This is a genomic window from Streptomyces sp. NPDC093984 (assembly GCF_044764595.1).
Classification (GTDB): Bacteria; Actinomycetota; Actinomycetes; order Streptomycetales; family Streptomycetaceae; genus Streptomyces; species Streptomyces cynarae.
In genome coordinates, this window is sequence record NZ_JBIWIM010000001.1 from 1,313,280 (window position 1) to 1,362,162 (window position 48,883).

Genomic DNA, 48,883 nt, shown 5'->3' on the forward strand with positions numbered 1-48,883 from the left:
CACGACGCCCTGACCACAGACCCCGCTGCCAATCCGACCACTCTCGCCACATACGAGCAACGCTTCGCGGTCCTCCTGGCCGACATCGTCGGCACCGAGCACGTCTCAGCCGACAGTCACTTCTTCAACGACCTCGGTGCCGACTCGATGACGATGGCCCGTTTCTGCGCCCGCGTACGCAAGCAGACCGACCTGCCGTCCGTGTCGATGCCGGACATCTACAAGCACCCGACGATCCGAAGGCTTGCAGCCGCCCTCGCCGACACCAAAACCGACACCAAAGCCAGGCCTGCCTCGCAGCCGGCAACTCCGGCTGCTCTCATTGAGCCGCCGAGGCGGGCGCGCAATGGTGAGTACGTCCTCTGTGGGGCGTTGCAGCTCCTGTTCCTCCTCGGCTACCCCGCCCTCACCGCGGTCGTCGCGGTGAAGGGCTACGCATGGGTCTCGGCCGGCCCACACCTGGTCGACATCTACCTGCGGGCGGTCGCGTACGGCGGCGCGATGTTCCTCGGCCTCTGCGCCCTTCCGATCCTGGTCAAGTGGGTGCTTGTCGGCCGGTGGAAGCCGCAGCAGATCCGCGTCTGGAGCATGGCGTACTTCCGCTTCTGGCTCGTCAAGACCCTGGTCCAGCGGAACCCGATGGCGCTCTTCGTCGGTTCACCGCTCTACCTGCTCTACCTGAGGGCACTGGGCGCGAAGGTCGGGCGCGGCGCCGTCATCCTCTCCAGGAACGTGCCCGTGTGCACCGACCTGCTCAGCATCGGCGACGGCGCGGTGATCCGGAAGGATTCGTTCTTCAACGGCTACCGGGCCCACAACGGCATCATCCAGACGGGCGCGGTCAGCCTCGGCAAGGACTCGCTCGTCGGCGAGATGACGGTGCTCGACATCTGGACCTCGCTGGGTGACGGGGCCGAGCTGGGGCACTCCTCCTCGCTGCACGCCGGGCAGACCGTGCCCGAAGGGGAGCGCTGGCACGGCTCCCCCGCGCAGCAGACCGACGTCGACTGCCAGCGGATCCCCACGATGGACGTCAGCACCCGGCGACGGGTCGTCTTCGCGACCGTGCAGCTGGTGAACCTGCTTCTGGTGGGTACGCCGCTGACGTTCGTCGTCGTGGTCCTCGCGCTCACGAAGGTCCCGCAGCTCGCCACGCTGTGGAGCACGGGACCGGTCTCCTTCACGAGCTGGGCGTTCTACCGCGACGACGCGCTGGTCATGTCCGCCGTGCTCTTCTTCGGCGCCGTGCTCGTCGGCCTCGTGTTCGTCGGAATCGTTCCTCGCGTGCTGAACCTCTTCATCAAGCCGGACAAGGTCTACCCGCTGTACGGATTCCACTACTGGATCCACCGCGCGATCGCCCGCACGAGCAACAGCAGGTTCCACGTGACTCTCTTCGGTGGCACCTCGTACATCGTCCACTACCTGCGTTGGCTGGGCTACGACCTTCGCGGGGTGCGGCAGACCGGTTCGAACTTCGGCGAATCGGTCAAGCAGGACACCCCGTTCCTCAGCGCGGTCGGCAGCGGAACGATGGTCGCGGATGGGCTGTCCATCATCAATGCGGATTTCTCGAACACCTCGTTCCGGGTGTCCCGCGTGTCGATCGGGGCGGAGAACTTCCTCGGCAACATGATCGCCTATCCCGCGCAGGGCAAGACGGGCGACAACTGCCTCCTCGCGACGAAGGTCATGGCTCCGGTCGACGGGCAGGTGCGGGAAGGCGTGGGCCTGCTGGGCGCGCCCAGCTTCGTGATCCCGCGTTCGGTCAAGCGTGACAAGGAGCTCGACGTGGGGAACAAGGACGAGCTGCGCCGCCGCCTCCGGGCCAAGAACGTCTACAACACCATCAGCATGGCGCTGTTCCTGCTGGCGCGCTGGATCCTCATCTTCATCGTCACCGTGCTCTACCTGGCCGCCATCGACCTCTGGGGCTCCCTGGGTGCGCTCGCGTTTGCAGTGGCCACCGCCGGGGTCTTCGTCTTCACCGTCGCCTACAACGTCCTGGTCGACCGGCTGGTCCGGCCGCTGCAGGCCTTGCGGCCGCAGGGCTGCTCGATCTACGACCGCGCCTTCTGGCGGCACGAACGCTTCTGGAAAATAAATTCCCTCGCCTATGTCCTCGTCTTCAACGGCACCCCGCTCAAGAACGTGATCTGGCGGCTGCTGGGTATGCGGATCGGCCGCCGGGTCTTCGACGACGGCCTCCGCGTGCCCGAGCGGACGTTCACCACGATCGGGGACGACTGCACTTTCAATGTGGACACCGTCATGCAGTGCCACTCGCAGGAGGACGGAGGATTCAAGTCGGACCGCATCGTGATCGGTGCCGGCTGCACGCTCGGTGTCGGCGCATTCGTCCACTACGGCGTGACCATGGGCGACGGCGCGGTGCTTGCCACCAGCTCCTTCCTCATGAAGGGCGAGGAAATGCCACCGCACGCACTGTGGGGCGGGAACCCGGCCAGGAAGATGCGCGAGCAGTCGGCTGACCTTTCAGGTGCGCAGGATCATCCTCGACTGCGCCGCCGTACGCGTCCGCGGCGACTGACGCCCGGCGAACGTGGAACGTAGGGACGATTCGATGGACAACCGGGTTGAGACCGGCCGGGAGCTGCCGGACCGCCGGTTCCACGAGCTGTTGGAGCAGCGCGTGCCGATGCACCGGACGCCGTCGCGGCCGCGTTTTCCGGCCGATCGGATCGCGACCACGCCGGCGCGGGCCGAGTGGACGCTGGTGCTGGTGCCTCCTTCCTGAGTGGACATCGAGGAATCAAGGAGAAATGAGATGTCGTCCTCTTCCCAGGCGGCGCTGCTCGAGGTGGACCTGCAACCTGGCAAACCGCCGATCCTGCACACCAGGCCTGCCGGCGACGCGGTGCGCTGGGCAGCCGAGCACCGCGTGGCGCTGCGCGATGTGATCGCCGAGCACGGATCGGTCCTCGTCCGCGGCCTCGGGCTGCGCGACGTGGCCGAGACCGTCGCCGTCTTCCACCAACTGGCCCGCACCGGTCTGATGACCGAGAGAGAGGCCTTCGCCTCCCGGCGGACCTACGCAGAGGGCGTGTACTCCTCCTCGAAGTGGCCGCCGAACCAGCCGATGTGCATGCACCACGAACTGAGCTACCGGCTCGAGTTCCCCGGCCTGATGCTCTTCGCGTGCCTGTCCGCGCCCACCGAGGGCGGGGCGACCGGTGTGGCGGACTCGACGGCCACCCTCGACGCGCTGCCCGGTGACCTCGTCGAACGGCTCGAGCGAGAGGGCTGGATGCTCGTCCGCAACTACAACGAGGAGATCGGCACGTCGGTCGCCGAGGCGTTCGGCACCGAGGACCGTGGCGCGGTCGAGAGCTACTGCCGCGCCAACGCCATCGAGTTCGAGTGGCAACCCGATGGAGGGCTGTGCACCCGGCAGCGCCGCAGCGCGGTGGTGCGGCACCCGGTCACCGGGCGGCGCTGCTGGTTCAACCAGATCGCCTTCCTCAACGAGTGGACGCTCGACCCCGAGGTGCACGAGTTCCTGGTCGACACCTACGGCGCCGACCGGCTGCCGTTCACCACCCGCTTCGGGGGCGGCGACCCGATAGGCGAGGACGTCGTGCAGCTGCTCAACGAGGTGTACGAGGCCAAAACCGTGCGGGAGCCCTGGCAGGCGGGCGATCTGATGCTCGTCGACAACATCCGCAGCGCACACAGCAGGGAGCCCTTCACCGGACCGCGTGAAGTCCTGGTCGGGATGGTCGACCCGGTGCGCCTGGCCGACTGCTCACCGACCGTCGACGTGAACGCCGGATGACCACGTCCTTCGTGCGACCGTTCGGGGTCGTCTCCGGTGCCCAGGGCCACCGCGCGAGCCGTCGAACCTCCGCGTCCAGCGCCCAGGCGATCCCGGTCCTGCCCCTGGAGACGAGTCGGCGCAGGGCAGAGGGGGGCTGGGATTCGCCGGCTGCCAGGCAGAAGCGACGGAAAGGAATCCGCCGAAATGATCATCCGATTGCCGGACCTCGTTGCGAGGTCCGCCCAGCGCAACCCCGGCGCGCCCGCCCTCACCGCACGGACGACCACGATCTCCTACAGCGATCTGCACGAGCGGACGGAGCTCGCGGCCGCCGGCCTGCGTGACCTCGGCCTAGATGGTGGCGAGCGCGTCGCGGTCTTCCTCGACAAGAGGATCGAGACCGTCGTGGCGCTGTTCGCCTGCTCGCGGGCCGGTGGCGTGTTCGTCCCGGTGAATCCCGTGCTGCGGGCCAGGCAAGTGAGGCACATCCTCGACGACTGTGCCGTGCGGGTACTGGTGACCTCCACGGACCGGCTGCGGACCCTGCGCGCCGAGCTCGCCGCCTGCAAGTCACTCTCCCACGTCCTCGTGCTGGGCGACTCGCCTGCTGAGGACGAGGAAGCCCCTTACCGCGTGCTCCCCTGGTCGAAGGTCGCCGAGCCCGCGAGCCAGGCCGTGTGTCCTGCGACGGGCGGCCTCGACACGGATGTGGCCGCGATCCTCTACACGTCGGGGAGCACCGGGGCCCCGAAGGGCGTCGTGCTGTCGCACCGCAACCTCGTCGTCGGCGCGGAGAGCGTCAGCACTTACCTGAACAACACGGCGGAGGACCGAATCCTGGCCGTTCTCCCGCTGAGCTTCGACGCCGGACTGAGCCAGTTGACGACCGGCTTCTGCGTCGGCGCCCACGTGGTGCTCGCCAACTACCTGCTGCCGGGGGATGTCGTCCGGCTGTGCGCGAAGCACCGCATCACCGGGCTGGTGGGCGTACCGCCGCTGTGGATCCAGCTCGCAGCCCAGACGTGGCCGTCCGAGGCCGTGGCCGGGATGCGCTACTTCGCCAACACTGGGGGGCGACTCCCGCGCGTCACCCTGCAACGACTGCGAGCGATCTTCCCGGCCGCAACGCCATACCTGATGTACGGCCTCACAGAGGCCTTCCGCTCCACCTACCTCGACCCCCGGGAGGTCGACCGGCGGCCCGATTCGATCGGCAAGGCCATCCCGAACGCCGAGATCCTCGTGGTCCGGGAGGACGGCGGCCTGTGCGGTCGGGGAGAGCCGGGTGAGCTGGTGCACCGAGGTCCGCTTGTCGCGTTGGGTTATTGGAATGACGCGGAGCGCACGGCCGAGCGGTTCCGGCCGCCGCCGAACCGTCCGGTCGAGCTGTGTACGCCCGAGCTGGCGGTCTGGTCCGGCGATGTCGTCGTCCGCGACGAGGAGGGTTTCCTGTACTTCGTCGGACGGCGTGACGACATGATCAAGACATCGGGATATCGGGTCAGCCCGCAGGAGATCGAGGAAGTGGCGTACGAGACCGGCCTGGTCCACGATGCCGTCGCGCTCGGCCTCGAGGACGAGGCGCTCGGCCACCGGGTCGTCCTCGTCGTGACACCCTGCGATCCCGCCGGCTTCGACCCGGCCGCGGTGACCGCCCGCCTGCGGCAGGAACTACCCGGCTACATGGTGCCCGCCGAGGTGGTGGTCCTCGGGGCCCTGCCCCGAACGCCGAACGGCAAGTTCGACCGGGCGTTCCTTCGCCACGAGCTCACCGCCTCCCGCCCTCAGGACCCCGCATGAACGCAGGCGCCTACGCGCACCCCACGATCAGCTGGGGAACGTCGCGGCGACCTTGTGACGGTCTTTCAGGCCCGCGCCTACGGGATGACGGCCGGCCCTACAGCGTTCGTCGGCCGTCCGACACCGTGTGGAGCGCAGGCCGCCGGGTCCGCACGACCGATGAGGAGAAGCCATGACTCGCTCGCCAGAGATCTCGCAGGCGATTTTCGAGGACGTCAAGGCCGTCCTGGTGGTCACGCTGGACATCGAGGACCAGACCGATGACCTCGGGCCGGAGACGGGACTGTACGGCAATCTTCCTGAGCTCGACTCGCTCACCGTCGTCAAGCTCATCGTCGCATTGAGGAAACGGTTCGGGATCGAGATCGAGATCGAAGAGATCGTCGGTGACACCTTCGACACCCTCGGGCGGCTCGCGGCCTTCGTGGAGTCCAAGGTGCGCTGAGAGGCGCTCCGCGGAGTCGAGTACCTTTTTCCGGCAGGTTCAGCTCGCCGTAGTGCAGCGCGCCCCGTTCACCGTGAAGGCACGCGGCTGCGCGTTGCTGCCGTGCCAGGAGGAGAGGAAGCCGACCGCGAACGTGCCGTTCGCGGCGACCTGCTTGTTGTAGTCGGCGGCCTTCGCGGTGACCTCGGGGCCGTCCTGGGTGTAGGTGCCGTCCCACATCTGGGTGATGCGCTGGCCGTCCTGGAACCTCCAGCCGATGCGCCAGTCGGCGAGCGCCCTGGTCGAGGTCACCGTGACGGTGGCCTGGAAGCCGTCCGGCCACTGGTTGACCACCTCGTACTTCACCCGGCACGTCGGCGGGGTGGCCTTGTCGGGGCCGGAGGCGGTGGACGGTTCGCCGACCGGGCTCGTCGACGTGCCCTGCGGTTCGGTGTCGGAGTCCCGGCTCCTCGTCGCGCTGTGGGAGCCGGCCGGACGGGAGGTGGCGGGGGCGCCGGGCGTGCCGTTGCCGGCGGACGGGCCGCGGGGGGACGAGGACAGCCCCGGTGCGGTGATCGACTGGCCGGTCACCGCGCTGCCCGCGGTGGTGTCGTCCCCGCCCGAGCTGCCCAGCTGCAGCAGCGAGACGGTGAGCGCGAGCGCGGACACGATCACGGCGGCGGCGAGGATCCCGGTGCGGCCGATCCGGGGCCGTGCCTGGGCCCCCACGGTGATGCCCCGGTCCGTGCCCGCGTCCGCACGCCCGCCGGTCAGTCCGGCCTCCGCCGCCCGGCGGCGCCGCTCCAGATAGGCGAGCCCGCCCCAGCCGATCACCCCGCTCGCGAGTGCGGCGGGCGTGCCGCCGCCGTGCAGCCTGAGGCAGGCCGCCGCCTCAGCGCACCCCACGCAGGTCGCGAGGTGCCGGGAGAGGTCCTCGGGCGTCTCCGCGCCCGAGGAGCGGGTGACCGCGTCGAGCAGCCGGGCGTAGCTGCGGCAGTCGGGGTCCATGGGCGTGTCGAGGTGGTTGCGCTGGCAACGCTCCCGGAACAGGGCCCGTACCTGGGCCAGTTCCTCGGTGGCGGACGCCGGGTCCAGGCCGAGCCGGCGGGCCACGTCGGGCAGCGGCAGCGCCTCGACCTCCGCGAGCCACAGCAGGGCCGCGTCCGCTTCCTGCATGTCCTTCAGGCCGCGCAGGGCGAGGGGGCGCTGGAGGGGCGGACCGGTGTAGCGGGCGGCGTTGTCGGAGTTGAGCCACAGCCGCAGGTCGGGGTCGAGGTGGTGTCCCCTGCCCTCCGTCTCCCAGGCGGCGGCGGTGGTGCGCACCGCGGTCAGCAGCAGGGGGATCCGGGGCAGGCGCGGCACGCGGCGCCCGGTGGCCTTCCCCTGGGCCTCGCCCGCGCGGACCTCCTGGATGCCGTGGGAGAACGCCTCGGTGGCCAGCTGCCTGCCGACGGCCGAACCGGACGTGCACAGGTCGGCGTACGACAGGACCGCGTCCCAGCACTCCGAGAACAGTGCGGCCTCGGCGGCGTCCTGGGGGGTCGGCAGGTCGGGCATGGGGGGCTCCTGCGTCAACTGCTTCCACAAGCAAAGCCAACTCACCTGAGAAACAAGGGAGTTGAGGGTCGTCTCAACGGCAGGCCCAGAGCCTTTCACGGCTCCCACACAACTGACAAGCGGCGTATTCAAATCCCGTTGCCGGTGGTTGCGCGCTGTGGAGTTGTACGGACCACGGCCCCGCTGCGACTCAGCGCGCGGGGCCCGTGATCGCATTGTTACGCATGCGTCGGTTCTTCGACCCCTTCACCCACGGCTTCGTCCGCCGGGAGACTGTCCATGAACGAACTGACCGAGAACACCGCGCGGCCCGGGCCGGGCGGGCCGTAGCCGGGGGGCGAGGACAGCCCGAAGTCGTCCATGGTGGCGCGGTAGGCCTCCAGCAGCCGGATGTGGTACTCCAGCGGCGCGCCCTGCGGGTTGGCCTTGCCGAGCGGGGTCGTGGGCTCCGGGCACCAGGTGGTGAAGCGGGGCGTGATGCCGTGCGACATGAAGAAGCGCAGGCCCTCGGTGGTGGAGGCGATGGCCTCGTCGACCGTCGTGAAGCCGAAGGGCTCGGCCATCTCCACGCCCGCGACGAAGTTGGGGATCACGTTGCGCGCGCCGAAGACGTCCGCGGAGTCGAGGATGCGCCGGTGCCACTCGTCCCGGCCGACGTAACGCTCCTTGCCGGGGCAGTAGAGCTCGAACAGGCGGCGGTCCCACACCTCGAAGTTGGGGTGGTAGATCTGGACGCCGTAGTCCTTGAAGCGCTGTACGTCGTCCTTCGGCAGCGCCTGCGCGACCACCTTGCCGATCCAGCGGCCGGGGAAGCGCTCCTCGATGGCCTTGGCGTAGTGCCCGTAGAAGTCGGCCTCGTCACGGCCGGCCACCTTGGAGGTGATCGCGCCGCCGGTGAGGGTGTAGGCCGTGGACGCCTTCTGGGTGTCGTAGCGGTCGATGATCTCGAGCGCCTCCAGCACCTCCTCGACGTCCTTGACGCCCGTGTACGGCCGCCCGGCCGCCTTGTGCTGGCGCCAGTTGTGGTTGATGTCGCAGTACTGGCACTCCTCCTTGGCGCCGAAGTACTGGCAGACCCGGAAGACGGTCAGATAGATCAGGTAGCCCCACTGGATGGTGGGGGCGACCTCCATCACGGACTTCCCGTTGGAGAGGGTGTGCCGGTAGTACTCCGGCATGGGCGGCACGCCGACGTCCGCGATCCGCCTGCCGTCGAGGTACAGCCCGAGCAGGCCCTCTTCGTCGGCGGCGACCCGGTACGGCGAGGCGGGGTTCACCCGTACGGAGACGACGGTCCGCCGCAGGTCGTAGGGGCCGCCGGTGAGGATGATCTCCTCGGGCGGACGGCGCAGCGCGGCCTCGCCCAGCTCCGGCAGGGTGCCGTGGTCGAAGGAGAAGATGAAGTACGACTTCGGCTTGACGTCGCCGTCCTCGTTGTCGCTGAGCGCCGACTGGTCGAAGGCGACTCCACCCCGCAGCAGGTCCTCCTTGAAGACGGCCTCCCGCGGCACGTGCGGGAAACGCTCCATCAGGTCCTCGACCAGCGCGGTGCGACTGTCACCCATCCCGTTCTCCTCGCTCCCGGCGTGTATTGCTCGACTCCTCACGGTATGCCTCCGCCGGACGTCCGGATGTGCCGGGTCCCCGTCCGACGCGCCCGTTGCCCACTTCTGTCGCCTTTCGCCCTTTTCGCAGGTCGGGTTCAGCATGCGAACGGGGCTTGATCACCCGGTGCCGTTCGGCTGGGATTCCGGTAGCCACTGGCATTCCCCGGGGAGGGACGACGGCATGACCGAGACCGTGACCAACTGGGCCGGCAACATCACCTACGCCGCCAAGGAGCTGCACCGCCCGCACTCACTTCAGGCGCTGCGCTCGCTCGTCGCGGACAGCGCGGCCGTGCGGGTGCTCGGCAGCGGGCACTCGTTCAACGAGATCGCCGAACCGGGCGCCGAAGGCGTCCTGCTCTCCCTCGCCGCCCTGCCGGACGAGGTCGACGTCGACACGGCGGCCCGCACGGTGCGCGTGGGCGGTGGCGTCCGGTACGCCGAGCTGGCCCGGGTGGTCCACGAGCACGGGCTCGCGCTGCACAACATGGCCTCCCTGCCGCACATCTCGGTGGCGGGCTCGGTGGCGACCGGCACCCACGGCTCGGGCGTCGCCAACGGCTCGCTCGCCTCGGCCGTGCGCGAGGTGGAGCTGGTCACCGCGGACGGGTCGACGGTACGGATCTCCCGGGGCGAGCCCCGCTTCGACGGTGCCGTGACCTCCCTCGGCGCGCTCGGCGTGGTCACGGCCCTCACCCTCGACCTGGAGCCGTCGTACGAGGTCGAACAGCACGTCTTCACCGAACTGCCTCTGGAGGGCCTCGACTACGAGACCGTGGCGGCGGCCGCGTACAGCGTGAGCCTGTTCACCGACTGGCGCGCCCCGGGCTTCAGGCAGGTGTGGCTCAAGCGCCGCACGGACCAGCCGCTGCCCGACTTCCCGTGGGCCTCTCCCGCCACCGAGGCGATGCACCCGGTGCCGGGCATGCCCGCGGTGAACTGCACCGAGCAGTTCGGCGTCCCGGGCCCCTGGCACGAGCGGCTGCCGCACTTCCGGGCGGACTTCACCCCGAGCAGTGGCGCCGAGCTGCAGTCCGAGTACCTGCTGCCGCGCCCGTACGCGCCGGCCGCACTGCGGGCCCTCGACGCGATCCGGGCGACGGTCGCCCCCGTGCTGCAGACCTGCGAGGTGCGGACGGTCGCCGCCGACGCGCAGTGGCTGAGTCCGGCGTACGGGCGGGACACCGTGGCGCTGCACTTCACCTGGGTCGAGGACACGGCGGCCGTGCTGCCCGTGGTGCGGCGGGTCGAGGCGGCGCTGGACGGTTTGGAGGCGCGGCCGCACTGGGGCAAGATCTTCACCGTGCCTCCGCAGGTGCTCCGCGAGCGCTACCCGCGGCTGGACGACTTCACGGCGCTGGCGGCGGAGCTGGACCCGGCGGGCAAGTTCCGGAACGCGTTCGTGCGGGAGGTGCTCGGCTTTTGAGACAGGGGGCGGCCCGACTTCATAAACCCCCTTTCCTAACCCCTTGTAGAAAGGCCGGTCCCGGCATAGGCTCCTGCCGCGCCGAGGCATGAGGCCTCGCCATGACCTGGGGAGGATGGGGGACGTGCCGGTCAAGCGCACCTCACGCGATATTCGCACAGCGAACCGTTACGAGGTGCTGCGCCAGATCATCGCCCGCTCCCCCACGTCCCGTCAGGAGCTGGCGGCGGCGACCGGACTGAGTCTGGCCACGGTCGCCACTCTCGTCGGTGAGCTGCTAGACCTCGGCATGCTGACCGAGGTCGGCTTCGAGGACTCGGCGGGCGGCCGGCCGCGCGGCCTGGTCGCGGTCAACGCGTCGGGGGGCGCGTTGATCGGCGTCGACATCGCGGAGACGTACGTCCGGGTCGAGCTGTTCGACCTGGCGCTGAACATGCTCGCCCGCGCCGACGAGGACATGCGCCCCGGCGAGAACCGCCCCGAGCAGGTCGTCGCGCATGTCGCCGCGGCGGTCGGCTCGGTCGTCACCCAGGCCGGGGTGGAGGGCGCCCGCGTCCTCGGCGTCGGCGTCAGCGTCCCGGGCCAGGTCGACCGCGACCGTGGGGTGTCGGAGTACGCCCCGAACTGGGACTGGCACGACGTACCGCTGCTCGACCTGCTCTCCGAGCACATCGCCTACCCGCTCTACCTGGACAACCCGCTGCGCGCCTGCGCGGTCGCCGAGCTGTGGTTCGGCGCGGCGCGCGGACGCGGGGACGCCGTGGTCGTCAATCTGGGCACGGGCGTGGGCGCCGGGCTGGCGCTGGGCGGCGGCCTGCACCGCGGCGTCAGCAACAGCGCCGGCGAGTGGGGCCACACGACGCTGGTGCTGGACGGGCGGCTGTGCCACTGCGGCAACCACGGCTGTGTCGAGACGTACGTCGGCGCGCCCGGCATCATGCTCAACCTGCGGGAGCTGAGCCCGCAGAGCCCCCTGCTGCACCCCGAGGACCAGACCGCCACGATCGACGCCCTCGCGCGCGGGGTCGCCGAGCAGGACCCGGTCGCGATCAAGGTCGTGCGGGACACCGCCCGCTACCTCGGCGCCGGGATCGCCGACCTGGTCAACCTGCTGAACCCGGAGGTGGTCGTGCTCAGCAGCTGGGTCGCGGCCACGCTCGGCGAGCCGCTGCTGAACGAGGTGCGTGAGGCCGTCTCCCGGCACGCGCTCAAGCGGCCGTTCACGGCCACGGAGATCGTCCTGTCCCCCATCCCGACCGACCCGGTGTGCCTCGGAGCCGCGACCTTCGCACTCGAAGGCGCGCTCCAGTCGGTCAGCCAGCGGGGCGCGCCTGTGTCGAGACCGCGGGCGCGCGCAGGCCCGAAGGGGTGAGCACGGTCGCGGTCTCGACACAGGCGCGCCCCGCAGAAGACAAGCACAGTCCCAGAAGCGCCACCCCCACAAGGAGCCGTACCGCACCACCTTCATGACGACGGAAGGGATGCACGTTGACGCGCACCAGCAGATCCACGATCCGTTCCCCCCGCAGATCCGTCCTGGCGACAGCCGCAGCCGCACTCGCTGTCACGGGGGCCCTGATCTCCGCCCCGCCCGCCGGGGCCGCCGACCCCCAGGCGGCCGAGGTCTCCCCGCACGCCGCTCAGACCATCGACGACATCGGCGCCTCCGGTGCCTGGTGGGTCAACGACCTCCAGCATTTCTCGCCGGCCGTCCAGGCCCGGGTCGCGGGGCTGCTCTTCTCGAAGGAGGGCCTGGACCTCAGCTCGTACCGCTACAACATCGGCGGTGGCGGCGTCGCGGTCACCACCCCGGCCCGCGCCGCCGAGGACTTCCTGAACGCCGACGGCACCTATGACTGGAGCAGGGACAAGGGCGGTCGGACGTTCCTGAAGTATGCCGCGGCGTACGGCGTGAAGGACCTGATCGGCTTCGTCAACAGCGCCCCCGCCCAGTGGACGACCAACGGGAAGAGCTGCGGCGGGCAGTTGAAGGCGGAGAACGAGGCGGACTTCGCGAAGTACATAGCCGACGTGACGGACCACTTCGCGCGGCAGGGCGCGAAGCTCGACTACATCAGCCCCTTCAACGAGCCGGACAACAGCTTCGCCGACTGCGGCCAGGAGGGCATGCCGGTACCGGTCGACCAGCGCGACGACATCGTGCGGGCGCTGGGCGCCGAGCAGAAGGCACGGCACCAGAAGACCGGCATCATCGCGGACGAGTCCAGCAAGACGACGCAGTTCACCAGCGAGCTCCCGCAGTGGATCTCGCAGCCGGACACCGCCCGGTATGTCTCCAAGTTGGCCCATCACACCTACAACAACCCCGACGACGGGCAGCTCGCCAACATCTACGAGACGTCGAAGGCGGTCGGCAAACAGCCCTGGGCCACGGAGATCTGCTGCTTCGGCAAGGGCTCCACGGGCTGGAACCAGGAGTACGACCCGACGATCGACAACGCCCTGCTGATGTCGCGGATCATCTACAAGGACTTCGCGACCGCGCACGACTCGGCGTTCCAGTGGTGGGTGGCCCTGGCCAGCGGCTACGGCACCGACCCGTACACGAAGAACGACCAGGGCTGGAACGACGGCCTGATCTACTACGACCCCGACTACGCGACGAACGGCAACCAGAAGCTGTACTTCACCAAGCGGTACTACGCGCTCGGCCAGTACAGCAAGTTCGTCAGGCCGGGGTCGGTCGCGCACAACGTGACCGGCGCACCGAGCGGGGTCGAGGTCACGACGTACGACGACAAGGGCAAGTGGGTGGTCGTGGTCAACAACCACAACACCACCGACACGGCGCTGAACCTGCGCTTCAACAGCGAGGCGCCGGTGCGGGCCGAGAAGGCGGTCAGGACGTCGGCCACGGAGAACTGGGCCTCGGTCGGCAAGCCGGCCGTGAACGGCTCCACGGTCTCCACCACGCTCGCCGCGCGCTCGATCACGACCTTCGTCCTCGACCAGCGCGGGCACGCCACGACGGCCGTGACGGGCGCCTGGAAGGGCGCGCAGTCCGGCAAGTGCCTGACGGCGGGCGCCTCGGGTGCCGCGATCGACACCTGCACGGGCGGGGCCGAGCAGTCCTGGTCGTACGACGCGGACGGCACCCTGAAGGGCGCGAACGGCTATCTGACCGCCGGAGGTTCGGGGCTCACCACCGCCGCCGACCGCACCGGTGACGCCACCCAGCGGTGGCTGCTCAACGCGAACGGTCAGATCGTCAACGAGGCGTCCGGCAAGTGCCTGGACGTCAGCGGTCAGGCGACCGCCGACGGCAGCAAGGTGATCCTGTACAGCTGCAACGGCGGCTCCAACGAGGCCTGGTCCAGGCAGTAACGCCCCCGGAACCGAGGGCCGCCGGCACCCTGACCCGGCGGCCCTCACCCCGGACCCGCCCCCTTGTTCGTCATTCCGAACCGGACACAACGTTTCGCGCAGGCTTCGTCCAACCCCTTGCCGAAGCCTTAGCCGAAGATCTAACGTCCCGCACCGCACCTCCTTCGAACCACCTCGCGCCGAGCCGCAAGAGCCGCAGCCGCGCTTCAGAGACAAGGACGTCAGCATGTCGGCAATGAGCAGCAGCAACTGGGACCGCCGATCACTCCTGAAGGCCGCAGCGGGCCTGGCCGCCGCCGGCACGCTCTCCGCCTGCGGGAGCAACAACGGCCGCGGCGGCGGCAGCGGTTCGGGCACGAACCTCGTCCAGTACTTCCACGCGTACGGCGAGCCGGGCGTCGAACAGGCCGTGAAGCGCTACGCCAAGGCCTACACCAAGGCGAACGTGGCCACGCAGTGGATCACGGGCAACAACTTCGAGTCCAAGCTGTTCTCCGCCCTGCTGACCAAGCAGGCGCCCGACGTCTTCGAGTTCCACCCGCAGATCCAGCTCGTCAAGAGCGGTCAGGTGGCCGACCTCACCGACATCATCAGTCCGGTCAAGGACGACTTCAACCCGGCCGACATCAAGTCGCACACGGTCGACGGGAAGATATACGGCGTCCGGATGATCGACGACCCGCAGTTCTTCTTCTACCGCAAGTCCATGTTCGAGAAGGCGAACGTGTCCGTCCCGACCACGCTGGACGAGCTGATCGAGGCCGCCGCCAAGCTCACCACCAGCAAGGTCAAGGGCCTCTTCCTCGGCAACGACCTGACCCCGATCCAGAACAACCTCATCTGGTCGGCCGGCGCCGACACCCTCGACGACAAGAACCAGATCGCGTACCACACGGACGGTGTCGTCGAGGGCCTGAAGAAGCTCCGCACGCTGTTCACCAGCGGCCACCTGCTGCTGGACGCCCCGGCCGACTTCTGGGACCCCTCCGCGTTCAACCAGGGCCTGTGCGCGATCCAGTGGGGCGGCATGTGGGGGATGCCCGCCACCCAGCAGGCGCTCGGTGACGACTTCGGCGTCTTCCCGTTCCCGAAGATCGGCTCGAACGGCAAGGAGTCCGTCTACAACGGCGGCTGGTCGATGTACGTCAACGCCAAGGGCAAGAACGTCGACGCGGCCAAGGAATACGTCAAGTGGCTGTGGATCGACCAGAAGCAGTACCAGGCGGACTTCTCCACCTCCTACGGCTTCCACATCCCGCCGCGCACCTCGATCGCCGCCCAGGCCACCAAGCTGAAGTCGGGTGCGGCGGCTGACGGCGTCAAGCTGTTCAACACCTACGGGCACTTCGACAACATCGGCTGGACCCAGGCGATGATCACGGCGTTCAACGACGTCATCGCCAACTCCGTCCGCAAGAACGGCGACCCGGAGGCCGCGCTCGACGCCTGCGACAAAAAGGTCAACGTCGAGCTGAAGAAGCTGTTCGGATAGGCCGCGGACGGACCCACGACATGTCGACCACCACCAAGCTCGGGGTCGCCCAGCCCCCCGCCCCGGCCAAGGCCTCCAAGGCCCGGCCGAGGCGGGGCCTCGGGGCGAACAACACCCTCAACTTCTGGCTGTTCACCGGGCCGTTCCTGATCGGACTGACGATCTTCGTGTTCGTGCCGATCATCTGGAGCTTCTATCTCAGCTTCTTCGACGCCCGCTACACCGTCACGCCGAGCAATTTCATCGGCTTCGGCAACTACAAGCAGATCCTCACCAACAGCAACTTCCCCGACTCCCTGCTGACCTTCACCGTGTTCGCCGCGTTCATCGTGCCGACCACGTGGGCGCTGTCGCTGGGCCTCGCGCTGCTGGTGCACCGGCTGCGGTTCATGCGGGCGTTCTTCAGGTCGGTGTTCTTCCTGCCGACCGCCGTCTCCTACGTCGCCGCCGCGCTGGTGTGGAAGATGTCCATCTTCAGCGGCGTCCGCTTCGGCATGGCGAACACCGTGCTCGGCTGGTTCGGCATCGACAACATCGCCTGGCTCGCCGACCCGAGCCCGCCCTGGTACTGGCTGGTCATCCTGACCCTGCGCCTGTGGATCCAGTCGGGCTTCTACATGATCCTGTTCCTGGCGGCGCTGCAGAACATCCCGTCGGAGCTGTACGAGGCCGCCGCCATCGACGGCGCCAAGCCGGGCTGGCAGACCTTCCGGCACATCACGCTGCCCCAGCTCCGGGCGACCTCCACCGCGGTGATCCTGCTGCTGCTGATCGCCGCCTACCAGGCGTTCGACGAGTTCTTCAATATCATCTCGACCAAGGCGACCTGGGCCCAGACACCGCTCATGGAGCTGTACAAGGCGGCCCTCGGCACCAACCAGGACTACGGCGCCGGCAGCGCGGGCGCGGTCATCCTGTCGATTCTGATCTGCATCGTCACCCTGTTCCAGGGCAAGCTCATGGGCTTCGGCAGGGGGGAGGACTCCCAGTGACCACCACCGCTCCTAAGGCCGGAAAGCCGCGCCGTGTGAAGCGCGGGAGCGTCCTCGGCAACACGGGACTGTACGTCGCCGTGAGCGTCGCCGCCCTGCTGTTCCTGATCCCCTTCTACCTGATCGCCCGCAACTCCCTGTCCACGGACCCGGAGATCACGGGCGAGAGCTGGAAATGGCTCCCCTCCTTCCAGTGGGGCAACATCTCCGAGCTGTTCAACGATCAGACGGTCGAGTACGGCCGGTCCCTGTGGAACTCGATGGTCGTCGCCGTCCTGATGACCGTCGGCACCCTCCTGGTCTGCTCGCTCGCCGGTTACGGCCTCGCGCGCATCCCCTACAAGCACGCCAACAAGGTCTTCTACGCGGTCCTGGCGACCCTCATGGTCCCGACGGCCGTCACCTTCGTGCCGAGTTTCGTGCTGGTGTCGTCACTCGGCTGGGTGGACACCTACCGCGGTCTCATCATTCCGGGCCTCTTCAGCGGTTTCACCTGCTTCCTGTTCCGGCAGTACTTCCTGGGATTCCCCAAGGAACTGGAGGAGGCGGCACGCGTGGACGGGCTGACCATCTGGGGAGCGTACTGGCGGGTCGTCGTGCCCAACTCGCTGAACTTCTTCGCGGCGATCGCCACGATCACCTTCATCAGTGGCTGGAACGCCTTCCTGTGGCCGCTGGTCATCGGTCAGGACCCGAGCGCCTGGACCGTGCAGGTCGCGCTCTCCTCGTTCATGACCAACCAGACCGTCAACTTCCATCTGATCTTCATGGCCACGGCCATTTCCATCCTGCCGCTGGTACTCGTGTTCCTGTTCCTGCAGCGCTGGCTGGTGCAGGGCATCGCACAGACCGGCATCAAGGGCTGACCTAGGAGACCGATGTCTTTCCGCACCCATTCCTCCATCGACTACGTCGAGGACGTCTCCCCGGGCAGCGGTGCCCTGCCGCCCCGCGCCTGGTACGCGTCCTCGGACGCGGCGTCCCTCTCGCTGAACGGCAGCTGGCGCTTCCGGCTGGCGGCGACGGCGGACGCCGAGGACGACGCGTTCGCCGAGCCCGGATACGACGCGGGGGACTGGGCGGAGGTCTCGGTCCCCGGCCACTGGGTCCTCCAGGGGCACGGTTCTCCCATCTACACCAACCACCTCTACCCCTTCCCGGTCGACCCGCCGCGCGTGCCGACCGAGAACCCGACCGGTGACCATCTGCGCGTCTTCGACCTGCCGTCCGACTGGCCGTCGGACGGCGGGGCGGTGCTCCGCTTCGACGGTGTCGAGTCCTGTGCGCGGGTGTGGCTGAACGGCACGGACATCGGCGAGTTCAAGGGCTCCCGGCTGCCGCACGAGTTCGCCGTCGGCCATCTGCTCAAGCCGAGCGGCAACGTGCTCGCTGTCCGGGTCCACCAGTGGTCGGCGGGCTCGTACCTGGAGGACCAGGACCAGTGGTGGCTGCCGGGCATCTTCCGGGACGTCACCCTGCTGCACCGTCCGGCGGACGGTGTCCTGGACTTCTTCGTGCACGCCTCCTACGACCACGTGACCGGCGAGGGCACGCTGCGGGTCGACGCGGACGTGGACGGCCGGGTGACCGTGCCCGCGCTCGACATAGATGTCGCCACCGGTGAGTCCGTGACCGTGCCCGTCGAGCCGTGGACCGCGGAGACGCCGACGCTGTACGACGGCGTGCTGGCCACCGACGGCGAGCGCGTGCCGCTCAGGATCGGTTTCCGGACCGTCGTCCTCGAGGACGGCCTGATCAAGGTCAACGGCAGGCCGGTCCTCTTCAAGGGCGTCAACCGGCACGAGTGGCACCCGGAGAAGGGCCGCGCGCTCGACCTGGAGACGATGCGCGAGGACGTGCTGCTGATGAAGCGGCACAACGTCAACGCCGTCCGCACCTCCCACTACCCGCCGCACCCGGCCTTCCTGGACCTGTGCGACGAGTACGGCCTGTGGGTCATCGACGAGTGCGACCTGGAGACCCACGGCTTCGTCGAGCAGGCCTGGCGCGACAACCCGGTCGACGACGACCGCTGGACCCCGGCGCTGCTCGACCGGGCCGCCCGTATGGTCGAGCGCGACAAGAACCACCCGTCGGTCGTGATCTGGTCCCTCGGCAACGAGGCCGGCACCGGGCGCGGGCTGACCGCGATGGCCGAGTGGATCCACGGGCGTGACTCCTCACGGCTGGTGCACTACGAGGGTGACATCGACTGCCGTGACACGGACGTGTACTCGCGGATGTACGCGAGCCACGCCGAGGTGGAGCAGATCGGCCGCCGACTGGACGGCGGCACCCACAAGCGCCGCGAGCTGCCCTTCATCCTCTGCGAGTACGGGCACGCCATGGGCAACGGCCCCGGCGGCATCGCCGACTACCAGCGGCTGTTCGAGTCCTACGACCGCCTCCAGGGCGGCTTCATCTGGGAGTGGATCGACCACGGCATCAAGCACCCGGAGCTGGGCTACGCCTACGGCGGCGACTTCGGCGAGGAGTTGCACGACGGGAACTTCGTCTGCGACGGTCTGCTGTTCCCCGACCGTGAGCCGTCGCCGGGCCTCGTCGAGTACAAGAAGGTGATCGAGCCGGTCCGCATCGAGGGCGACGGCGACGGCGGTACCGTGCGGATCCGCAACGCCCACGACTTCGCGGACCTCTCGGCGCTCGCCTTCGAGTGGTCCTTCCAGGTCGACGGCGAGACCGTGGAGTCGGGCTCGCTGTCGGTGCCGGTGCTCGCGGCCGGAGAGTCGGCGGAGGTCAAGCTGCCCGAACCGCCCGAGGTGCGCCGCGGCGAGGCGCAGTGGACGGTGCGTGCGGTGCTGGCGTCGGACACCGCGTGGGGCGCGAAGGGCCACCAGGTGGCGTGGGGCCAGTTCCCGGTCACCGGACGTGTGCCGGTCCCGGCCGCCGCGGGCACGGCTCCCGTGCTCACCGACGGCCGGATCACCCTCGGCCCGGGCACCTTCGACGCCCGCACGGGCGCGCTGACGGCCGTCGGCGGCGTGGACGTGACCGGCCTGCGCCTGGACGTGTGGCGGGCCACCACCGACAACGACGACGGCGCCGAGTGGCAGACCGACCTCCGCTACGGCTTCATGTGGCGCAAGCTGGGCCTGCACCGCATGCGGCACCGTCTGGACGCGGTGGAGCTCGGCGACGGGGCACTGACCGTGCGGACCCGGGTGGCTCCCGCCGCCTGGGAGGTGGGCCTCGCCACCGTGTACCGCTGGTCGTCGGACGGGGAGAGGCTGCGGCTGGCCGTGTCCGTCACACCTGAGGGCGACTGGACGGTGCCGCTGCCCCGGCTCGGCATCCGGTTCGGCCTGTCCGGCGCGGCGGACCGGGTCACCTGGTTCGGGGGCGGCCCCGGCGAGGCGTACCCGGACACCAGGTCGGCCTCGCAGCTCGGCCGTTGGGAGTCCACGGTCGACGGGCTGCAGACGCCGTACGTGCGCCCGCAGGAGAACGGCGCCCGCGCCGACGTCCGCTGGGCGGAGCTCGGCGGGCTGCGCGTCGAGGGCGACCCGGAGTTCTTCTTCAGCGCCCGGCGCTGGACGACCGAGCAGCTGGACGCCGCCCGGCACCGCACCGACCTCACGCCCGGCGACACGGTGTGGGTCAACCTCGACCACGGCCAGCACGGCATCGGTTCGCAGTCGTGCGGTCCGGGCCCGCTGCCGCAGTACTTCCTGCGGGCCGAGCCCGCGGAGTTCTCCTTCGTGTTCTCGGAGGTCAGTTGACGGACACGGTCCTGAGGACCTCCGCGGCCGGACGGCTGTTCAGTCGTCCGGCCGCTGCCGCGTCCTGCGTCGCTTTCGTCCTCATCGGCATGCTCCAGGCGCTCTACGGCCCGGCGGTCCCCGGCTTGCGCGCCGAGTACGGCCTGTCGCCGTCGGGCGCCGGTCTCGGCCTGAGCCTGCACTTCACGGGCGGGGTCGCCGGCGTCCTCGCCTTCAACGCCATCCACTCCCGGATCAGCAACCGGATGCTGCTGGCGGCGAGTTACGGGCTGATGGCGGCGGGCGGCGCCGGCTTCGCGCTCGCCCCGAACTGGCCGCTCGCCCTGGGCGCCGCCTTCCTCGGCGGACTCGGCTTCGGCGGCATCGACTACGGCCTCAACCAGCTGTTCGCGGTCGGCTTCGGCGAGAAGTCCACGGCCATGCTCAACGTGCTCAACGCCCACTTCGGCATCGGGGCGGTGCTGGGTCCGGCGGTCATCGCGTGGACGGGCCCCCGGCACTACGCGTACGCGTTCGGGGGGTGCGCGGTGCTGGCGGCCGTACTGGTCCTGTGCACGGGGGGCGTACGGACCGAACCGGTCGGCGTCGTGCCGAGGGCGTCCACGTCGCTGGGCCTGTCCCGCGTCCTCGTCGGCTTCCTCGCCCTCTACGTCCTCAACGTGGCCGTCGAGGCTGGCGTCGGCGGCTGGGAGCCCACCCACCTGGAAACCGTCGGATACGGCGCGACCGTGGCCGCCTCCGCGACCTCCGTGTACTGGCTGATGATGACGGCGGGCCGCTTCCTCGTCGTCCCGCTCACGCTCAGATACGCCCCCGAGCGCATCCTCACCGTGTGCGCGGCCGGGATGACGGCGTGTCTGCTGCTGTCGCTCGTAAAAGGTGTGGCGCCGGTTGCCTATGCGGGTGTTGGCTTGTTCATTGCGCCCGTCTTCCCCACCGGCCTGCCCTGGCTGAACCGGGCTCTCCCCCAGGCAAAGAGAGCGGGTGCCTGGGTCATCGCCGCGTCGATGGTCGGCGGGGTGGCAGCGCCACCGCTGCTGGGCCTGGGCATCGAGGCCGCTGGCATCCATGCCGTTCCCTGGCTGCTGACAGCGTTGTCGGCCGCCTCGCTCGCGGCGACCGTATGGCTGATCCAACTGACCCGGAGGTTCGTCGAGTGAGCGCGAGCATCGAGGTCCGCGGGCTTACCCGCACCTTCCTCACCACCGTCCGCCGCCCCGGTTTCGCGGGCGCCCTGCGTTCCCTGGTCAACCCGGAGAGGGTGACCAAACACGCCGTCACGGACATCACCTTCGACGTGGCCCCGGGCGAACTGCTCGCCCTGCTCGGCCCGAACGGCGCAGGCAAGTCCACCACCATCAAGATGCTGACCGGCATCCTCACCCCCACGTCCGGCCAGGCCCGGGTCGCGGGCGTGGTGCCGTACGAGGAGCGGGAGCGCAACGCGCGCAACATCGGCGCGGTGTTCGGGCAGCGCACCCAGCTGTGGTGGGACCTGCCGGTGCGCGAGTCGTTCGCGATCCTGCGCGACATCTACGAGGTGCCGAAGGCGGATCACGCGGCCCGGCTCAAGGAGTTCGACGAGCTGCTCGATCTCTCCTCCTTCTGGGACACGCGGGTTCGGCATCTCTCGCTCGGCCAGCGGGTGCGCTGCGACCTGGCGGCGGCGCTGCTGCACGACCCGCCGGTGGTGTTCCTCGACGAGCCGACGATCGGCATGGACGTGGTGGTCAAGGAGCAGGTGCGGGAGTTCCTGCGGCACCAGGTCGAGGAGCGCGGCCGGACCGTGCTGCTGACCACGCACGACATGACGGAGGTCGAACGGCTGGCCGAGCGGGTGGTCCTGATCAACCACGGGCGGCTGGTACTGGACGGCACCCTGGACGAGATCCGCCGGAGGTTCGGCTCGACCTGGCAGGTGCGGGCGACCCTCGCCGATCCGCACGCGCCGGTCGAGCCGCTGCCGGGCATCGCGCTGCTGCGGCGGGACGGGCCGCAGGTGGTGTTCGGCCCGGACGGCTCGGGCGCGCCGACGGTCCACCAGGCGCTGAAGCAGATCATCGAGCGGTACGAGGTCACGGACCTCGGGATCGACGAGGCGGACCTGGAGGACGTGATGCGCGCGGCCTACGTCCAGGCGGCGTCCCAGGCGGAGTTCCAGGCGGAGGGGGTCTGATGGCCGTCCTGTACGCCTGGCGCGCCGCCCGGGTCACCCCGCTCGGCGAGCTGCTCACCCCGCCCCGCATCACGGCCGCCCTGCTGCGGCTGACCGTGCAGGTCGTGCTCGTGGCGTCGCTGTGGCGCGGCCTGTACCAGGCGACCGGCACGACCGCCGGACTGGACCGCGACCAGGCGGTCACCTACGCCGTGCTCGCGGTCCTCGCCTCCCGGCTGCGGGAGCTGGACCAGTACGCGGGCCGGGACTCGGTGCTCCAGCACATGCACTTCGGCACGATCGTGTACTGGTACCTGCGCCCGCTGCCGCCCCAGCGCTACTACGCTCTGCGGGCGCTGGGCGAGCAGCTGTACGGTCTGGTGTGGGCACTGGCCGGATACGCGGTGTGTCTCGCGGCGGGAGTGGTGGAACCCCCCGAGTCGGCGTCCGTGGCCGGGGTGTTCGCGCTGAGCCTGCTGCTCGGCCAGTGGGTCCTGCACTACGTCACGCTCCTCATCGACCAGCTGTGCTTCTGGACGCTGCGCAACACCGCGGCGATGCTGATCCTCCTCTTCGCGCAGAACCTGCTGTCCGGGGTGTACGCGCCGCTGTGGTTCTTCCCGCACTGGTTCGTCACGATGAGCGGTTTCCTTCCGTTCCAGGCGACGCTGAGCGTGCCGCTGTCCCTGTACGTGGGCCGCATCCCGCTGTCCGACGCGGGTGCGCAACTCGCCGTCCAGGCGGGGTGGGTGGTGGCCCTGTCCCTGTTCACCCGGCTGCTGTGGCGGCGGGCCGCCCGGCGTGTCATCTCCCAGGGAGGCTGACCGTGTCGGTGAAGGCGTTGCGCATCGCATGGCGGATCACCCGTCTCAACTTCCGTGCCCAGCTGGAGTACCGCACCGAGTTCCTGATGATGATCGCCATCGGTGCCATCTGGCAGGTGTCGGTGATCGTGTTCGCGACGGTGCTGCTGACCCGGTTCACCGGGATGGGCGGCTGGGACAGTTCGGACGTGCTCCTCATCCCGGCGACGCGGATGCTGGCGCACGGCCTGTTCGTGCTGTTCCTGGGCCGGGTGCACGGACTGGGCCGGCACATCCAGGAGGGCAGGATCGACGCGTACCTGCTGCGCCCCATGCCCGTGTACCGCCAGGTCCAGCTGCAGTTCTTCCCCACCAACGCCATCGGTGACCTGACGGTGGCGGCGGGCCTGATGGCGGGCGCGCTCGGCCGCAGCCACCTGGACTGGACGACGGGCAGGATCACGTACCTGATCCTCTCGCTCGTCGGCGGCATGCTCCTGGAGGCGGCCCTGTTCACGGCGGTGGCCTGTGCGTCGCTGCGGTTCCCGGCCGCCGACTACTGGGGCCGCTGGCTGGAGGAACTGCTCGGCACGTTCGGCAGCTATCCGCTGAACGTCCTGCCGAAGGCGGTGGGCGGTTTCCTGACCTTCGGCCTGCCGCTCGCGTTCGTCGCGTACTTCCCGGCGGCGGTGCTGACCGGCCACGGCCACGACACGGGCGCCCCGTACTGGCTGGCGGCGGCCTCACCGCTGCTCGGACTGCTGGCGTATCTGGGGTCGCGGCTGCTGTGGCGGTGGAGCCTTGGGCACTACACGGGAGTGAACGGGTGAGAGCCTGCGGGTGACACGGGCTCCGACGACGCCGGAGCCGCTCAGGCGGCTTCGGCGGCCGTCTCCGGGTGCCGGGTCCGTACGGGTGTGAGCAGGGCCAGGGCCGCGATGCCCACGCAGCACGACCCGGCCACCACCCCCACCGCCGCCGTGCCGTGGTGCTGGGCCCCCCAGGTGAGCACGGCCGCGCCGACCGGGGCCGCCGCGTAGTGGATCGTCCAGAACGCGGAGGTGACCCGGCCCAGCAGGTGCTCGGGCGTCACCTGCTGGCGCAGGGACATGGAGCAGGTCCCGGCGATGCTGACGCATCCGAGGAAGGCCGCCATGAGGAAGGCGACGGCCGGTACGTGACGGGCCCAGCCGATGCCGGCGAGCGCGCAGCCGCAGACGGTCACGGCCCCGATCCAGGTGGGCCCGAAACCGAGCCCCTGCCGTACCCGTGCCACCAGCAGGGCCCCGGCGATGGTTCCGAGAGCGCCGACCGCGAGGACGGTGCCGACGGTGCCGTCGCTCTGCCCGAGGTCGTGCTTGAGGTGGTAGATGAGCACGTCGTTGAGGCCCAGCTCCAGAAAGCTGAACAGGGACAGGAGCACGGTCAGGGCGCGCAGCACCGGGTGGCGCCGCAGGAAGGACGCGCCCGCCAGCAGGTCCTTCCACAGTCCCCGCCGGGTGGTTGCCGGGTCGGGCGGCGGGGACCGCCGCAGCCGTACAAGGGTCAGGCAGAGGGCCGACACGCCGAAGCTGACCGCGTCCACCGCGACGGCTCCGGCCGGCCCCGTCCACGCGGCCACGACACCCGCGCCGAGCGGGCCGGCCACCCCCGCCGCCGCGGCCGTCGCGTTCAGCCGGCCGTTCGCGGCGGTGATCCGCTCGCCGTCGACCAGGCCCCGCACGACGGTGACGTACGCGACCGAGAACACCATTCCGACGGCCTCGCACAGCGGCAGGACCGCGTACAGCAGCCAGACGCGCGGTCCGGCGAGCCACACCAGGGGAACCAGCCCGTACAGCACCATCCGCACCAGGTCGCAGGCGATCAGCAGCCTTCTGCGGTCCAACCGGTCCACCACCACACCGGCGAACACCCCGGCCAGCACCGACGCCGCGCCTCCGACGGCCGTCAACAGCCCCATCCGAGCGACGGACCCGGTCGCCTCCAGCACCAGCAGCGGCAGCGCGATCAGGGCGAAGGAGTCACCGAGGACCGAAAGGGTCTGCGCGGCCCAGAAGATCCCGAAGTCCCGGTTCCGCCCCGGCGATCCGACACCTGCGGCCTCCCCCACGGCAGCTCCCCCCTGCACACACACGTTCGAGCGCGACGAACGATCAAGACGTACCACCGTACGCCGACCAGGCGGCGGCCTGGAGCCGTCCCGCCACGCTCGTGCCGTCTGCGACACGGCAGCAGTTCAACTCCGTCACCGCCGAGAACGAGATGAAGTGGGACGCCGTCGAGCCGACCCGGGGCTCCTTCCAACGGCCTCAACCCGAACGCCTGACGCTCACCTCCGCCCAGACCACCTTGTACGGCCGCGGTTCCGTGCCCCACCGCTCGGAGACCGCGGCCACGAGCCTGAGCCCGTACCCGCCTTCGGCGTCCGGTTCGCGCAGCACGGGCAGCCGTTCACTCCGCGCGTCGGCCACCTCGACGCGTACGACACCGGTGCCCTGCCACAGCAGCCGGACCCGGAAGTCACGACCCGGGACGCGGCCGTGCCGGACGGCGTTGGCGGCGAGTTCGGCGACGACCAGGGCCACGTTCCGGCCGGCGTCGCTGTCGTACGGGAACCCCCACGCGTCCAAGCGGTGCGCCACGAGCCGCCGCGCGAGCCGGGCACCTCGCGGTGTGGAGCTGAACAGCTGGGTGAACGTACGTACGGTGACAAGCTCTTGAGGCCGGGGGTCTGCGTGCATGGTCCGACGGTTCCGCAGGTCACAGGGGTATGACCAGGCACGGCACTCGTACGCTGCGCACCGTACGAGTTCACGGCGTGGACAGTGGGAGTCACGGTGCGTGACTCTGGGGGCACTTGCGGGGTTGTCACCAGTGCACTCGGGGGTTACGCCGATGACCGAAAGCACCATCAGCAGCACGACCACGGCCACGAGCACGAGCGAGCCCGAACCGTCCGACAGCATGAAGGCGTTCGGGGCGGCGCACAAGGCGTTCCGGAAGCGGGCGGGGTACACGCAGGAGGAGTACGCGCCACTCGTCGGCTACCAACCGGCGACGGTGGCGTCGATCGAGCAGGGCCGACGCTTTCCGCCGCGGGCGTTCGTGGAGCGGGCGGAGGAGGTGCTGGACGCGTTCGGGGCGCTGCGAGGGGTCTACAAACATGTGGGGCGCGAGGCAGGGCTGGCGTCGTGGTTCCGCAAGTGGGCGGACCTGGAGGAGCAGGCGATCAGTCTCTACACGTACGAATGCCGTGTAGTGCCGGGCCTGTTGCAGACCGACGCGTACGCACGGGCTGTGATCTGGAGCGTGCCGCCGCTGCCGACGGAGGAACAGGTCGAGAAGCGTGTCGCGGCACGGCTCGCTCGTCAGGAGCTGCTGAGCACTCGCCGCGAGCAGCCGACCGCATTCAACTTCATCATTGAGCAGGCCGTGTTGGAGCGGCGCACGGGCGGTGAGGACGTCACCCGAGAATTGATCGACCACCTGCTGGACCTCAACGACCGGCACTGGAATGTGGAGATCCAGTTGATGCCGCTCCATCAACCCGACCACGCGGGTCTCGACGGCCCCGCCCAACTGCTGGAGACACCCGACAACGAGTGGTTCGCGTACTCGGAAGGTCAACAAACGGGCGTACTGATCACCGACCGGAAGGAGATCAGCCTGATTCAGCAGCGGTATGCCAAGATGCGCTCACAGGCTCTCACCCCTGCTGACACAGTGAGCCTGCTCCGGGAGATGCGAGGAGCGCTATGAGCACCACTGAACTGAACTGGTTCAAGAGCAGCTACAGCAGCGGTAGCCAGGGCGACTGCGTAGAAGTGGCCACCTCCCCCACCACCATCCACGTCCGCGACTCGAAGAACCCCACCGGCCCCCGGCTCACCCTCTCCCCCACCGCTTGGACGGAGTTCGTAGAGGTCGCCACCCGAGGGTGACGCGATACGGCCTCCTCACCGGTCGGTGACCAGATGGGCGTCCACGGCGACGACACCGTCGACGCCCTGGCACAGCCCCACCACCACCGGCCCGAGACGCGGCTCCGGGACGTGGCCCCGCAGGGTGACGGCACCCTCCCGGACCTCGACCGTGATGGTTCCCTCACCCAGGCCGAGGAGGCGTCCAAGGACGTCCCGCTCGACCTCGCCGCGGATCTCGTCGTCGGAGCGGATGAAGGCGTCCAGCAGGTCGCTGCGGCTGACGATGCCGGTGAGGAGGCCGTTGTCGTCGACCACCGGCAGTTGCTTGACGTGCCGCCTGCGGAGTTCCCGCGCGGCCCGGGGGATCGTCCAGTCGGCGCGGGCGGTGTGAACGGGACTGCTCATGAGCGCGCCCGCCGTCCGGGCCCGCGCCTTTCCCCAGGCACGCTCGCCGTCCCCGTCCCGACCCTGCGGATCGGGCATCCCGGTCTCGTGCCGCAGTACGTCGGACGCGGACACGACGCCGACCGGAGCGCCGTCCTCGTCGACGACCGGCGCCGCGGCGATGTCGTTGGCGTCCAGCAGGGCGGCGGCCTCGTGGACCGGTGTGTCGGCGCGGAGGGTGACCACCTCCTCGGTCATCACGTCACCGACCGTGCGGCGGTGCAGCATGACATCAGCCTCCTCCGCGATGCGACGGGGCGGCCGCGATCGGACCGCCGGAGCGGACAGCGCACGACGCGTCGGCCTCCGCGGCCCCCGCCGGCACGTCCACTCCGTTCCACCCACCCATCACAGCACCATGCCGTCCGGGCGACCAGTGACGTTCGGCCTGGCACCGTAATCCGCCCCCGAGTCGATCCTAGCTGGGCTAGCCTCATCCCTAGGACCCCAAGGTTTAAGGACGACCCATGCCTCGTGCCGGACTCACCGTCGAGCGGATCGTCGCGGCGGCAGCCGACCTCGCGGACGAGGCGGGCTTCGAGAACGTCACCGTCTCCGCGCTGGCCCGCCACTTCGGCGTGAAGGACGCCAGCCTGTACTCGCACGTCAGGAATCTCCAGGACCTGCGCACCCGCATCGCCCTGCTCGCCGGCGGCGAGATGATCGACCGCATCGCCGCCGCCGTCGCCGGGCGCGCCGGCAAGGCGGCGCTGGCCGCCTTCGCGGGCGCCTACCGGGAGTACGCCCACCGGCACCCGGGACGGTACGCGGCGACCCAGATCCGCATCGACCAGTCCCTCGTCGCGGACTCCCCCGCCCTGCGCCGCACCGCCGAGATCACCTACGGCATGCTCCGCGCCTACGGCCTGGACGAGCCCGACCTCACCGACGCCGTACGCCTGCTGCGCAGCACCTTCCACGGTTACTGCGCCTTGGAGGCCACAGGGGGCTTCGGTGCGCCCCGCGACGTGGAGGCCTCGTGGGACAAGGCCGTCGAGGCCCTGCACGTGGCATTGGAGAACTGGCCCCGGGAGGAGATGACGCGCCCTGCCTGACCGCGCGCCGAGTGGTCGAAGCCCCATGCCCTCCCTGGACCGCCCACGCCGGTCAACGCCGGGAGAGTCCGAAGCCCGCATGCGATAGTCGGCGTTGCCCGTCAGCATCCGGAGAGGTGCCTGTATGCACGACACAGCCCACTTCATAGCGGAGACCTACCGGCTCGGCTCCGGACCGTGGACGATGACGCCCGTCACCCGCGGCGCACTGGGCCGGATCTGGAAGCTCTCCGGAAACGGGTCCTCATGGGCCGTGAAGGAACTCCTCTTCGGCTGCGACGAAGAACAGGTCGGCCGGGAGGCCGCATTACGGGAGGCCGCCGAGAAGCTGGGAATCGCGTCACCGCGGCTGTTCCCCAATCGCCACGGGGCGTACGTGTCGCAGCTCGCCCCTTCCTCGGGCGGGTCCTACGTCAAGCTGTACGACTGGATCGACGGCACCGAGGCGGACGCGTCGGATCCGGACGTCCTGGACTGGTTCGGCCGGACCATGGCGCTGCTGCACAGAGCGGGAGAGGGCGCGAGCGAGACGCCGAACGCCTGGTACGAGCAGTGCCCCCGGGACGCCGACTGGAAAGACCTCCTCAAGAAGGTTCATCAGGCCGGCCTGCCGTGGTCGGACGCGCTGGGCCGGTTCGTCGCCACTTCCGCGGCGGAGCTGGCGCACTGGGTGACCCCGGCCGACCCCGGCGATCTGGTGACGTCGCATCTCGACCTGCAGCCCCAGAACGTGCTGGTGGGCTCGAACGGGCCGGTTCTTCTCGACTGGGACAACGCCGGGTCCACCTCGGCGGAACGGGAGCTCGCACAGGCCGTGTTCGTGTGGTCGGGCGGCAACCGGCTGAACACCGATTCCGCCCGGCGACTGGTGCGGGCCTACCGGAGCGCCGGAGGCCGTGCCGTCATCAAGGATCCGCATTCCTTCTCGATGCTTTTCGCGACGCACTTGAACTACATCCACGTGCAAGCGGAGTGCGCCGTCGACCCGACCGTGACCGCCGCGCAGCGCGAGTTCGCCGGCGACCAGGTCGATCGCCTGCCTGCGCGGCGTCCCGGACCTGGCCGTCGTCTCCCGGTTGACCGCGGCACTCGAGATTGTGTGGTGAAACGCCGGCGGGCGAAGACCCCGGAGGAGTTCGCGGAGCGTCTCGCGCACACGCTGCCTCCCCCGGGGCCACCGGGTTGTGGTTACTGTTCCGTCGCCGGGTGCCCCTTGCCCCACGCCCAGGCCAGGCGGTCCGCGCCGGAGGCGTTGGTGGTGGCGAGGCCCAGGTGGGTGCCGCTGCCGGTGAGGGTCTGGATGCTGTAGATGTCGCCGGTGCGCAGGCCCGGCCAGTAGACCGAGCCCATGTGGAGCTCCCGGAAGACGTCCGTGTCGGCCTGGATGAAGGCGACCGAGTTCGGGTCGGTGCTGGCCGAGGCGGGCTGGTTGTAGTCCAGGCCGGTCGTCATGGGCGCGCCGAACTCGTCCGCGACCGTGCGGGAGGCACACGAGCCGATGCGCGCCTTGAGGTCGCTGACCCACTCCGAGTAGGTGGCGCTCTGCTTCCAGAAGCCGTAGTGGTGCAGGGACAGGTACGTGCCGTCGAGTCGGTGGTCCGCGCAGACACTGACGACGCTGTCGTTGTAGCCGCTGCCGCTGACGAAGATCCTGTTCCTGGGGACGGCCGGGTAGGTGCTGATCCACTGTGCCGCCAGGTCGGCCCACGCCTGCGCGGTGTAGCCGTGCGGCTCGTTCATCGGCTCGAAGTAGACCAGCGGCTTGCGCTGGTAGGCGCTGGTGACGGTGCCCCACATGCGCCAGAAGTCCGGCAGGTTGTCGACGAAGCCGTCCTTCTGGGCCCCGGTGCCCTCCCAGTAGCTGAGGATGACCTTGAAGCCGTGGGCGGTGGCCGCGTCGATGACGGCGCGGTAGGAGCTCCAGTACGAGCCGTTCACGGTGTAGGGGTTGATCGGCAGCCGCACGGTGTTGGCCTGGAGGTTCTTGCGGAACCCCTTGATGACGCCGCTGGCCTTGGCGTAGGTGGTGGCGTAGTCGTCGGACAGGCTCAGGCCGGACAGGACCACCGGGTCGTTGGCGTAGTTGTCGCGGGGGTCGGCCCAGTTCACGCCGTTGAACTGGCTGGGGTTGAGGGAGGCGGCCGGTCTGTCGGCGCCCGATGCCGGGACGGTGGCCAGGCCGATGAGGGCACCGCTGCTCAGGGCGACCGCCGCCGCGACGACGGTGCGGGTGAGCCTGGTGGTGCGGTGTGCGGCCCTGCGGGCGGAGCGGAACATGTGCGGGGACCTTCCTGTGCGGGTGGGGTGCGAGACGGCGTGCGGACGCGCAAAACCGCGGACCGGGGGAGGAAGAACCTGCGGTGCCCTGGGGCGGCAGCGGCAGGCACGGAACCGAAGCCATGGGAGCCTGACGTGCGGTCACGCTCGGACGATCACCTTTCGGGCGAGAGCCTCGCCGCAGTCGGCCGGGGGTGTCAAGACATCCGACAGGACTTCGTCAAACCATTACGGGAAGGGGGCGCGCGGGTTCGGCCGCTCGGGACCTGAGCCGGGCACAACGCCGAAGCCGTGCGCGGACTTGCAGGAAAGTTGAGCTCCGTCGTATAAGAAAACCCGGTCGAATCGTCTTTCTCACGAGGACTTCTCACGAGGACGGTGATCGATGGGCGAGGGCTGGACGTTCGCCGGGGAAGCCACCCAGAGCGGTGGGGACTCCGTGACCCTGATCGAAGGGTCGTCCTTCTGCCTGTCCGAGCGGGGCGGGGATCTCGTGCCCGGCACGCCCCACGGGCTCTTCCACCGCGACACCCGCATCCTGTCCGTGTGGCAACTGCGCCTGGACGACGAGGAGATCGACCCGCTCTCCGTCATCGCGCAGGAGCCCTACGAGGCCTTGTTCCTGGGGAGGGCCCGGCCGCGTCCGGGGTACAGCGAAGCCACCGTCCTGCTCGAGCGGCGCCGCTTCGTGGGCGCGGGCATGCGCGAGGACCTGGTGCTGCGCAACCTCGGCAACGAGGCCGCCGCCTGTGTGCTCACGCTGCGCGTCGAGGCCGACTTCGCCGACCTGTTCGAGGTGAAGGAGGGGCGGGTCAGGCCGCGCGGCCAGTACGGCGTCGACTACGGCGACGGAGTCCTCGCCCTCACCCGGCAGTGGCGCGGGGAGAGCCGCGGGGTGCGGATCGTCGCCGAGGGCGCGATCAGCTCCCCCGGGCAGCTCACCTTCCGGGCGGTCGTCCCGCCGCGCGGCACCTGGCGGTCGTCCGTGCTGGTCACTCCGGTGATCGAAGGGGTGGAGACGCCGACGTCGTTCCCGCTGGAGCGGCCGGTGGAGCAGGCCGGGCCCTCGGTGCGGACCACCGAGTGGCGGGCGTCGGGGCCGCGGATCCGGGTGGGCGACGAGTCGCTGGCGCTGACCCTGCGCCGCAGCCGCCAGGACCTGGGGGCGCTCAGGATCTTCGACCCCGAGCGGCCCGACACGCCCGTCGTGGCGGCCGGCGCGCCCTGGTTCATGGCGCTGTTCGGGCGGGACTCGATCCTGACGGCGCTGATGTCGCTGCCCCTGGACCCCCAGCTCGCCCTCGGCACCGCCCAGACGCTCGCCCGCCATCAGGGCACGAGGACCGACCCGGTGACCGAGGAGGAGCCCGGCCGCATCCCGCACGAACTGCGGTTCGGTGTCGAGGCGTCGCTCGCGCTCGGCGGCACGGTCTACTACGGCACCGTCGACGCCACTCCCCTGTTCGTGATGCTGCTCGGGGAGCTGTGCCGCTGGGGCGTCGAACCGGACGCCGTACGCGCGCTGCTGCCGCATGCCGACCGGGCGCTGACCTGGATCGACGAGTACGGCGACCGGGACGGCGACGGGTTCGTCGAGTACCGGCGGGCGACCGACCGGGGCCTGGCCAACCAGGGCTGGAAGGACTCCTGGGACGGCGTGAACAGTGCCGACGGCAGGATCGCGGAGCCCCCCATCGCACTCGCCGAGGTCCAGGGTTACGTCTACGGCGCCTATCTGGCACGGGCGCTGCTCGCCGAGCGGTTCGACGACCCGGACGCGGCCGGGCACTGGCGCAAGCGGGCGCGGCAGCTCAAGGAGCGCTTCAACGAACGGTTCTGGCTGCCGGAGCACGGCTGGTACGCCGAGGCACTGGACGGTGAGAAGCAGCCGGTCGACGCGTTGGCCTCCAACATGGGGCACTGCCTGTGGACCGGCATCGTCGACGCCGACAGGGCGCACACGGTCGCCGAACGGCTGCTGTCGCCCGAGATGTTCAGCGGCTGGGGGGTGCGCACCCTGGCCACCTCCATGGCCGCGTACAACCCGATGAGCTACCACAACGGCTCGGTGTGGCCGCACGACAGCGGCATCGTCGCCGCCGGGCTCATGCGCTACGGATTCACCGACCACGCCCGGCGCGTCGCCGAGGCGGTCCTGGACGCCGCGGCGGCCTTCGGCGGGCGGCTGCCGGAGCTGCTGTGCGGCTTCGACCGCGCCGTGTACGGCCGGCCGGTGCCGTACCCGGCCGCCTGCTCACCGCAGGCGTGGGCGTCCGCCACGCCCCTGCACCTGCTGCGCGTGCTGCTGGGTGCGGAGGTGTGCGTCCCGCACGGCGTGGTCCGCCTCGACCCGCACCTGCCCGCCCGCTTCGGCGCCCTTCGACTGACCGACGTACCGGTGGGCACGGCACGGGTCGGCGTGACGGTCACCGAGGACGGCACCGCCGAGGTCACCGGGCTGCCGTCCGGTGTGACGGTGAGCCAGGAGCGGTGCGCCTGCGCGGCGGTGGACCCGCCACGCTGACACACCGCAGCGTTCCAGCGCACTCCCCGAGACCTTCCCTCCTCCCGAACCGCCGCCGCGGTCGACGCTGCCCGCGGCCGGTGACACCCACATCCGCCGCCCGCGCATCCGGGCATGACATGGCACGCCATGGCGAGGCGTCGCCGTGCCGTGCGCGGAGGCCCGGGCGCGACCGTGAGCCGCAGGGACGCGCCCCGAAAGGCTCACCCATGACGAAAGGAGCCGTACGTGAGCAACCGGCCGCTTCGTATCGCCATGGTCGCGCCGCCGTGGTTCGAGCTCCCGCCGCGCGCCTACGGGGGCATCGAGGCGATGTGCGCCGACCTCACCGACGCGCTGGTCGCCCGCGGCCACGACGTCACCCTGATCGCGGCGGGCCGCAACGGCACCCGTGCCCAGCGCATGCTGCGCACCTACGACGTGCCCCAGGGCCCCCGCCTCGGCGAACCGCTGCCCGAGGTGTGGCACACCGCGGCGGCCGGACGCCTCCTGGACGACCTCGACGTCGACGTCGTCCACGACCACACCCTCGCAGGACCGCTGCTCGCCCGCGGCCGGAGCGTGCCCACCGTGGTCACCACGCACGGCCCGCTGGACGGCGAACCCGGCGACTACTACCGGCAGTTGGGCGACAGCGTGCACCTCGTCGCCATCTCCGAGTCGCAGCGCTCGCAGGCTCTGGACCTCAACTGGGCCGGCACCGTGCACAACGCCCTGCGCGCCTCCGACTTCCCCTACCGGAGGGACAAGGAGGACTGGGTCTTCTTCCTGGGCCGCTGCACCCCCGACAAGGGCATGCACCTGGCCATCGACGCCGCCCTCGCGGCGGGCCGCGAGATCAAGCTGGCCGCCAAGTGCAGCGAGCCCGCCGAACAGGCCTACTTCGAGGCCGAGATCAAGCCGCGCCTCGGCCGGGGCGTGGAGTGGCTCGGCGAGGTGACGGGCGAGCACAAGAAGCACCTGCTGGCCCGGGCGCGCTGCCTGCTCTTCCCGCTGCAGTGGGAGGAGCCGTTCGGGATGGTGATGATCGAGGCGATGGTGTGCGGCACGCCGGTGGTCACACTGCGCCGCGGCTCGGTGCCGGAGGTCGTGCTCGACGGCGTCACCGGCCTGGTCCGCGACAACGCCGCCGAACTTCCGGACGCCGTCGAGGCGGTGGGCTCGATCGACTCGCGGGACTGCCGCAACCATGTCATCGAGCACTTCCAGCCGGACACCATGGCGGCCGGGTACGAGGCGGTGTACCGCAAGGTGATCGCCGCCACCACGACGGCCCCGGCGCCGCTGGTGCCCGCACCCAGGCGGGAGGACATGCTGCCGGTGGCCTGACGGCCGTCCGGGTCCCGGCAGCCCGCTGCGGCGCAAGGCGTCGAGGCAGGCGCGGGCGGAGGCAGGACTGCTTGCCCCGCCCGCGCGCGTGCACGCGCTGACCCTGGGCCACTGCCGGGAGTTCGGCCTCGCCCTGCGGGTGGGCACCGCGCGCAACCGGAGGACGCTCGCGTACATCGGGGCCGCCGGCTGACCGTGGAGGAGGCCGAGGCCGACCCGCGGCTGCTGCGGTTCCCGCTGGCCTCCCCGCTGGTGCGGCTCTTCGCGACGGTGCCCGGCGCGGCGGCCTGGGCGGCCCGGATCGCGGTGGACACCGGTCACCGCGGCCTGGCCCGGCACATCGGCGCCGTCACCGAGGACGTACGCGACCTGCAGCCGACCAGGGCGGCCCTGTCGGCCGAGCATGTCCGGGGCGTGCTCGACCGCGACCCGGTGGCCCTGGCGAGGGCGGCGACCCAGCACCGGCACGCGTGGGCGAGGGCACGTGCGGCGAGCGATCCCGCCGCGAGCCTGGAGGACCGGGCCGGTCCTCCCCCGGCCTGACGGAGCGAGCCGGGACGGCACCGCGGCAGCTGGCACGTGGTGCCGGCCGCGCAGCCCGAACGGGACGACGGCGGGCGGTAGCCGGGCTGGGAGACCCTCAGGGCGGGCGGGACGGCGAGGTGGGCCCGGTTCGACTCATGACGGCACGCTGGGGGCCTGTCGTTTCGGCGCCCGCCGAAGTGTGACGCTGTTGCGACGGGCGGCAGACCTCAGAAGCGGGGCAGCAGATCCAGCAGGGGTACGAGGGTCATCGCCGCTCCGGCCACGAACATCGGGACCCCCAGCACGACACAGAAGAACGTCCAGACGGCGGAGGCCGCCGCATGCCCGTGCACCCGTGAGCGGGCAGGACGCCCGGGATCGTACGTGATCTCGATGGACTCCTCGCCGCCGAACGACCCCCGATGCAGGTGGACTCCGCCGTCCACGCCGGTGAACTCGTAGACGTACGTCGACGGATACCCCTCGGAGTCGACCTCCGTGTCCACCAGCCGTCCCACCACCGTGATGCCGCGCCTCGGCAGCACGAGGGCATCGCGGATACCCGTCCAGAGCGCGCGCACGGCCATGGCGCCCGGCAGCGACAACAGCGGCGCGACCATCCACAGCACGCCGTCGCGCTCCTTGTCCTCCGCTCGGACGAGGATCACCGCGAGCACCAGTAACCAGACCCCGGCCCCGATCAGGAGTCCCCGCGGAAATCGGTCCAGGAGCTTCGGCTCGTCCGGCAGCGGTTCCACTCCGACCAGCCGTGAGCCGTCACCGCGGCGTTCATCCGCGTCCCTGACCGGCATGGCCTCCGCGACCGCCGCGGCGAAGGCGCGCACCGCCGGCGGGCTGCCACTGTGCACTTCGTACGTCTGCGGGTGCGAATCGTCGGACGTCAGTGTCAGAACCAGGGTCGCCCCGCGTGGGCCTCCGGCTTCCACCCGCTCGACAGCCCCCAACGGGATCCGCCGTCGGACCCCGCCACCCTCGAGCAGCAGGTCTCCGGCGCGCAGCCGCGCGGTCGTCCCCCGCCCGCGCAGCACCACGTCGGCCCGGGGCAGCGGTCTGTCGTGTTCCCCCATGCGGCGCACTGTAGCGGCCCTTTGGCATCCGGGCCGCCCCTCAGGGGCGAACCGAGGCACAGACCTGGGGCGCCCCGGTTCCGGTCGGGACGCCCCAGGGGCTTTCGGTCGGGGACTGTCGGCGAGTTCCCCGTCCGGACGGGGCCTAACGTGAAAGACCCTCCGGTATCAGATCTTGCGCCACCAACTCGTCGCGCACCAGACCCGCGTACACAGTCGCGCCATGGACGGACGTATGCGTGTTGTCCCGCTTCTCGTTGTACAGGTAGATCGACTTGGAGCCCTCGACGCCCAGGGACTCCACCAGCGCCTTGGTCCTGGCCGTCAGGTCGATGAGCGGGACGTGCTCGGCGGCGGCCACCGAGCGGATCACCGCGGGGTGGTCCACGCCGAGGCCGTTCACCAGCAGCGCGGTGTTGTTGTTCAGCGTACCGTCGGCATTGAACCAGCGGCGGACGATCGGTGTCACGAGCACCGGTTCACCGCCCTTGTCGCGCACGCCCGCGACGAGGGTCTCCAGGTTCGTCCGGTAGGTCGTCTCGTCGGTCTGCTTGTCGTTGTGGGCGAGTTGGACGAGGACCAGGTCGTGCGGGCGGATCAACGGCTGAACGGTCGCCCAGAGTTGGGGATTGGCGAGGTAGGTGACCGTGCTCTCGCCGGAGTCGGCGTAGTTGGCGACGGCGAGCCCCTTGCGGAGGTACTGCGGCAGCTGCTGGCCCCAGCCCGAGTACGGGTCGGCGGGCTGGTCGCACACCGTCGAATCGCCGATGAGGAAGATGTGGCGAAAGTGGCGGGCGGGGGTCACCCGGATGTCCGCGAGGGCCGGGGCCGGGCCGCCGATGGTCAGGTCGAGGCCCGGGGAGCCGTCCGGGCCGGTGGGTTCGCCTTCCGGCGTACGGACGTTCACGGTGAAGCCGCGGTGGACGCGGCGTCCTGCGTCGACGGCCGTCTCCGGAAGCAAAGAGCGCCGGGTCTCACCCGTGATGGCGGTGCTGGAGGCGACCGCACCGCCGAGTTCCACGCTCACGTCGTAGTCGCCGGGTGGCACGTCGAAGTGGCAGGCGGTCGCCGAGCAGTTCTCGATGCCGAGGCCGCCCGGCGCACGGCCGTGGGCCTGGGCCGGTGCGGCCTGGAGCGCGGAGGCGGCGGTCAGCGCCACCAGCAGCGCGAGGGTGAAACGTCTCATTGCGGCTCCTCCGAGGGGACGACAGGACCCTGGGGGCTGGAACGTACCCCTTCTGGCAAGCGCTTTCTAGAGGTCGGCACGAATTCGCACGACCGCCGACTTCCTTACCGTGAAAGCCCTTTCGCGAAATCGATTCAACTGTCACCCTGCGAGACACCCGAGCACCCCCCACCTCCGAAGGAGGCATCCCCCATGTCCGGAACCGATCCCAGACCGGTCCGTCGCCGTACCTTCGTGCTGGGCACCGCGGCCGCCGCCGGCACCGCGGCCCTCGCCGGCCCGCTCGCACCGCACGCGTCGGCCGCGAGCTTCGGATGGAGCGACGACGGCTCGAACTACGTCGTCGACACCGGGGCCAACCTCGTCTTCAAGGTCAGCAAGACCAACGGCGACCTGACCTCGCTGGTCTACCGGGGCACCGAGTACCAGGGCTACGGCGGCAAGAACTCCCACATCGAGTCCGGCCTCGGCACCTCCACCGTCACCGTCAAGCAGTCCGGTTCGACGATCCTGATCTCCGTCGCGTACGGCACGCTGCGGCACTACTACGCGGCCCGCAGCGGCGAGAACAACATCTACCTGTGGACCGACAAGGCGGACTCGTCCGTCACGGCGACCCGGTACATCGTGCGCGTCAAGGCGGGCAAGTTCCTCAACGACGAGCCCGACTCCTACACCTACGCGCCCACCACCATCGAGGCCTCGGACGTGTTCGAGAAGTCCGACGGCCAGACCCGCTCGAAGCACTACTCCAAGCGCCGCGTCATCGACTACGACTACATCGGCTGGGCGGCCGGCGGGGTCGGCCTGTGGATCGTGCGCAGCAACCACGAGAAGGCCTCCGGCGGCCCGTTCTACCGCTCCCTGCTGCGGCACCAGAGCACTGACGGCGGTGGCCTGTACGAGATCCTGTACTACGGCGAGAACCAGACCGAGGCCCAGCGCTACGGCCTCCAGGGCCCGTACGTCATCGCGTTCACGGACGGCGGGGCGCCCTCGTCGTCGCTGTACCACGACACTCTCACCACCCCATGGGCCGACTCGCTCGGCATCTCCGGGTACGTCCCCGACGGCGGCAGGGGCCGGGTCGCCGGCGTCGGCATCGCGGGCCGGGACACGGCGTACGCGTACACGGTGGGGCTGGCCAACTCCGCGGCGCAGTACTGGGGTTCCGCCCGGGCCTCCGACGGTTGGTTTTCGATCCCACGGGTGCTGCCGGGGACGTACACGCTGACCGTCTACAAGGGCGAACTAGCCGTGCACACCGGCTCGGTGACCGTCTCGGCGGGCGCCACGACCACCCTGAACACGATCACCATCCCGTCCTCCAACGACCCGGGCAACGCGAGCGCGATCTGGCGGATCGGCACCTGGGACGGCACGCCGAGCGGGTTCAAGAACGCGGACCTGATGACGTACGCCCACCCGTCCGACGTGCGGGCCGCATCCTGGACCGGCAACGTGGTGATCGGCAGCGGCAGCGAGACATCGGCCTTCCCCTGCTACCTGTGGAAGGACGTCAACAGCGGACTGATCGTCTACTTCAGGCTGTCCGCGGCGCAGGCCGCCGCCGCGCACACCCTGCGGATCGGCGTGACGACGGCGTACGCGAACGGCCGGCCGCAGATCACCGTCAACAACTGGACCTCGTCGATCCCCTCGCCGCCCACCCAGCCGAGCACACGGTCGCTGACCGTGGGCTCGTACCGGGGCAACAACTACACGTTCACCTACAGCGTTCCGGCCAGTGCCTGGCTGACGGACACCAGCCAGTACAACGTGCTGAAGATCAACGTGGTGAGCGGCTCGGGGTCGACGGGCTATCTCAGCGCCGGTACGGCGATCGACGCGATCGACCTGCTGGCCTGAGTCCCCCGCAGGGTGGTCACGTTCCGCGCGTCCACTGCTGGTTGGTGCCTCCGTTGCAGGTGTAGGTGATGATCGCGGCGGAGTCGGCGGTGGACGCGCCGGACACGTCCAGGCACTCGCCGGTCGCCCGGGACTTGATGGTCACGTACGAGCCCGTGGTGGTCACCGACCACTGCTGGCCGGTCGCGGAGGCGTCGCAGTTCTCCTGGGTGACGCTGCTGGCGTTCTCCTGTACGCACAGGGAGCTGTGACGTGCCATCAGCTGGTAGTAGCCGCTGCCGACTGACTTGAACCAGAACCTCTGGTTGGTGCCGCCGTTGCAGCCGTACTGCTTGGTCTGGGCGCCCTGCCACAGGGACTGGCTGGTCACGTCGGCGCACTTGCCGCTGTGCCGGGCGATCAGCGTGTTGTACGTGGCGCTGGTGCCGCCGATCGTCCCGGCGGCCGTGTCGACGGTGACCTCCGGGTACCAGGACATGGACATCGAGGTGGAGGTGGGGAAGGTCAGCGGCAGCCAGACGTACCGCGAGTCGTTGACCGTGCCGCCGAAGGAGTTGCCCCAGCGGTCGCCCATGTAGAGGTACGAGGTGCCCGAGGTCCCCTGGACCGGGAGGACGTACGCGGTCTGCGAGCCGTAGGCCGTGGCGTCGCCGACATCGGTCATGGCCGTCCAGGGCCCGGCGAGGCTGGTGGCGGTGGCGTACCGCTGCTGGTTGGGGCTCCAGCCGGTGGCGCCGGACGTCAGCATGAAGTAGACGCCGCCCCGCTTGAACAGCGCGGGGGCCTCACGGTGGCCGCCCGGCCAGGGGTTGGCGACCAGGCTCGCGATGCCGGTGTAGTCGGCGGTGAGCCTGTAGATGTGCAGGTCGTAGTTCTCGTTGGCGGCCGAGACCATGTAGCCGGTGCCGTCGGTGTCGACGAACGTGGTGAGGTCGCGGGACATGTACTGGCCGAGCGGGCGGAAGCTGCCCCGGTAGGTGTAGCTCCCGTCGACGGTGCCGGAGACGGCGACGGCGGCGCGGGCCTCGCTGTAGTCGGTGCCGTTCTCCTTGTGCATCCACATCACGAACGTGCCGGTGGCCGCGTTGTACATTACCTTGGGCCGCTCGATGTACGCCGTCTGGAGCTCGGAGGCGCTCGACCGGCTCAGGACGTGGCCGCGGAACTCCCAGTTCTTCAGGTCGGTGGAGCGGTAGGCGTCGACGGACTTGAAGGTGTTGTCGGAGTTGCGGTCCTCGCCGAACCAGTAGTAGTAGCCGCCGACCTTGATGACTCCGCCGCCGTGCGCGTGCAGGGCGGTGCCCGTCGTGTCCGTGAACTGGACGCCGTTGGTGACGGTCTGGGCGGCGGCCTGGGCGGAACCGGCGGTGGCGAGCGCGCCGGCGAGGGCCAGGCAGCAGGCGAGGAGGATCGCGTACGCACGTCTCATCTCACACGCCCCCCGCCGTCGCGGTGTCGGCGACCGGGACGCCGAAGTCCGGACTGCCGTCCGGCTTCCAGCCGAGCTTCTGGACCCGGGTGTGGCGGTTGGGGTCGTTCAGGGGATCGCCCGTGATCTCCTTGTACTGACGGGCGTGGTACACGAGCACGTCGGTGCGGCCGTCCTCGGCGACGGTGAAGCAGTTGTGGCCCGGGCCGTACTGCTTGGTGGTGTCGTTGCTGGTGAAGACGGGCGTCGGGGACTTGGACCAGCTCGCGGGGTCCATGAGGTCGCTGTCGGCGTCGGCGGTGAGCAGGCCGATGCAGTAGTGGTAGTCGGTGGCGCTCGCGGAGTAGGTCAGGAAGACGCGGCCGTTGCGCTGGAGCACGTAAGGGCCTTCGTTGACCTTGAAGCCGACGCACTCCCAGTCGTACTCGGGGGTCGACAAGCGAATCTGAGGCCCGGTCAGCGTCCAGGGGTTGGCCATCTCGGACAGCCAGACGGCGGTGTTGTTGTCCATGCCGGGCTCGTGCTGGGCCCAGGCGAGGTAGCGGGTGCCGCGGTGGGTGAAGGTGGTGGCGTCGAGCGAGAAGGTCTCCCAGGCCGTCTTGATCTGCCCCTTCTCCACCCAGGTGCCCTTGAACGGGTTCGGGTTGCTGTTCTCCAGCACCCAGATGCGTATCTTCCACACGTCCTCGGCGGGCGCGGAGGCGAAGTAGATGTACCACTTGCCGCCGATGCGGTGCAGCTCGGGCGCCCAGATGTGCGCGGCCATGTCGCCGGTGGGGTGGGCCCGCCAGATGACGGACTCGGCGGCCGTGGTGAGGCCGTTGATCGTGCGGGAGCGGCGCAGGACGATGCGGTCGTACTCCGGGACGGTGGCCGTGAAGTAGTAGAAGCCGTCGGTGTGGCGGTGGATGTGGGGGTCGGCGCGCTGCTTGACGAGCGGGTTCACGTACGGGGCTGCCTTCGTGCCGGTGGCGGGCGCGGCGGCCTCGGCCACGCCGATGGTCGCGGTCAAGGCGCCCGCGGCCAGGGCACCCTTCAACATCAGTCTGCGGCTCGGGGCATCGGGCAGGTCGGGGTCGCGGCTCATGCGAGACTCGCCTCTCCGGGTGGGGGGAAACGGGGAACGGGGATGCGGTGCAGTGCACTTACGATGTTCGAAATCTCGTACTGCATCTGCCATTCCGAACGTCGAAAAGGTAAAGGTGTGGTACCGGGAGGTCAACGGGTCCGGAGCGACAAGCCGGAAACCGCTTGCCGATTTTCTGTTATCGGCGGCCCCGTCCGCCCGTCCCCCTACCGTGCGCAGCCATACCCACAGAACAGCGGCGGCCGTCGGCGCCCTCGCGGCGGTCGCCTTCACGCTCTCCACTCCCCACTTTTTGAGCTCCGTTCGCCTGCGGGGCGCCTCAGCCGGTGCCGAGAACCCGATCGTGCTCAGCCCTTCGGGCCTCCGCCCGTTCGGTCTCTCCGCACCGACGCGCCCCTTCGGCTCACTCGCCCCGGCCTCCGCGGCCGGAATCCACGACGTCACCGCGGACGTGCTCGCCGGCCGGGACGTGACGCTCTCCGGTGACACGGTGGTGACCGTGCCGGCCAGGACGACCACCTACCGCGGGGTGTTCCGCGGCGAGGGCACGCTCACCGTGCGCGGCAGCGGAACCCTCATCCTCACCAGGGACAGCGACTTCACCCTGCCCACCTCCCGGCAACGGCAACGCGTCACGACCCAGGGCGGCAACCACCCGTACACCACGGTGACGAACCCCGACCCGCCCGCGGTCACGGTGGAGCGCGGTGCGACGCTGCAGTACGGCACGGGCGGCGGCAGCGGCCTGATCGGCCACTTCCCGTACAACACCCCTGGTTACCAGCTCAACCAGCTGAACATCCGGGTGGACGGCACTCTGCGCCTGTCCCTGACCCGTACCTTCAACCTCGGCACCATCAGCGGCTCGGGCCTGGTCACCCAGCCCCGGAACATGTGGGGCACCCTCGACCTGGCCGGGACACACCCCTTCTCCGGTGTCATCGACAACGGCACCGGCACGGCGGCCGGCCGCCCCGAGTTCCCCGTCGCGCTGCCGAACGCCCGGGCGATCCTCAACCAGGGCTCCTGGATCATCGACACCCCGCTGAACCAGACGATCACTTTGCGCCAGGACTTCTACCAGCGGGAGTACGGCAGCGATGTCAACGTCCACTCACGGCCGGGGAGCAAGGTGGTCCTCACCGGCCAGTACAGCTACAGCGACGAGGGCGGCGACATGAACCCCTCGCTCAGCGACCCCGGCCTCAACTGGCGATCGGTACCGCATCAACTGAACAAACGCGGCACCAACATCGAGGGCGCGAACGTCCAGTGGGGCGACGGCACCACGCACCGGATCTTCATGCCGGGCACCAAGGACACCGTCTACATCAACCTGCACGAGGCGAGCGGGCGGCGCTCGCTGCTCACCTTCGACTACAACGGCCCGGTGACGCTGGGCGCCCCCATCGGCGGCGGCCGGTACCACGACACGCTGGCCGCGCCGGGCGCCGGGGACGTCGTCATCGCGGGGACACGCGGCAACGACGTCACCTTCGCTGCCCGGCAGTACTACGACGGGTCGACGACCGTCGAGAAGGGGGCGGTGCTGCGGCTGGGCTCGGGGAAGCCGGGTGAGGACGGTTCGCTGATGACCGGCACCGCGCGGACGCGGATCGTGGACGACGGCACGCTGGTCGTCCGCAACACCTCGACGGCCGTGTCGCTGTCCCGGATCGGCGGCAGCGGCTCGCTCGTGCAGTCCGGAGCCGCGACGACCATGCTGACCGGAGCGGCGGTCACCTACACGGGCACGACGACCGTCACCAACGGCACCCTGGCGCTGCGGGGCGGCGCAACACTCGCCCACAGCAAGGCGATCCGGCTCACGACGGAGGGCGCGCGGCTCGACACGGGCCCGGCGGGCCTGCGGGTGGCGACCACGTTGACGGGCCGGGGCACAGTACGCGGGTCGGTGACGAACGACGGCACGGTGACGGGCGGGCTCACGGTGACGGGTGACTACACGCAGCACGCTGGTGGCCAACTGGTTCTTCGCGACGGCCGGTTGAAGGTGGCGGGCCGGGTCCGGCTGGCCGGTGAGCTCGATCTGTCGGACGCCGGATCACCCTCCGCCCGGCAGATCAGCGTCCTGGACCACCAAGGCCCCACGAAGACCGTCGGCACGTTCACGGACCTGCCGGAAGGGGCGAAGGTGAGGCTCGCCGACACCACCTACCGCATCAGCTATCGGGGCGGCGACGGCAACGACGTCGTCCTGACCGCCGTCGGCGCCACCCCCTCCGCCCAGGCGCTGACCGCCCCGTCGCCCGGCGCGCCGGACGACCCGCGGGCGGCGAACACCTCGGAGGGCGGCTCGCTGGCGTGGTGGCCGGGGTACGCGCTGGGCGTGGCGATGGTGGCGGGGCTGCTGGTCGCGGCGATCCTCCGTGAGCGCAGCCGCGGCGCCAGAGAGGGCGCACGAGAGGGCGGCGGACGTCAGGGCGGACGGCACGCGGCTCGATGACAGGGGGAGGGTGCCCTCGGGTACTGGTGGCCGTTCCACCAGTACCCACCGCATCTGTTCGAGCGCCCCGGTGAAGCCCGGCAGTGCTCCGGCGTGCCACCGCGCATGCCCGCCGCGGTGGCGGGTACGACCCCTCCCGTACGGGGGCGTCGCGGAAGCGCCCGAAGAGCGAGGGGTGTCGGAAGTGATTCGAAAGCTGCAGGCGGTCGCGCTGGACTGCGCCGATCCGGTACGGCTCGCGGAGTTCTACGCGGAACTGCTCGGTGGCCGGGTGGTCGCGGACTCCGAGGATGCCGGCTGGGTCGAGGTGCACGGGTTCGAGGGGACGCCGCTGGCCTGCCAGCGGGTGGACGGCTACCGACCGCCCGAATGGCCCGGCCAGGAGCGCCCGCAACAGCTCCACCTGGACTTCGACGTGGACGATCTCGACGGGGAGGAGAAGCGGGCGCTCGCCCTCGGTGCGACCGTGCTGGAGCGGACGGACCAGCTTCGCCCGGGGGCCAACTGGCGGATCTACGCGGACCCGGCCGGCCATCCGTTCTGCCTCTGCCTCCACTGAGTCCACCGGGCCCACTGTCCTGGCTCGGCGGCTACCGCCGCCACACCGACTGAGCCGGCCTGCTATTCGTTTGCCGCGGGTCGGCCCGGTCGGATACGAAGCCTTCATGCTGAAGGGCGACAAGGTCGGGCTGAGGGCCCGGCACGAGGACGACATACCGGTCCTGCGGACCGAACTCTACGACGACGTGGTCAACTCCTCGCGGGCCGAAGGCGGGCCGTGGCGGCCGATCACGCCCGGCTCGAAGGATCCGCGGCTCGTGGTGGACGACAAGGAGCAAAGGCTCGTCCCGTTCTCCGTGGTGGAGCTGGACGGCGGCACGCTGGTCGGCACCGCGACGCTGTGGGGCATCGACACCCACAACCGGTCCGCGCACATCGGCCTCGGACTGCTGCCGTCCTGCCGAGGCAAGGGCTACGGCACCGACGTGGTCGCGGTGCTGTGCCACTACGGTTTCGTCGTGCGCGGCCTGCACCGGCTGCAGATCGAGACGCTGTCGGACAACGCCGCGATGCTGCGCGCCGCCGAGCGCAACGGCTTCGTCCGCGAGGGCGTGCTGCGCTCCTCGGCCTGGGTGATGGGCGAGTTCCTGGACGAGGTGCTGCTCGGGCTCCTCGCCCAGGACTGGAAGCCGGACTCGACGGGCTAGGACCTCTTGGAAGCACCCCGAGCACACCACCCCCGAGCCGAAGGAGCGGCGGGCCAACCGCGAGCGCAGAGGCAGCGAAGCGCTCGAAAACCAGTGGAACAGCGCCGTTGTGCGCCATTACCGTGCTGCCGAGCCAAGTCGTCTGAGCAAGGACGTGCCGTTGTACACCCTGTGAGACCTCCCGAGCGCTGATCGGTCGCGCGTCGCGCATGTGCGCCGCGCTTCTTTTTGCTGCGGACTTCTCACTGAAACCGGTGTACTTCTGTGCTCACGAACTGGGTGGTCATGCCCACCTGCCTGCCGCTCGTACTCCGCCGCTGCCACGCGTGCGCGTCCGAGCGCTTCCAGGCGAACGGCAAATTCCGCGTCAACGCGAACCACAAGCTCCTCGACGCCTGGCTCCTCGTGCTCTGTACGACTTGCGGGGAAACCGCGAAGCTCACGGTCCTGGAGCGGATGAATGTGCGCTCCGTACGACCTGCGCTTCTGGACCGGCTGCATGACAACGACCCCGGCCTCGCGGCCGAGTTGCTCCAGGATCCGGTCGTGCGGCGCCGTAATCGCATCTCCCTGGACTGGGACAACGCCTGGCGCCTCGACACCGGCGGATCGGATCACCTGGACCGCGAGGTGATCGACGTCTCGGTCCGCTTCGCGGCGCGGATCCCTGTCCGGCCGGTGCGGCTGGTCGCTGAAGGTTGCGGTCTTCCGCGGGCCGAGGTCGAAAGACTGATCACGGAGGGGAGACTCGTTTCGGCAGTCCGGCTGAACGGCAAGCTCTCCGGCGACTTCACCTTCACGCTCAAGCGCTGAGCCCTCCTCGGGACCAGGGGCCTGTCCGGCAGGACCGCCGGACAGGCCCGGTGGTGCTTCTGGCGTCCCGGCTTTCGGGCCGAGCCGCCGGAGGGTCAGGAAAGCCTGGACGGCAGCGAGGCCTCCCGGCGTCCGCGCAGCCACACGTACACCGGGATGCCCGCGAAGAGGAACAGCACGCCCTGGTAGACGGCCGCGTAGCCCGCGCCCGCTACCAGCCAGAAGGAGAAGGCGAAGGACAGGGCCGCGACGATCAGGTCGCGGACCAGGCCTGCCGGGCGGACCCGGTCGCGGGTGCCCTGCGCCAGCCAGTACAACTGGGCCGCCGCGGACAGCAGGTACGGGACGCACCCGGTGAACGTGGTGACCAGGACGAGGACGCGGAAGGTGGTGTCCGGGCCCGCCGTGTAGTTCAGGGCGATCAGCAGTGTGCCGAGGACCGCGCAGGCCCACACCCCGAATCCGGGCACCCCGCCCTTGCCGACGCGGGCGAACGGCGCCGGGAAGAGCCCGTCGCGGGCTGCGGCGTACGGCATCTGCGCGGCCAGCAGGATCCAGCCGTTGAGGCAGCCGGTGATCGAGGCGACGGCGACCAGCGCGATGGCGGTGCCGCCCCAGTGGCCGCCGGTGATCGCGTCCACGGCGTCCGCGAACGGCGCCCCGGACTTGGACAGCTTGTCGTGCGGGACCAGGCCGAACACGGCGACCGTGCCGAGGAGGTAGACGAGGGCGGAGCCGAGGGTGCCGAGGACACCGGCCCGGCCCACCGTGCGCTCGGGGTCGCGGACCTCGCCGGCGCTCATCGCGGCGGACTCGACGCCGAGGAAGCTGTAGAGGAGGAGCGCGGCGGAGGAGGCGACCGCGCCGGTCACGCTCTGCCCGGAGGCGTTGAACGGGCCGAAGTTGTCGGCGCGCAGGAAGAACAGGCCGACGGTGGCGACGACGAGCAGCGGCACGAACTTCAGGACCGTGGAGACCACCTGCACCGCGCCGACCCAGCGGGTGCCCGCGAAGTTGGCGGCGGCCGGCAGCCAGAGCGCGGCCAGGGCGACGACGGCCTCGAGGGTGTGGTTGCCGTGCAGGGGTATGAGCACGTCGGCATAGCCGACGACCGCGACGGCGAGCGCGGCGATGCTGACCCAGCACATCGTCCAGTACGACCAGGCCGACAGGAAGCCCGCGAAGTCGCCGAACGCGTCACGCGGGTAGACGTACAGGCCGCCGGTGACGGGACTGCGCCGGGCGAGCCTGCCGAAGAGGAGGGCGAGGAGCACCGCGGCGACGGACAGCACGACGAAGGCGAGCAGGCTCACGGTGCCGTACGGGGCGACGGCGGCGGGCAGGGCGAAGATGCCCCCGCCGATGATGTTGCCCATCACCAGGGCGGTGGCGGCGGCGAGTCCGAAGGTGCGGCGGCGGCCCGGCGCGGCGGGGGCGCGCTCCGGCTCGGTCGCCTCGGTGGTGCTGGTGGCAGTCATGACGCTTTCGGGTGACGGGGGATGGCCGTGCGAGGGTGCACGGAGGGGGGCGGGAAGGGCTGGATCGTAACCCGGCATTCCACATGCTGGGCGATCTGTTCACGTCCTGGACATACAAGGCCGTCGGTCGCCCTCCCGGCCACCGGTGCGAAAACTTCGCTGAGTACCCCGGACCGGCTTGCACATGCCTGCCTCACGGGCCTTTTTTCGGCGAGCTGAGATGTTTCCGCGACGCTTTGTCCGCCGCAGGACAACTGGGTTAACCTGCGACGGATTTTCTCATCGGGCAGATCCGTGAACTGCGGAAATGCGGGGCGATGGGCGAGGCCCGGCGCGGTTCCGAGTCCTCGGCGTGAGGACTCTTGGGGAGCGGAACGAGGTGCGCATGACCAGCAAAGCGACCGAGGTTGTGGATCGGGGCCCGGGTGAGCAGGAGCTGCGGCAGCTTCTGGCCGGACTGACCGCCGTACGGGACGGCGACTTCGGCACACGGCTGCCGTCCGACGGGGAGGGTCTGCTCGGCGACATCGCCACCGTCTTCAACGGCATGGTGGACCAGTTGTCCGTGTTCACCTCGGAAGTGACGCGCGTGGCGCGCGAGGTGGGAACCGAGGGCACGCTGGGCGGTCAGGCGGAGGTGCCGGGGGTCTCGGGCACCTGGGCCGACCTGACCGACTCGGTCAACGCCATGGCGGGCAACCTCACCACGCAGGTCCGTGACATCGCCCAGGTGGCGACCGCCGTGGCCAAGGGCGATCTGTCGCAGAAGGTCGACGTGCCGGCGCGCGGCGAGATCCTGCAGCTCAAGGAGACCGTCAACACGATGGTCGACCAGCTGTCGTCGTTCGCCGACGAGGTCACCCGCGTCGCCCGCGAGGTCGGCAGCGAGGGCCGGCTCGGCGGCCAGGCCCAGGTGCCCGGCGTCGCCGGTGTGTGGCGTGACCTGACCGACTCCGTCAACTTCATGGCGGGCAACCTCACCGCGCAGGTCCGCAACATCGCCCAGGTGACGACCGCGGTCGCCCAGGGCGACCTCTCCCAGAAGATCACCGTCGACGC

The 48,883-nt window shown here is 70.1% G+C and carries 39 protein-coding genes and 1 pseudogene; 29 read left to right on the plus strand and 11 right to left on the minus strand.

All coding sequences use genetic code 11. From position 1 onward, the window contains the following. The first annotated feature begins 9 nt into the window (after positions 1-9). The 5 genes from ACIRC0_RS05915 (at position 10) to ACIRC0_RS05935 (ending at position 6,023) form a co-directional block, all read left to right on the plus strand. The gene (locus tag ACIRC0_RS05915) at positions 10-2,574 is read left to right on the plus strand and encodes a Pls/PosA family non-ribosomal peptide synthetase (protein ID WP_403612739.1); all 2,565 of its coding nucleotides are present in this window, start codon (positions 10-12) and stop codon (positions 2,572-2,574) included. Positions 2,575-2,584: 10 nt separating this feature from the next. Continuing rightward, entirely contained in the window at positions 2,585-2,758 is a 174-nt protein-coding gene (locus tag ACIRC0_RS05920; protein ID WP_403611744.1) for a hypothetical protein, read from the plus strand. 30 nt (positions 2,759-2,788) lie between these two features. Further along, positions 2,789-3,796: a TauD/TfdA family dioxygenase gene (locus tag ACIRC0_RS05925; protein ID WP_403611747.1), complete on the plus strand. Its 1,008-nt coding sequence runs from the start codon at positions 2,789-2,791 to the stop codon at positions 3,794-3,796. Between the two features lie 186 nt (positions 3,797-3,982). Further along, positions 3,983-5,578: an acyl-CoA ligase (AMP-forming), exosortase A system-associated gene (locus tag ACIRC0_RS05930; protein ID WP_403611750.1), complete on the plus strand. Its 1,596-nt coding sequence runs from the start codon at positions 3,983-3,985 to the stop codon at positions 5,576-5,578. Positions 5,579-5,750: 172 nt separating this feature from the next. Next, the gene (locus tag ACIRC0_RS05935; RefSeq protein WP_403611753.1) at positions 5,751-6,023 is read left to right on the plus strand and encodes an acyl carrier protein; all 273 of its coding nucleotides are present in this window, start codon (positions 5,751-5,753) and stop codon (positions 6,021-6,023) included. A gap of 39 nt (positions 6,024-6,062) precedes the next feature. Here the strand turns inward: ACIRC0_RS05935 and ACIRC0_RS05940 are convergent, their stop codons facing one another. Both ACIRC0_RS05940 and ACIRC0_RS05945 read right to left on the minus strand, forming a co-directional pair. Then, complete coding sequence (locus ACIRC0_RS05940) at positions 6,063-7,559, minus strand: cellulose binding domain-containing protein (RefSeq protein ID WP_403611756.1); 1,497 nt, start codon at positions 7,557-7,559, stop codon at positions 6,063-6,065. Between the two features lie 218 nt (positions 7,560-7,777). Beyond that, positions 7,778-9,124, minus strand: a complete 1,347-nt coding sequence (locus ACIRC0_RS05945) for a radical SAM protein (RefSeq protein ID WP_403611759.1) — start codon at positions 9,122-9,124, stop codon at positions 7,778-7,780. Positions 9,125-9,347: 223 nt separating this feature from the next. Between ACIRC0_RS05945 and ACIRC0_RS05950 the strand changes: the two genes are divergently transcribed. The 11 genes from ACIRC0_RS05950 (at position 9,348) to ACIRC0_RS06000 (ending at position 23,949) form a co-directional block, all read left to right on the plus strand. After that, a complete protein-coding gene (locus ACIRC0_RS05950) occupies positions 9,348-10,592 on the plus strand; it encodes a D-arabinono-1,4-lactone oxidase (protein WP_403611762.1) in 1,245 nt (414 codons plus the stop codon). Positions 10,593-10,707: 115 nt separating this feature from the next. Continuing rightward, on the plus strand, positions 10,708-11,964 hold the full coding sequence (locus ACIRC0_RS05955) for an ROK family transcriptional regulator (RefSeq protein ID WP_403611765.1): 1,257 nt from the start codon (positions 10,708-10,710) through the stop codon (positions 11,962-11,964). 116 nt (positions 11,965-12,080) lie between these two features. Next, positions 12,081-13,937: a glycoside hydrolase gene (locus ACIRC0_RS05960; protein WP_403611768.1), complete on the plus strand. Its 1,857-nt coding sequence runs from the start codon at positions 12,081-12,083 to the stop codon at positions 13,935-13,937. Positions 13,938-14,163: 226 nt separating this feature from the next. Further along, positions 14,164-15,429: an ABC transporter substrate-binding protein gene (locus tag ACIRC0_RS05965; RefSeq protein ID WP_403611771.1), complete on the plus strand. Its 1,266-nt coding sequence runs from the start codon at positions 14,164-14,166 to the stop codon at positions 15,427-15,429. 20 nt (positions 15,430-15,449) lie between these two features. After that, on the plus strand, positions 15,450-16,421 hold the full coding sequence (locus tag ACIRC0_RS05970) for a carbohydrate ABC transporter permease (protein ID WP_403611774.1): 972 nt from the start codon (positions 15,450-15,452) through the stop codon (positions 16,419-16,421). Then, on the plus strand, positions 16,418-17,287 hold the full coding sequence (locus ACIRC0_RS05975) for a carbohydrate ABC transporter permease (RefSeq protein ID WP_403611777.1): 870 nt from the start codon (positions 16,418-16,420) through the stop codon (positions 17,285-17,287). The genes ACIRC0_RS05970 and ACIRC0_RS05975 overlap by 4 nt, the downstream gene beginning before the upstream one ends. Before the next feature lie 12 nt (positions 17,288-17,299). Further along, complete coding sequence (locus ACIRC0_RS05980) at positions 17,300-20,161, plus strand: glycoside hydrolase family 2 TIM barrel-domain containing protein (protein WP_403611780.1); 2,862 nt, start codon at positions 17,300-17,302, stop codon at positions 20,159-20,161. Beyond that, complete coding sequence (locus ACIRC0_RS05985; RefSeq protein ID WP_403611783.1) at positions 20,158-21,321, plus strand: MFS transporter; 1,164 nt, start codon at positions 20,158-20,160, stop codon at positions 21,319-21,321. The genes ACIRC0_RS05980 and ACIRC0_RS05985 overlap by 4 nt, the downstream gene beginning before the upstream one ends. Continuing rightward, a complete protein-coding gene (locus tag ACIRC0_RS05990) occupies positions 21,318-22,337 on the plus strand; it encodes an ATP-binding cassette domain-containing protein (RefSeq protein WP_403611786.1) in 1,020 nt (339 codons plus the stop codon). Before ACIRC0_RS05985 ends, ACIRC0_RS05990 begins: the two co-directional genes overlap by 4 nt. Further along, entirely contained in the window at positions 22,337-23,140 is an 804-nt protein-coding gene (locus tag ACIRC0_RS05995) for an ABC-2 family transporter protein (protein ID WP_403611789.1), read from the plus strand. The genes ACIRC0_RS05990 and ACIRC0_RS05995 overlap by 1 nt, the downstream gene beginning before the upstream one ends. Before the next feature lie 8 nt (positions 23,141-23,148). Next, a complete protein-coding gene (locus ACIRC0_RS06000) occupies positions 23,149-23,949 on the plus strand; it encodes an ABC transporter permease (RefSeq protein WP_403612741.1) in 801 nt (266 codons plus the stop codon). A 41-nt stretch (positions 23,950-23,990) separates the two neighbouring features. Here the strand turns inward: ACIRC0_RS06000 and ACIRC0_RS06005 are convergent, their stop codons facing one another. Then, entirely contained in the window at positions 23,991-25,232 is a 1,242-nt protein-coding gene (locus ACIRC0_RS06005; protein ID WP_403611792.1) for an MFS transporter, read from the minus strand. Positions 25,233-25,431: 199 nt separating this feature from the next. Continuing rightward, positions 25,432-25,863: an ATP-binding protein gene (locus ACIRC0_RS06010; protein WP_403611795.1), complete on the minus strand. Its 432-nt coding sequence runs from the start codon at positions 25,861-25,863 to the stop codon at positions 25,432-25,434. A gap of 154 nt (positions 25,864-26,017) precedes the next feature. Between ACIRC0_RS06010 and ACIRC0_RS06015 the strand changes: the two genes are divergently transcribed. Together ACIRC0_RS06015 and ACIRC0_RS06020 are read left to right on the plus strand one after the other, a co-directional pair. Further along, positions 26,018-26,881: a helix-turn-helix domain-containing protein gene (locus ACIRC0_RS06015; protein WP_403611798.1), complete on the plus strand. Its 864-nt coding sequence runs from the start codon at positions 26,018-26,020 to the stop codon at positions 26,879-26,881. Then, positions 26,878-27,063, plus strand: coding sequence for a DUF397 domain-containing protein (locus ACIRC0_RS06020; RefSeq protein WP_403611801.1), 186 nt, complete (start codon positions 26,878-26,880; stop codon positions 27,061-27,063). The genes ACIRC0_RS06015 and ACIRC0_RS06020 overlap by 4 nt, the downstream gene beginning before the upstream one ends. Before the next feature lie 15 nt (positions 27,064-27,078). Here the strand turns inward: ACIRC0_RS06020 and ACIRC0_RS06025 are convergent, their stop codons facing one another. Continuing rightward, positions 27,079-27,717, minus strand: coding sequence for a CBS domain-containing protein (locus tag ACIRC0_RS06025; RefSeq protein WP_403611804.1), 639 nt, complete (start codon positions 27,715-27,717; stop codon positions 27,079-27,081). A gap of 239 nt (positions 27,718-27,956) precedes the next feature. Here ACIRC0_RS06025 and ACIRC0_RS06030 point away from each other — a divergent pair, with 239 nt between their 5' ends. Next, positions 27,957-28,544 (plus strand): TetR/AcrR family transcriptional regulator, encoded by a 588-nt coding sequence (locus tag ACIRC0_RS06030; protein ID WP_403611807.1) that lies wholly within the window; start codon positions 27,957-27,959, stop codon positions 28,542-28,544. Between the two features lie 124 nt (positions 28,545-28,668). Next, positions 28,669-29,650: pseudogene (locus ACIRC0_RS06035) on the plus strand (phosphotransferase enzyme family protein). An 82-nt stretch (positions 29,651-29,732) separates the two neighbouring features. On the opposite strand, the gene ACIRC0_RS06040 reads toward ACIRC0_RS06035, so the two are convergent. After that, entirely contained in the window at positions 29,733-30,821 is a 1,089-nt protein-coding gene (locus tag ACIRC0_RS06040) for a cellulase family glycosylhydrolase (RefSeq protein ID WP_403611810.1), read from the minus strand. A 385-nt stretch (positions 30,822-31,206) separates the two neighbouring features. On the opposite strand from ACIRC0_RS06040, the gene ACIRC0_RS06045 reads away from it, so the two are divergent. The 3 genes from ACIRC0_RS06045 (at position 31,207) to ACIRC0_RS06055 (ending at position 35,217) form a co-directional block, all read left to right on the plus strand. Continuing rightward, positions 31,207-33,345: a glycogen debranching N-terminal domain-containing protein gene (locus tag ACIRC0_RS06045; RefSeq protein WP_403611813.1), complete on the plus strand. Its 2,139-nt coding sequence runs from the start codon at positions 31,207-31,209 to the stop codon at positions 33,343-33,345. A 228-nt stretch (positions 33,346-33,573) separates the two neighbouring features. After that, the gene (locus ACIRC0_RS06050; RefSeq protein ID WP_403611816.1) at positions 33,574-34,674 is read left to right on the plus strand and encodes a glycosyltransferase family 4 protein; all 1,101 of its coding nucleotides are present in this window, start codon (positions 33,574-33,576) and stop codon (positions 34,672-34,674) included. 195 nt (positions 34,675-34,869) lie between these two features. Continuing rightward, positions 34,870-35,217 carry a hypothetical protein gene (locus ACIRC0_RS06055; protein WP_403611819.1) on the plus strand — a complete coding sequence of 116 codons (348 nt, stop codon included), beginning with the start codon at positions 34,870-34,872 and terminating at the stop codon, positions 35,215-35,217. 209 nt (positions 35,218-35,426) lie between these two features. Here the strand turns inward: ACIRC0_RS06055 and ACIRC0_RS06060 are convergent, their stop codons facing one another. Together ACIRC0_RS06060 and ACIRC0_RS06065 are read right to left on the minus strand one after the other, a co-directional pair. Continuing rightward, the gene (locus tag ACIRC0_RS06060) at positions 35,427-36,287 is read right to left on the minus strand and encodes a hypothetical protein (protein ID WP_403611822.1); all 861 of its coding nucleotides are present in this window, start codon (positions 36,285-36,287) and stop codon (positions 35,427-35,429) included. A gap of 145 nt (positions 36,288-36,432) precedes the next feature. Further along, complete coding sequence (locus tag ACIRC0_RS06065; protein ID WP_403611825.1) at positions 36,433-37,473, minus strand: rhamnogalacturonan acetylesterase; 1,041 nt, start codon at positions 37,471-37,473, stop codon at positions 36,433-36,435. A gap of 192 nt (positions 37,474-37,665) precedes the next feature. On the opposite strand from ACIRC0_RS06065, the gene ACIRC0_RS06070 reads away from it, so the two are divergent. Continuing rightward, positions 37,666-39,342: a rhamnogalacturonan lyase B N-terminal domain-containing protein gene (locus ACIRC0_RS06070; protein ID WP_403611828.1), complete on the plus strand. Its 1,677-nt coding sequence runs from the start codon at positions 37,666-37,668 to the stop codon at positions 39,340-39,342. Positions 39,343-39,358: 16 nt separating this feature from the next. Here the strand turns inward: ACIRC0_RS06070 and ACIRC0_RS06075 are convergent, their stop codons facing one another. Then, positions 39,359-40,771: an RICIN domain-containing protein gene (locus tag ACIRC0_RS06075; protein WP_403611831.1), complete on the minus strand. Its 1,413-nt coding sequence runs from the start codon at positions 40,769-40,771 to the stop codon at positions 39,359-39,361. Between the two features lies 1 nt (position 40,772). Next, positions 40,773-41,858 carry a family 43 glycosylhydrolase gene (locus tag ACIRC0_RS06080; RefSeq protein WP_403611834.1) on the minus strand — a complete coding sequence of 362 codons (1,086 nt, stop codon included), beginning with the start codon at positions 41,856-41,858 and terminating at the stop codon, positions 40,773-40,775. Positions 41,859-42,288: 430 nt separating this feature from the next. On the opposite strand from ACIRC0_RS06080, the gene ACIRC0_RS06085 reads away from it, so the two are divergent. The 4 genes from ACIRC0_RS06085 to ACIRC0_RS06100 all read left to right on the plus strand — a co-directional run bounded on the left by ACIRC0_RS06085 (position 42,289) and on the right by ACIRC0_RS06100 (position 46,346). Continuing rightward, a complete protein-coding gene (locus ACIRC0_RS06085) occupies positions 42,289-44,325 on the plus strand; it encodes an autotransporter (protein ID WP_403612743.1) in 2,037 nt (678 codons plus the stop codon). A 184-nt stretch (positions 44,326-44,509) separates the two neighbouring features. Next, complete coding sequence (locus ACIRC0_RS06090) at positions 44,510-44,884, plus strand: VOC family protein (RefSeq protein ID WP_403611837.1); 375 nt, start codon at positions 44,510-44,512, stop codon at positions 44,882-44,884. Between the two features lie 106 nt (positions 44,885-44,990). Then, a complete protein-coding gene (locus ACIRC0_RS06095) occupies positions 44,991-45,533 on the plus strand; it encodes a GNAT family N-acetyltransferase (protein WP_403611840.1) in 543 nt (180 codons plus the stop codon). Between the two features lie 264 nt (positions 45,534-45,797). Further along, positions 45,798-46,346: a DUF1062 domain-containing protein gene (locus tag ACIRC0_RS06100; RefSeq protein WP_403611843.1), complete on the plus strand. Its 549-nt coding sequence runs from the start codon at positions 45,798-45,800 to the stop codon at positions 46,344-46,346. A gap of 95 nt (positions 46,347-46,441) precedes the next feature. On the opposite strand, the gene ACIRC0_RS06105 is transcribed toward ACIRC0_RS06100, so the two are convergent. Beyond that, the gene (locus ACIRC0_RS06105; RefSeq protein ID WP_403611846.1) at positions 46,442-47,824 is read right to left on the minus strand and encodes an amino acid permease; all 1,383 of its coding nucleotides are present in this window, start codon (positions 47,822-47,824) and stop codon (positions 46,442-46,444) included. Positions 47,825-48,209: 385 nt separating this feature from the next. Between ACIRC0_RS06105 and ACIRC0_RS06110 the strand changes: the two genes are divergently transcribed. Continuing rightward, positions 48,210-48,883, plus strand: a 674-nt coding sequence (locus ACIRC0_RS06110; RefSeq protein WP_403611849.1) for a HAMP domain-containing protein, incomplete at its 3' end; no start/stop codon positions are given.

What these genes read in the sequence shown, in the direction of transcription:
- ACIRC0_RS06020 (WP_403611801.1), top strand. Translation starts at nt 26,878, where the DNA reads ATGAGCACCACTGAACTGAACTGGTTCAAGAGCAGCTACAGCAGCGGT.
- ACIRC0_RS06030 (WP_403611807.1), top strand. Translation starts at nt 27,957, where the DNA reads ATGCCTCGTGCCGGACTCACCGTCGAGCGGATCGTCGCGGCGGCAGCC.
- ACIRC0_RS05930 (WP_403611750.1), top strand. Translation starts at nt 3,983, where the DNA reads ATGATCATCCGATTGCCGGACCTCGTTGCGAGGTCCGCCCAGCGCAAC.
- ACIRC0_RS05940 (WP_403611756.1), bottom strand. Translation starts at nt 7,559, where the DNA reads ATGCCCGACCTGCCGACCCCCCAGGACGCCGCCGAGGCCGCACTGTTC.
- ACIRC0_RS06060 (WP_403611822.1), bottom strand. Translation starts at nt 36,287, where the DNA reads ATGGGGGAACACGACAGACCGCTGCCCCGGGCCGACGTGGTGCTGCGC.
- ACIRC0_RS06010 (WP_403611795.1), bottom strand. Translation starts at nt 25,863, where the DNA reads ATGCACGCAGACCCCCGGCCTCAAGAGCTTGTCACCGTACGTACGTTC.
- ACIRC0_RS05995 (WP_403611789.1), top strand. Translation starts at nt 22,337, where the DNA reads ATGGCCGTCCTGTACGCCTGGCGCGCCGCCCGGGTCACCCCGCTCGGC.
- ACIRC0_RS06015 (WP_403611798.1), top strand. Translation starts at nt 26,018, where the DNA reads ATGACCGAAAGCACCATCAGCAGCACGACCACGGCCACGAGCACGAGC.
- ACIRC0_RS05950 (WP_403611762.1), top strand. Translation starts at nt 9,348, where the DNA reads ATGACCGAGACCGTGACCAACTGGGCCGGCAACATCACCTACGCCGCC.
- ACIRC0_RS06080 (WP_403611834.1), bottom strand. Translation starts at nt 41,858, where the DNA reads ATGAGCCGCGACCCCGACCTGCCCGATGCCCCGAGCCGCAGACTGATG.
- ACIRC0_RS05965 (WP_403611771.1), top strand. Translation starts at nt 14,164, where the DNA reads ATGTCGGCAATGAGCAGCAGCAACTGGGACCGCCGATCACTCCTGAAG.
- ACIRC0_RS06040 (WP_403611810.1), bottom strand. Translation starts at nt 30,821, where the DNA reads ATGTTCCGCTCCGCCCGCAGGGCCGCACACCGCACCACCAGGCTCACC.
- ACIRC0_RS05945 (WP_403611759.1), bottom strand. Translation starts at nt 9,124, where the DNA reads ATGGGTGACAGTCGCACCGCGCTGGTCGAGGACCTGATGGAGCGTTTC.
- ACIRC0_RS06105 (WP_403611846.1), bottom strand. Translation starts at nt 47,824, where the DNA reads ATGACTGCCACCAGCACCACCGAGGCGACCGAGCCGGAGCGCGCCCCC.
- ACIRC0_RS06075 (WP_403611831.1), bottom strand. Translation starts at nt 40,771, where the DNA reads ATGAGACGTGCGTACGCGATCCTCCTCGCCTGCTGCCTGGCCCTCGCC.
- ACIRC0_RS06095 (WP_403611840.1), top strand. Translation starts at nt 44,991, where the DNA reads ATGCTGAAGGGCGACAAGGTCGGGCTGAGGGCCCGGCACGAGGACGAC.
- ACIRC0_RS05935 (WP_403611753.1), top strand. Translation starts at nt 5,751, where the DNA reads ATGACTCGCTCGCCAGAGATCTCGCAGGCGATTTTCGAGGACGTCAAG.
- ACIRC0_RS06045 (WP_403611813.1), top strand. Translation starts at nt 31,207, where the DNA reads ATGGGCGAGGGCTGGACGTTCGCCGGGGAAGCCACCCAGAGCGGTGGG.
- ACIRC0_RS06025 (WP_403611804.1), bottom strand. Translation starts at nt 27,717, where the DNA reads ATGCTGCACCGCCGCACGGTCGGTGACGTGATGACCGAGGAGGTGGTC.
- ACIRC0_RS05980 (WP_403611780.1), top strand. Translation starts at nt 17,300, where the DNA reads ATGTCTTTCCGCACCCATTCCTCCATCGACTACGTCGAGGACGTCTCC.
- ACIRC0_RS05970 (WP_403611774.1), top strand. Translation starts at nt 15,450, where the DNA reads ATGTCGACCACCACCAAGCTCGGGGTCGCCCAGCCCCCCGCCCCGGCC.
- ACIRC0_RS06065 (WP_403611825.1), bottom strand. Translation starts at nt 37,473, where the DNA reads ATGAGACGTTTCACCCTCGCGCTGCTGGTGGCGCTGACCGCCGCCTCC.
- ACIRC0_RS06070 (WP_403611828.1), top strand. Translation starts at nt 37,666, where the DNA reads ATGTCCGGAACCGATCCCAGACCGGTCCGTCGCCGTACCTTCGTGCTG.
- ACIRC0_RS05920 (WP_403611744.1), top strand. Translation starts at nt 2,585, where the DNA reads ATGGACAACCGGGTTGAGACCGGCCGGGAGCTGCCGGACCGCCGGTTC.
- ACIRC0_RS05955 (WP_403611765.1), top strand. Translation starts at nt 10,708, where the DNA reads ATGGGGGACGTGCCGGTCAAGCGCACCTCACGCGATATTCGCACAGCG.
- ACIRC0_RS05925 (WP_403611747.1), top strand. Translation starts at nt 2,789, where the DNA reads ATGTCGTCCTCTTCCCAGGCGGCGCTGCTCGAGGTGGACCTGCAACCT.